The organism is Lysobacter sp. 5GHs7-4 (genome assembly GCF_021284765.1).
GTDB lineage: Bacteria > Pseudomonadota > Gammaproteobacteria > Xanthomonadales > Xanthomonadaceae > Lysobacter.
In genome coordinates this window covers 2,389,588-2,443,388 of sequence record NZ_CP089924.1, presented here as the reverse complement: position 1 = coordinate 2,443,388, position 53,801 = coordinate 2,389,588, and the positions used below count along the sequence as shown (strand labels likewise).

Below are 53,801 nucleotides of genomic sequence, written 5' to 3'. Positions count from 1 at the left end.
GGGCGGTGCGCCGCCCGGTCGCAACACCGCTACCGATCCAGCCGCGCGACCCGCACCTCACGGTCGCGCGCAACGCCAAGCCCGCCAGTCCGTCGCTCCGTATGCTCCCCTCCCCTTACGGTTTCGGACTGGCGGGCTTTCTTTGTCCGCCGCCGGCGGGCGTCCGCGTTTCTGAGGAAACCGGCGCCGATCCCCGCCCGCGGCCGGCCCAGACGCGCATAGCGTGAGCCAGGGCCGCGGCAGACCGTGCCTAGTGGCGTATATTTTGCGCCCAACGTCCGGCCTGAGGCCTGCATGTCCAATGCTGTTTCGCTGCTGACCGCGCTCCTGATCGCCGTGCTGGCCGGCGGCGCGATCACCGCCTATCTGTGGCTGTACCGCCGTCGCCGTTCCGAAACCCAGGCCGGCATCGAGGCGCTGGCGAACATGCGCTGGCGCGAGTTCTCGCGTTTGGTCGTGGAGGCCTTGCAGCCGCGCGGTTTCGAGCCCGAATCGGTGGAACAGACGCTGGAACGCGGCAGTCAGCCGGAGGAACTGCGCCTGCAGCGCGACGGCCGCCCCTGGCTGCTGTCGTGCAAGCAGGGCCACGCCAACTACCAGGTCAGCGCGGCGGTGGTGGCCGAGTTCGCCAACGCGGTGCGCTTCGCCGGCGCCAGTGGCGGCGTGCTGGCGACGCCGGGCCGGATCGCGCCGGCGGAAGTGCGCGGCATCGAGCTGGAACGCTACGACGGCCCCGCGCTGTGGGCGCTGGTCAGTCCGCTGCTGCCCGAATCGCTGCGCAACGACCTGACCGCCAGCACGCGCAAGCGGGTGATGCGCGAGACGCTGTTCGGCTGGGCCGCGGCGATCGTGCTGGGCGCCGTGGCCAGCCTGCTGCTGCCCGATCCGCCGCGCAGCGTCGAAGCGCAACCGGCCGCGCCCGTCGCGGCGGCTACTGCGGCGGCAGCGCCACCGGCCGCCGTCGCCGAGCCCGCGCTGACCGCGCCGGCCGATCCCAATCGCGAGCAGTACGAGCGCGCCGAGGTGATGCGCATGGTGTCCTCGCTGCCCAGCGTGGAACGCGCGCTGTGGTCGACCTCCTCGACCCTGCTGGTGTATCAGCTGCGCGAGGACGACGAGGCCGACGTCAAGGAAATCTGCACGATCCTGGAGCGCTACGCCTTCCTGCGCTCCTCGCGCCTGCAACTGCAACCGCCGCCGGGCAGCGACAAGCGGGTGCGGTTCCTGCAGTGCAAAACGTATTGAGGCGAGCCTCGTCCGCCGTTGAGCATGCGGCGCGACGCATCGATGCGGTTCGCTGCGCCGACCGCATCCCACGCAGCTCATGATTCCCCCCTTTGAAAAAGGGGGGCTAGGGGGATTTGCTTTTAGCTCGTAAAGCTCAGAGCAGCGGCAACGGCAAATTCCCCCTACCCCCCCTTTTTCAAAGGGGGGAACCGCAGCGCAAGGCTCGGGAAGTCGCGCAGTTCCGGAAGTCGCGTTGCCGACTGCGCAGGATACGGTCAGCGCAGCGAACCGCATCGCGCCTGCCCGCGCGTGCCCCAAATACAGAATCGGCCGCACAAGGCGGCCGATTCCTGCGCGCACCGCGTCCGCGCGACTACCAGTGCACGCCGCGCATCAACGCCGCGAACGCGATCTGCTCGTTGCTCGCGTGCTCGTCCTTCAAGCCCTTGCGGTCGCCCTTGGCGGCGGCCGAATCCGGGAACAACTCGAAGGCCGTGCTCATCACCACCTCGTACGCCTTCGGCGCCAACGCGTTGACCACCGAGGCGAAGATGCCCAGGCGGGTCGCGATGCGGCTGGGCTTCTCGATGATGCCCTTGACCACCAGGTCGCCGGCCTCGTCCGGGGTCAGGGTCGGCACGCTGTCGTACATCTTGGTCGGCGCGATCATCGGCGTCTTCACCAGCGGCATGTTGATGGTGGTGAAGCTGATGCCCTTGCCCGACAGCTCGCCCTGCGCGCAGCGGCTGAACGCATCCAGCGCCGCCTTGCTGGCCACGTAGGCCGAGAAGCGCGGCGAGTTGGCCAGCACGCCGATCGAGGAGATGTTGATGATGTGGCCCTTGCGGCGCTCGGTCATCTTCGGCATGAAGCCCATGATCAGGCGCAGGCTGCCGAAGTAATTGAGCTGCATGGTGCGTTCGAAATCGTGGAAGCGGTCGTAGCTGAGCTCGATCGAGCGCCGGATCGAACGGCCGGCGTTGTTGACCAGGATGTCGACGTGGCCGTGCTCGGCCAGGATCTGCTTGACCAGGCGGTCGCAGTCGGCCATGTCGGCCAGGTCGGCGGTGTAGGCGAAGACCTTGCCGCCGGCCGCCTTCATCGCGTCGCGGGCCTTGAACAGTTCTTCCTCGCCGCGCGCCACGATCACCGTGATCGCGCCGGCCGCGGCCACCTTCTCCGCCGTCGCCAGGCCGATGCCCGAGGAGCCGCCGGTGATCACCACGACCTTGTTGCGGACCTTGCCCTTGAGGGTGCGGTCGACGAACAGGTCCGGGTCCAGATGACGCTCCCAGTAGTCCCACAGGCGCCAGGCGTAGCCGTCCAGATGCGGCACCTTGATGCCGCTGCCGCGCAGCGCGCGCTCGGTCTCGCGGTTGTCGAAGCGGGTCGGATAAGTGATGAACTTCATCACCTCCTTGGGGATCTTGAAGTCGCGCAGCAGCATGCCGATGAAGCGCTTGACCGGCGGCAGGTTGCCGACCGCGCCGCGGATGCCCGACGGCACGAAGGCGAACATGCGCGCGTCGATGCGCATGGTCATCTCAGGCGCATGGCCGGCGCGGGCGAAGGTGTTGAGCACCTCGCCGACGCGCTGCGGCTCCGGATCGGTCAGGTGGAAGCAATGCCCGTCCAGCTTGGGCTTGTGCGCGATGTGGTCCATCGCGTCGACCACGTAGTCGACCGGAATGATGTTGATGCGCCCGCCCTCGATGCCCAACGTCGGCATCCACGGCGGCAGCATCTCGCGCAGCTTCTTGAGGAAGGTGAAGAAGTAGTACGGGCCGTCGATCTTGTCCATCTCGCCCGTCTGCGAATGGCCGACCACCATGCCCGGACGGTAGATGCGCCATTTGACGCGCTTCTCGGCCCGCACCAACCCCTCGGACTCGTGCTTGGTGCGCAGGTAGGGATCGTCCAGGCCCTCGGCCTCGGCGAACATGTCCTCGCGGAACACGCCCTGGTACATGCCGGCGGCGGCGATCGAGCTGGTGTGGTGGAAGCAGCCGGCGCCGATCGCGGCGGCCAGGTCCAGCGCGTGCTGGGTGCCGTCGATGTTGGCCGCGCGCTGCGACTCGGCGCTGGCGGTCAGGTCGTAGATCGCGGCCAGATGGAAGAAATGCTTGACCTTGCCGCTGAGCGTGCGCAGCTGCGCCGCGCTGACCCCGCACTTGGCCGCGGTCATGTCGCCGTAGACCGGCACCACCCGCTTGAGGTCCCAGCCCATCTTCTTGGCCGTGGCCTCGTACTTCTTCTGCGAATCCTTGCGCACCAGCACATAGATCGTGCCCTTGCGCTTGAGCAGGTTGCTGACCAGGAACCGGCCGATGAACCCGGTCGCGCCGGTAACGAAATAACTCATGCCCCTCTCCTTGACCCCAAGTCGGCCGCGCGGTGGCGGTACGCGCCTAACTTGCCAGAGCCCGGGCTCATGGACAATTCCCTTCCGTATTGACCACCCCGCCGGTGCATGCGGTAATGCCGCATCACCTTGGTCGCCGGGAGGGCCACACCATGTCCGATCTGAAGTCCAGTTTCGAGCAAGCCGCGAAGGATGTGCAGGCGCTGAGCGAGCGCCCCGACAACGACACCCTGCTGCGCCTGTACGCGCTGTACAAGCAGGGCGCCGAGGGCGACGTCAGCGGCGCCAAGCCGGGGTTCTTCGATTTCGTCGGCACCGCCAAGTACGAGGCCTGGGCCAAGCTCAAGGGCACCGGCCAGGACGAGGCGATGAAGAAGTACGTCGATCTCGTGAAGAAGCTGCGCGGCTGATGCCGCGCGGGGCGCGCCGACCGACGGCGCCACGATCCAGGGCGGGTTGACCCGTGGCCAAACAGACCCGCCAGCGCATCCTCGACGCCGCGTTGACCATGTTCAACGCCCAGGGCGAGCCCAACGTCACCACCAACCATATCGCCGACGAGCTGGAGATCAGCCCGGGCAATCTGTATTACCACTTCCGTAACAAGGACGACATCATCGAGCAGCTGTTCGCGCGCTACGAGGAGCGCATGGACGAAGCGCTCGCCGCGCCGCAGGGGCGCCTGCCCGGGCTGGAGGACATCTGGCTGCAGCTGCACCTGGTGTTCGAGTGCATCTGGGACTACCGCTTCCTGTACCGCGACCTGGTCGAGATCCTCAGCCGCAACCGCCGCCTGCGCCTGCGCTTCGCACGCATCCTCAAGCGCGCCGACGAGCAGGCCCACACCGTCATGCGCGGTCTGTCGCAGGCCGGGGTGATGCGCGCCTCCAGCGACGAGCTGGCCGCCACCGCGACCAACGTGCTGGTGATCGCCACCTTCTGGCTCAACTACGCCTCCGCGCGCGGCGACAAGGACGAACACGCCGCGATCCGCGACGGCATCGTCCAGGTGATGATGCTGATGGCGCCGTTCCTGCGCGACGCCGAGCGTCTGCATCTCAACACGCTGACGCGGGCTTACCTGGACTGAGCGCCGCGGCGAATCCGCCGTGCAGCGTCGAAGCTCCCCCCCGTAGAAGCGGCGTCCCGTAAGGATTTCCTTCGGTCCTAAGCCGCGACCGCGCAACGATGGCTGCGACGCGAGCTTGGCGACGCGATTGATGGTCCGATCCTGGGCTGGCCGGTTGGCGCGGACGTCTGCGGTGGCGCGGTCGCGGCTAACGCCGCCCCTACCGCAAAGCCCTGGGGCCGCGACTTGCGGTGGCGCAGCAACGCAAACCGCGCAATCGCGCGCGAATTCACATCGGCGCCGGGGCTAGCGTGCGGGCGCGGGTCGATCCCGCACCACCCCAAGGAGAGGAGTGCCCATGAACGCTTTCCGCCGCAAACCCGTCCTGCTCGTCGCCGTCGCGCTGATGCTGGCCTCCAGCGCCGCCTGGGCGGTCTGCCGCCCGAACAACTGCGCCTCGAGATACCATCAGTGCCTGAACAACGGCGGCGACGAAACCGCCTGCGAAATCGCCTACTACAACTGCCTGCGCAGCTACGGCTGCCCGATCCCCTGATCCAACGCTGGCGCGGCAATCACCGCCCTACGCAAGAACGCATGCGGGCCACCAGCGCCCCCTTTGAAAAAGTGGGCGGGCGCCTTGCGTTAGCCGAGGGCGAGGCCACGCCGGCGGCGCCGGGGGATTTGCTGTTGCTTCTGAGGGCAGGAGCAAATCCCCCTAGCCCCCCTTTTTCAAGGGGGGAACAGACGCGCATAAAGAGTGGGGGTTCGCGCCCCTGCCCCATCGCTCAAACGACGAGGGCGCCATCGGCGCCCTCGTTCGCTCGCTACGCGTCCAGGCTCAGGCCTTGCGCGCGGCCCGCTTGGCCGGCTTGCGCACCGCGCGGCGCACCGGCGCCGGCTTCTTCTTGGCCTTGGCAGGCTTGCGCGTCTTGCGCTGGGTCTTGGGCTTCAAGCCCAGCTTGTCCAGCACGGGCGCCAGTCGCGATTCGACCTCGGCGCTGAACTGGATCACCCGCGGTTCGACCTGGCCACGCACGCCGTCCAGCTGCGCGCGCATGTTCTCGCGCGTCTGCCGCACCAACTTCTGCGCGCGGCGCTGCAGGGCGTCGGCGCGCTCGACCGCGCGGCCGGCGGCATCGAAGCCGCCGCGGCGGGCGATCGCGACCAGGCCCAGACCGGCCAGCCACAGGTGGCGCAGCGTGGTTTGCTTGGCCGCGCGGGGTTTGCGTTTGACGGTTGCCATCTCGGGTACTCCGCTGACCGGCCGGAGGGGGGCCGGTTTCTCGACCGTCACTGTGGCCAAGCGCCATGGAGCAATCACACTAGCCATGCAGGGCCTTGCCAGAACACCGTCCGCGGACGGATGCTGCGCTCCCGACCTGTCGACAAGGACCGCAGATGGCCGCGAAATCCGCCTGGGCCGCTTTTCCGCACGATGCCAAGGGCTACGCCTACGCCGGCGACGCCCTCAAGAAAGCCTGGCCCAAGCTGCACGCCGGCGACACCGAACCCTACCCGGACGCCAAGCGCGCCGCCGCGCTGATCGCGGCCGCCGGCAAGGCCGCGCCCAAGGGCTTGGACGCCGACGCGCTCGCCAGCGCGCTGCAGGACGCGTGGCGCGCTTTCCATCGCGGCGACTTCAAGGCCGCCTTCGACGCCGGCGAAGCGCTGGGCCCGGTCGGCGCATCGGTCGCGGTCAAGGCGCTGGGCATCCACGCCACCTACCTGGTCGACGACGACGCCGAAAAGCTCAAGCGCTACGAGCACGCCGCCAAGCTCGCCGAGGCCGCGGTCAAGGCGCTGCCGGACGAGGCCAACAGCCACTACCGCCACGCGTTCGCGCTGGGCCGCTACAGCCAGGGCCTGAGCATCGCCAAGGCGCTCAAGGCCGGCATCGCCGGCAAGGTCCGCGCCGCGCTCGACGCCACCCTCGAACTCGCCCCCAAGCACGCCGAAGCGCAGACCGCGATGGCGTTGTACCACGCCGAGATCATCGGCAAGGTCGGCTCGATGATCGGCGGCCTCACCTACGGCGCCAAGGCCGGCGAGGCCGACAAGCACATCAAGGCCGCGCTCAAGCTGACGCCGGATTCGCCGATCGCGCACATCGAGCACGGCAACGTGCTGATGCTGCTGCACGGCGACAAGCAGGAGGACGCGGCGGCTGCGGCCTACGAAAAAGCCGCCAAGCTCAAGCCCATCGACGCCATGGAGGCGCTGGACGGGGCCTACGCGCGCGCGCAGCTGGAATGAACCCCGGCCACGGGCCGGCATGAACAGGCTTGCCTAGTTCGCGCCGGCCCCCTACAATCTGCGGCCCAAGTATTTGGGCGGTTAGCTCAGCGGTAGAGCACTGCTTTCACACGGCAGGGGTCACAAGTTCGAAACTTGTACCGCCCACCAGATACGGACGAAGGCCGGCGCAAGCCGGCCTTCGTCTTTTCCGACGCCCGGTTCCGGGCTGCAGGGCCGCCGCCCCCGTGTTGCCGGCCCCGCGCCCGCAGGCCCCGATCGGCGCATTCGACCGCAGGAGCGCGCGATGAGCGACACCCACCCGACCCGCCTCTACCACAACCCCGGCTGCTCCAAGTCGCGCGGCGCGCTGGCGCTGCTGCGCGAGCGCGGTATCGAACCGGAGATCGTCGCCTACCTGGACAGCGCGCCCGGCGCCGACGAACTGCGTGCCTTACTGGATCTGCTGGCGCTGCCCGCGCGCGCGCTGCTGCGCAGCGGCGAGGACGCCTACGCCGCGCTGGGCCTGGACGATCCGGCCCTGGACGAGGACACGCTGATCGCCGCGATGGCCGCGCATCCGCAGTTGATCGAGCGGCCGGTGTTCGTGCACCGCGGCCGCGCGGTGATCGGCCGCCCGCCGGAGCGCGTGCTCGATCTCCTCTAAGCCGCCGCCGCTTTGGATTCCTGTGGGAGCGGCGTAAGCCGCGATTGAGCTCGCACGCCGCGACGCAAGTCCGATGGCAGGCGGGGTTCGATCGCGGCGTACGCCGCTCCCACAGAAGGCAGGGCCGCTCAGCGGCCGCTGGATCACAACGACTTGCTGGCCCGCAACGAAGCCACCTTGTCCGGCGCCGCGAACGAATCGCTGCGCGCGTTCGCCCAATAGCTCTGGAACACGGCATGGCCGGGAATGCGTCCCAGCAGGTCGCCCGGGGCGAGGAAGTTGTACAGCGCGCCCAAGGAGCGCACTTCCGTCGCCGACACCCGCCGCAGGATGTGCTCGGGGCCCAACTGGTCCGGATGCGACAGACCCGCCGCGCACAACAGATCGCGCAAGGCCTTGAGCGTGTTGTCGTGGAAATGGAACACGCGCGTGGCCTTGTCCGGCACGTCGAGCTGGCGCCAGCGGCTGGGGTCCTGGGTGGCCACGCCGGTGGGGCAACGGTCGGTGTGGCAGCTCTGCGCCTGGATGCAGCCCAGCGCGAACATGTAGCCGCGCCCGGCGTTGCACCAGTCCGCGCCCATGGCCAGGGTACGGGCGACGTCGAAGGCGCTGGTGATGCGCCCGGCCGCGCCGACGCGGATGCGGTCGCGCAGCTCCAGGCCGACCAGGGTGTTGTGGACCAGCATCAGCGCCTCGTGCATGGGCACGCCGACGTGGTCGATGAATTCGGCCGGCGCCGCGCCGGTGCCGCCCTCGGCGCCGTCGACGACGATGAAGTCCGGCAGCAGCCCGGTTTCGTGCATGGCCTTGGCGATGCCGAACCACTCCCAGGGATGGCCGATCGCGAGCTTGAACCCGGTCGGCTTGCCGCCCGAGGCCTCGCGCAGACGGGCCACGAACTCCAGCAGGCCGCGCGGCGTATCGAAGGCGCTGTGCTTGGCCGGCGACACGCAGTCCACGCCCATCGGCACGCCGCGCGTGGCCGAGATCTCGGCGCTGACCTTGGCCGCCGGCAGCACGCCGCCGTGGCCGGGCTTGGCGCCCTGCGACAGCTTGATTTCGATCATCTTCACCTGCGGATCGGCGGCCGCGGCGGTGAAGCGCTCCAGGTCGAAGCGGCCCTGATCGTCGCGACAACCGAAGTAGCCCGAACCGATCTCCCACACCAGATCGCCGCCGTGCTCGCGGTGGTAGGGCGAGATCGAACCCTCGCCGGTGTCGTGGTAAAAGCCGCCCAGCTTGGCGCCGCGGTTGAGCGCGCGGATCGCGTTGGCCGACAGCGAACCGAAGCTCATCGCCGAAATGTTAAACACGCTGGCCGAGTACGGCTGCGCGCTGTCGGCGCCGATCACGATGCGGAAGTCGTGCTCGACATGCGGCGACGGCGACATCGAATGGTTGATCCATTCGTAGTCGTGGCCGTACACGTCCTGCTGGGTGCCGAACGGGCGCACGTCGTTGACCGACTTGGCGCGCTGATAGACCAGGGCGCGCTGCTGTCGCGAGAACGGCACCTCGGCGGTGTCGGACTCGATGAAGTACTGGCGCATCTCCGGCCCGATCGACTCCAGGCCGTAGCGGAAATGCGCGAGAACCGGATAGTTGCGGCGCAGCGTGCTGCGCGTCTGCAGCAGATCCCAGGTGCCCAACGCGGCGATGGCGCCGAACGCCAGCACGCCCCACCATCCATCCGGCTGCCACAGGCTCGCGACCAGCAAGGACGCGATCAGCAGGATCAGGCTGGCGATGTAGACGGCATAGCGCATGGCGGGCGGTTCGTTCGCGGGCTCATGCGAGCATAGCGCGGCCGTGCGCTGCGCGGGTCGGAAGCGAACGCCCCGACGCTCCCTTTATCTCCCGCCGACCTCACCCATCGGAGCGCGGCGATACGATGCCGCAGCGCATCCGCTCACAAACGCGCGTCGGCCTGCCCGTGCGGATACAGGCTTTTGATGTCGTACAGCAAGGCGCCCTCGCGGCCGTAGGCACGCGCGCCGGCCGCGCCCAGGGCGCGGAACTGATCGTGCGCCACCGCCAGCACGATCGCGTCGTAGACGCCGTGTTCGGGTTGCGCGACCACCTCCACGCCGTATTCGCGCCGCGCATGCGCGGCGTCAACCCAGGGATCGTGGATGTCGACCTGGGCGCGGTACTCGCCGAACTGGCGCGCCAGCTCGATCACGCGGGTGTTGCGCAGATCGGCGCAATTTTCCTTGAAGGCCAGGCCCAGGATCAGGATGCGCGCGCCGGCGACGTTGACGCCGCGCTGGATCATGCGCTTGATCACGTCGGCGGCGACGTGCTCGCCCATCGCGTCGTTGATGCGGCGGCAGGCGTGCAAGATGTCGGGATGGTAGCCGGCGGCCTGCGCCTTCTGGATCAGGTAGTACGGGTCCACGCCGATGCAGTGCCCGCCGACCAGGCCGGGACGGAACGGCAGGAAATTCCACTTGGTGCCGGCCGCCTCCAGCACTTCGGTGGTGTCGATGCCCAGGCGCTGGAAGATCAGCGCGAATTCGTTGACCAGGGCGATGTTGGCGTCGCGCTGGGTGTTCTCGATCACCTTCGCCGCCTCGGCCACGCGCAGGCTGGACGCCTTGTGGGTGCCGGCCAGGATGATGCTGCGGTACAGCGCGTCGACGCGCTCGGCCGCCTCCGGGGTCGAGCCGGAGGTCACTTTCGGAATGTCGACCAGGCGCCGCGTGCGGTCGCCGGGATTGATGCGTTCCGGGCTGTAGCCGACATGGAAGTCGCGGTTGTAGCGCAGGCCCGAGGCGCGCTCCAGCTCGGGCACGCAGATCTCCTCGGTAGCGCCCGGATAGACGGTGGATTCGTAGATCACCAGCGCCCCCGGGCGCATCAGCGCGCCGATGCGGCGGCTGGCGTCGATCAGCGGCTGGAAATCGGGACGCTTGTGCTCGTCCACGGGCGTGGGCACGGTGACCACGAACACGTCGCGGTCGCGCAGCTCGTCGGGATTGGCGCTCAGGCGCAGGCGCGCGGCGGCGGCGAACTCGTCGGCGCCGGCCTCGCCGTTGCCGTCCTCGCCCGCGGCCAGCGCGGCCACGCGCGCCGCGTCGATGTCGTAACCCAGGGTGTCGTAGCGCCTGCCCAGTTCGAGCGCGAGCGGCAGCCCGACATAGCCCAGGCCGATCACCGCGATGCGTGCGCTTGCCAGATCCTGCATGCCCTGCCCTGACGTAATGAGGAAGCGCCGCCGTTCCAGGAAGCCCGGTCCCGACGCCGCCCGATTATAGGGGCCGCCTCGCGCGGCGCGCGCAGGCGCGGCTGTCATCCTGGACTGCCAGCATGCGTTACCAGGGCAGCGAACGGCCGAACCGCGGACCGGGGCTGGACGCAGCGCCACGATTCGGATTTTTCCTACACGCGGTTAGGGCCTGGACCGACTGTCAGGGCCCGTGCACGCAGGCAGACTCAAGGGGTCGGGCGCCGCGGGCTCGAACGGCAGCGATCCAGCGCCACGACAGCAGGACGATCCGAAGCAAACAGCACCAAGTACGACGGTACCAAGCAGCACGACCCAAAACGGAACGCACCAGCCCCTCTCGAATCAGCACCCGAACCTCGTCCGGCCAAGGATGCCCACCCGCCCCACCGGCCCGCCCAGGCCGGCCCCGCTCACGCCCACGGGACCCGCGCCATGCCGTACCGAGTCGAACTCCGCGAACAGCACAACCATGGCAGCCTGATCTGCAGTCCGGCCACCATCGAGGCCCACCGCGATCTGCAGGCCGCCGGCGCGGCCGCGCGCCACGACGCCATCGAGCACGCCAAGGCCTACCGCGTGGACGTGCGCGTGCAGATCTACGCGCCGTCGGGCCAGCTCGCCGTCGGCACCCAGGTCCGTCATCTCGAAGTGGCGGCACCGCCGCGCAAGCGCCCGCAGCTGTCGCTGGTCGTCAATACGCCCTGAGCGCGGCCGCTCGCACGCCGGCCAACGCCAAGCGCGACGTCGCCATCGCAGGCACGGCCGAAGCCCGGCCTTGGCGCGCCCCAACCCGGGCACGTCGTCTTCGCTTTACTCGCGCGCCATCGCCTGCGCGCCGGCCAGGATCATGCGCACCATCTGGCTGAGCTGCCGGATCAGCTCGGCGTCCTTCTCCGGCGGCGAGTCCATCGCCGTGGCGCCCATCGCGAACACCAGGCGCGTGATCGCCTTGGCCACCAGGGCCGGATCGCGCAGCGTCGCGCCCTCGGCCGCCGACAGCCGCACCAGGTCGATGCGCAGTTCTTCCTCGAAGAAGGTCAGCTCGCGGTCCACCGCCTGCTGGAACGCATGCGAGCCCACCGTGCCCTCGCGCAGCAGCACGTGCAGCAGCTTGTCGTCGGCGCGCACCTGTTCCATGAAGGCGGTGACCGAGTCGCGCACGATGCTGTGGCTGGTCGCCGCGCGCCGGCGCGCGGCGCCGACGATCTTGCGCAGCGACTGCCCGGCCAGGTCGATCAGCGCCACCGCCAGCTCGTCGATGTCGCGGAACTGGCGGTAGAAGCTGTTCGGCGCGATCCCGGCCTCGCGCGCGACCTCGCGCAGGCTGAGGCTGGACACGCTGCGGTGCGGTCCGATCAGGCGCAGCGCCGCGGCCAGCAGGTCGTCGCGCGAGATCGCGGCCTTGCGCGCGGAGGTCGAATCGTCGTCGGCGGCGATGGAGGGCTGGGTCACAGAAACGAGCATGAACGGGATCGGGCCTGCATCATAGCGAGGGGCGCGAATATACATCTGTCTATACACTTGTGCTCTCACGTGTATAGTAGCGTCCATGAGCGCCCGCCCCCGCCCCGCCTCCACCCGCCTCCCGGCCCGGTCCGACAGCCCGTTCAGGCGCCTGGCGCGCCCCTGGCTGTCGCCGCGCGTGTTCGATTTCTGGGCCTCGCGCCTGCACCCGACCTGGTCCTGGGAGCGCCCGCTGGCACGCATCGTCGAGCGCCGCGCCGAGTCCGCCGACGCGGTGACCCTGGTCCTGCGCCCCAATCGTCATTGGCACGGTTGCCGCCCCGGCCAGCACCTCAACGTCAGCGCCGAGATCGACGGCTGCCGCGTGACCCGCAGCTACAGCCCCACCGGCCTGCCCGGCCGCGACCGCCGCGTCGCCATCACGGTCAAGGCCGTCGACGGCGGCAAGCTCAGCCGCCATCTGTGCGAACGCGCCAAGGTCGGCGACGTGCTCGACCTGGGCCCGGCGTTCGGCGACATGCAACTGGACGAGAACGCCGCCGCGCCGCGCCTGTTCCTGGCTGCCGGCAGCGGCATCACCCCGCTGATCGCGCTGACCCGCGCGCTGGCCGCACGCGGCATGCCCGCGCCGCTGAGCCTGCTGTACTGGGCGCGCAAGCGCGAGCAGCTGTGCTTCGTCGACGAGCTGCGTAGCTACGCGGCCGCGCATCCGCGTTTCCAGCTGCGTTTCCTGCTCACCGGCGAGGCCGCGGATGCGGCCGACGAAGGCCAAGGCCGCATCGATGCCGCGCAACTGGCGACCATCGCCGACCTCGCCGATCGCGAGGTCTACGCCTGCGGTCCCGGCGGTTTCGTCGACGAGGCGCGCGCCCTGCTCGCCGCGCGCACGGTTTCGTTCCAGGCCGAAGCCTTCAGCCCGCCGCCGCGCACGCAAGAAGACCTCGATGGCACGGTGGAAATCACCCTGGCCGCCAGCGCGCGCACCGTGACCGTGGCGCGCGGGCAATCGCTGCTCGGCGCGCTGGAAGCGCAGGGCCTCAAGCTCGCCTCCGGCTGCCGCATGGGGATCTGCAACACCTGCGCCTGTGGCAAGCGCTCGGGCAGCACCCGACACCTGCACACCGGCGATGCCCAGCACGAACCGGTCTCCGCGCTGCGCCTGTGCGTGAACAGCGCCACCAGCGACCTCGTCCTCGATCTGTGACCCCCCACTTGAACCCCATGACCACGACCACCCGCAACCGCAAGCTGAGCCCGGACGAACTCGACAGCTTCGGCCGCGAACTCGACGAAGTGCGCGCGCGCGCCGTCGCCCAACTCGGCCAGCGCGATGCCGACTACATCCGCCGCATCGTCGCCGCGGTGCGCTGGACCGGCCTGGGCGGACGCCTGGCGCTGATGATCGGCGCGATCGGCGGCGCCTTCGTGTCCGGCCTGCTGATCCCGGCCTGGATCGTCGGCGTGCTGCTGCTGGCCTTGTCCAAGATCCTGGAGAACATGGAGCTGGGCCACAACGTCATGCACGGCCAGTACGACTGGATGCGCGACCCGCACCTGGACGGCAAGACCTACGAATGGGACATCGTCGCCACCGGCGACAACTGGCGCAAAACCCACAACTACCAGCACCACACCTGGACCAACGTGCGCGGCATGGACGACGACATCGGCTACGGCCTGCTGCGTCTGTTCCCGGAGCAGCGCTGGCGGCCGTTCTACCTGTTCCAGCCGATCGTGGCGGTGATCTTCGCCGTGCTGTTCGAGTGGGGCGTGGCGATCCAGGACCTGCGCCTGGGCCGCTGGTGGTACGGCAAGATCAGCAACGCGCAGATGCGTAAGAACTTCCGTCCGGTCGGCCGCAAGATGGCGCGCCAGCTGATCAAGGACTACCTGTTCTTCCCGCTGCTGGCCGGCCCGTTCTTCCTGCCGGTGCTGCTGGGCAACATCGTGGCCAACGTGCTGCGCAACCTGTGGACCTACACCGTGATCTTCTGCGGCCACTTCACCGCCGACGCCGAAACCTTCGCCAAGGAATCGGTGAAGAACGAATCGCGCGGCCATTGGTACCTGCGCCAGCTGCGCGGCTCCTCCAACCTCACCGGCGGCCGCCTGATGGACCTGATGACGGGCAACCTCAGCCATCAGATCGAACACCACTTCTTCCCCGACATTCCCGCCCACCGCTACGCGGCGATGGCGGTGGACGTGCGCGCGATCTGCGCGCGCTACGGCCAGCACTACAACACCGGCTCGCTGCCGCGCCAGTTCGGCCAGGTGGTCTGGCGCATCCTGCGCCACGCCCTGCCCAGCCGCCCGCCGGTGAAGCGCGCGCGCCTGGCGCGCTCGTCGGCGTGATGCGCGGCGCGGCTCAATAACCCAGCCGCACCGCCTTGATCTCGGTGAACGCCGACAGGCCGACGTGGCCGTTCTCGCGGCCGTAGCCGGACTGCTTGACCCCGCCGAACGGCAGCGTGGCCTCGCCGCCGCCGCCGTTGACGATCACCTGCCCGCTCTCGATGCGCCCGATCAGCTCGTGCACGTTGCGCAGGTCGCGCGACCACAGCTTGGCCGACAGGCCATAGTGCGAATCGTTCGCCAGCGCGGCGATCTGCGCCGCGGACGCGTCGTCGGCGAAAGGCATCACCGTCAGCACCGGCGCGAAGATCTCCTCGCGCACCGCGCGCATGTGCGACTCGACGCCGGTCAGCAGGGTCGGCGGGTAGAAGTAGCCCGCCCCCGGTCGGGCGCGCCCGCCGGTCAAGGCCCGCGCACCCTCGGCCAGGCTGTGGTCGACGATCTCCTGCGCACGCTCGCGTTGGGCCTGCGAAATCATCGGCCCCATCTCGCAGCCGGCGGCGTATCCCGCATCGATGCGCACGCCGTCCATGCCCGCGCGCAGGCGCTCCAGCAAGGCCTCGTGCAGCGACGCCTGTACGTAAACGCGGGAGCCGGCGGCGCAGTACTGGCCGCTCTTGAACACGATCTCCGCGACGATCGCGCGCGCCGCCCGGTCCAGGTCGGCGTCGCCCAGCACCAGCACCGGCGACTTGCCGCCCAGTTCCAGCACGACCCGTTTCAGGTTGCTGCGCGCGGCCGCGGCCATGATCGATCGGCCGACCTGGGTGGACCCGGTAAAACTGATCAGGTTGACGTCGGGGTGCTCGGCCAGCGCCTGCCCGGCCGCCAGCCCGGTGCCGGTCACGACGTTGACCACGCCGTCGGGCAGGCCGACGCGCGCGCATAGCTCGCCGATACGCAGCGCCGACAGCGGCGCCAGTTCGGCCGGTTTGATCACCACCGTGCAACCGGCCGCGAGCGCGGCGCCCAGCTTCTGCAGCACCATCAGGAACGGCGCGTTCCAGGGGGTGACGATCGCGACCACGCCGATGGGCTCGCGCAGGAAATAGTCCATCCCCGCCTGCTCGCTGGAACGCATCGGCACTTCGCCGGCGATCTTGGTCGCCCACCCCGCGTAGTCGCGCAAGGAGCGCAGCCCCAGCGGCAGGTCGCCCGCGCGGATCGAGGCCAGGCTATGGCCGGCGTCCAGGGATTCGAGCAAGGCGAAGCGCCCCTGCTCGCGCTCGATCGCGTCGGCCAGCGCGAACAGCAGGGCCGCCCGCTTCGAGGCTGGCAAACGCGGCCACGGCCCGTCGCGGAACGCGCGCCGCGCCGCGGCCACCGCATGCTCCACGTCCTGCGCATCGCCCGCGGCGATACGCGCGATTACCGCGCCGGTGGCCGGGTCGTCCACGTCCAGCGTCGCGCCGGACGCAGCGGGCCGCCAATGTCCGTCGATCAGCAGGTTCGGCGCCTGCGCCGAAAGATCGGCGCGCAGGCGCGCCAGTTCGGCGGCATCGTCGCGGACGGCCACGGCGCCGGTGAGAAGTTCGTTGGAGCTCATGACGATGGGAGTCCCTAGTCGGAAAGAGGCGCACGCGCTGTCGCGGGCGCCGTGTTGACAATATCAACTATGAGCTATGAAGTTGATAAAATCAACCAATCAGGACGGATCCGGCGGCGCCTGCGCCATGCGCGCGAGCAGCTTGTGCAACTGCGCGCGCTCGGCCGCGCTCAGATCGGCCAGCAGGTCGCGCGCGACCGCGGCGCGCAGGCCTTCGGCGGTTTCGTGCGTGCTCTCGCCGCTGGCGGTCACGGCCAGGCGCTGTCGCTTCTGACCGGCTTCGTCCGGCAGTCGCCGCACGTTGTCGCGCTCGATCAGCGTCTTGACGATACGCGCGACCTGCGCCTTGTCGCGCCCGCTCTCGCGCACGATGTCGTTCTGCGTGCAGGCCGGATGCCGGGCGATGAAGCGCAGCGTACGCGCTTCCATTGCCGCCAACCCGACCTCGGCCTCGCGCAACGAACGCTGCATGCGCGCCGTCGCCTGATGCACTATCGCGTTGACCAGGTTGAGTATCTCGATGTCACGGCTGGCCGGCATGACGATTCCGCTGGAGTGGGCCGGCGGATTGTTGGACCGCCGCGACGCAAACGTCAATCGCCACGCCCTAGCACGGCGCGCGATCGAGCACGACGACGTCGTTTTCACAAACCCATACCGCTTCAACGCGCGTTCGCCGCGAGACCCGATACGTTCATGCAGGCGCAGGCAAGGTGCCGCCGTCGCCACCAATGCGCGAGGGAAGCATGGACCTGGCCTACCTGGAAATCGTCACGGACACGGGCTTGCAGATCGAGGTGCGTTACAAGGGCGAGCACGTGGGCTGGATACGCCGCAGCGCCGATCACACGCGCTACGAGTACTACCACGGCGTGCTCAACGACTTCGCCTACGCCTACAGCAATGCCAGCCTGGACGAACTCAAGCGTCTGCTGGGCGTGCGCGCGGGTCTGTCGCCGCTGCTCGCCACGGGCCTGATGATCTAGGCCCGCGACGGCATGCGCTCAATCTCGCGCCGATGCGGCACCGTCGTGTCGGCGCGAGGCCGCATCGCGCGGGAAGGGACGCAGTTGCAACCGCTGCCGACGGCAGACGTCCACGTCGCGATAGAGCTGCTGGCGGCCGTCGCGGAACGCGACCCGGAAATCGCGCAGGCAGCCTTCCCCTTGCAATTCGATCGTCGCCGTCGCGCCGCCGCCGCGCAGCGGCTCGCCGAGCGCGGCGTCGCGGTAATCGTCTTGCCCCGCTACGGCGGTCGACAGGCCGACCACGCTGTCGTGGGCGCGATTGATCACGACCACGTAGCGCTCGCCAGCCAGGGCGTACGCGGCCGGCATCGCGACCAGGCATAGCGCCAACGCCGCGCCGGCGCGGCGGATGAGACGGGAAGGAATTCGACCGAAAGGCTGGGTGCGCATGACGGGCTCCTGCGTAGGGATGGGACCTGGCCCGGCGCGAATCCGCGCGGCCGGCGTGGCCATCAAGGCAGTCGCGCGCCGCCGCGCCTAGCGATTCGGGACGAATCGTCGTAGCGCGGTGGCGAATCGTAGCGGCGGCCGACGGCGCTTCCAGGCGGCCGGCGCTGCGCCTAGGATGCGGACATCCCCGCCCTTCCGGTCCGCGATGAACGTCCGCCTCGGCAGCACCGAAATCGGCCTGTCCCGCTACCTCGCCCTGTGGTCGGCGGTGGTGCTGGCGTTCGCGCTGCAGGGCTTGTTCGACGACATCGTCAACGGCGATCCCTGGGCGCCCTCGGATTACCTGCGCTGGTCGGCTATCCAATGGGGCGTGTGGGCCGCGCTCGCGCCGGTGGTGTTCCGCCTCGGCGAGCGCCACCCCTTGCGCGCGCCGCTGCGTCTGGGCGCGCTGGCGCTGCACCTGGGCGCCAGCCTGGGCGTCACGCTGATCGCGGTGGTGGCGGGCGCGACGATTTCCAGCTTCACCGAACCCAGCAGCTTCGGCGAGCAGTTCTGGCAGTTCGCGAGCAAGTACATCGCGATCGGGCTGCTAACCTACTGGGCGCTGCTGGCGATCCAACAGGCCCTGCATTTCCGCGCCGAGCAGGCGCGGCGCGAACTGGAGGCCAGCCGGCTGGCCACGGAACTGGCGCAGTCGCGCCTGCTGGCGCTCAAGAGCCAGCTGCAACCGCACTTCCTGTTCAATACCCTGCACGCGATCGTGACCTTGCTGGACGAGGACACGCTGTCGGCGGAAGACATGCTGCTGCGCCTGAGCGAACTGCTGCGCGCGTTCCTGGAGGACTACGACGGCCAGGAGATCAGCCTGCGCCGCGAGCTGGCCTTGTTGGATCTGTACCTGGGCATACAGCGCACGCGCTTCAAGGACCGCCTGGACACGCGCATCTACATCGCCCCGGACACCCTCGATTGCGCCGTGCCCAGCCTGCTGCTGCAGCCCATCGTCGAAAACGCGATCCGCCACGGCATCGGCCGACGCGTGGGCGAGGACTGCATCGAGATCGAAAGCCGGCGCGAGGACGGCCAGCTGCGCATCGAGGTGCGCAACCGCAACAGCACGCTGGAGCAAGGCGGCGAGCCGGCCGGCCACGGCATCGGCCTGTCCAACACCCGTCTGCGCCTGCGCGAACTCTACGGCGATGCCGCCGACATCCGCCTGGACATGGTCTGGCCGCAGGGCGTGGCCTGCCGCATCCGCCTGCCGCTGCGCGAACTCGATGAAACCGACGACGCGCCGGAGCATGTCGTCGCATGAGCCTGACCGCGCTGGTCGTCGACGACGAGCCGATCGCGCGCCGCGCGGTGCTGCGCCTGCTGCGCGACGACCCGCAGATCCGGGTGCTGGGCGAATGCGGCGACGGCGCCTCGGCGGTGGTGGCGATCCGCAGCCAGCGGCCCGACCTGGTGTTTCTGGACATCCAGATGCCGGCCATGACCGGCATGGAAGTGGTCGCCGAGATCGGCGCCGACCGCATGCCGGCGACGATCTTCGTCACCGCCTACGAGCAGTACGCGGTGCGCGCCTTCGAGGCCAACGCGCTGGACTATCTGGTCAAGCCGTTCAGCCGCGAGCGCTTCGCCGCCACCCTGCTGCGCGCCAAGGCGCGTGTCTCGGCCAGCGCCAACGAGGCGTCCTCGGCGCAGATCCTGCAGGCGCTGGAGGCCCTGCGCCGCCGCGACGATTACCTGGAGCGCATCCCCGTGCGCGTGGACGAGCATCTGGTGTTCGTCGCCGTCGACGACGTGGTCTGGATCAAGGCCAACGGCAACCTGGTGCAGATCCATCTGGCCGACCGCGTGCACGAACTGCGCGAGACCATGACCGCGCTGGCCGCGCGCCTGGACCCGCGCCGCTTCGCGCGCGTGCACCGCTCGGCGATCGTCAATCTGCGCCGGGTGAAGACCGTCCATCCCTGGTTCAACGGCCATCACGTGGTCACCATGGACAGCGGCCAGCAGCTGCGCATGAGCCGCTATCAGCACGAGGCCTTTCTGCGCCTGGCGACGACGCGGCAGGAAGACTGAGCGAGGCGCCGCCGGCGCCCGCCGCGCGACCCGCCCATCACCGGCAACACGATGCCGTTAGGGCCGCGTGCGCCATATGCAAGTAACCGGCGATATTGGTCTGCAGCGCCTCCTGCATAGGATCGGCCGCTAGGCCATGTTTGCAGCGGCACGCCCATGCGTCGACCGTCTTCAGCCCACGAACATTAACCGTTAAGAAATTCGCGGCGCGAAGCGCGCTCAGCTAACGCCGCGTGCACGCGGCGGCAAGCACCATCGGGTTTCGGAATCGCGCATCGCAAGGAGTCCGCCATGCAAGTCACGTTCCGCGAACAGGGAACGACACCCGACGAATCCACCCAGGTATTTTGCGACGGCGTCACCGTCGGCTCGATCCGTCGCAGCCAGGACGGCCACCACTACGAGTACTACCACGGCCCGCAGAACGTCACCGCCTACGCCTACCAGAGCAGCAGCCTGGAGCAGATCAAGCGGATCCTGTCCGACCGCATGGGTCGCTCGTTCCTGCTCTCCGTGGCGCAGCCGGCGCACGGTTGAGACCGTGCTCCGCGGCCCGCGCCCTGACAGGCGGGCGCCGACATGAGCCTGAGCGAGTACCAGCGCAAGCGGCGCTTCGATAAGACCCGCGAGCCCGGTCTCGACGCCACCGCGCGGCGCGCCGCGCGTCCGATATTCGTGGTGCAGCTGCATCATGCCAGCCACCGCCATTACGACTTCCGCCTGCAGGTCGGCGATGCCCTGAAGAGCTGGGCGGTGCCCAAGGGGCCGTCCTACGATCCCCAGGTCAAACGCATGGCGGTGGAGGTCGAGGATCATCCCTTGAGCTATGCGGGCTTCGAGGGCGACATTCCCAGCGGCGAATACGGCGCGGGCCATGTCGCCCGGTTCGACCACGGCGTATGGACCACCGACGGCGACGCCGAAACCCAGTTGGCCAAGGGCCATCTGCGTTTCGCCTTGCACGGCAGCAAGCTCAAGGGCGCTTGGCACCTGGTCCGCTCCGGCAAGGCCGCGCGGCAACCGCAATGGCTGTTGTTCAAGGACGCCGACGAATACGCGGGCACGCTGGAAGCCGACGACCTGCTCGGCGACGTGACCGCCGCCCCGGCCGCCGACCGCAAGCGCGCCGGCACCGGCAAGGCCGGCAAGAAGCGACTCAAGACGGTCGCGGCGCCGAAGCGGCGACGGCGCATCGACTGGGCGGCCAAGGCGCTGGCGCTGACGGGCGCCAAGCGCGCGCGCATCCGCGATGCCGCGTTCGCGCCGCAGTTGGCGCGCCTGCACGAGAGCCCGCCCACGGGCGAGGCTTGGGTGCACGAAATCAAATGGGACGGCTATCGCTTGCTGGTGACGGTGGTGGACGGCGCGGTGCGGCTGTGGTCACGCAACGCGCTGGAATGGACCCAGCGCCTGCCCGAGATCGTGAGCGCGATCGAGACCCTGGGCCTGCGTGAGGCCCAGCTCGACGGCGAGCTGATCGCCGGCGCCGGCACCAAGGCCGACTTCAACCTGCTGCAGTCGGTGCTGTCGGGCGACAAATCCGGCCCGCTGATCCTGATGCTGTTCGACCTGCCGCACCTGCAAGGGGTGGACCTGCGCCAGGCCGGACTGATCGAACGCAAGGCATTGCTGGCGAAACTGCTGACGCCGCCACCGGCGCGGCTGGGCCTGAGCTCGCATATCGTCGGCGATGGCGCGCGCGCGTATGCGGTGGCCAGCGAGCGCCATTACGAGGGCATCGTGTCCAAGCGCGCCGACAGCGCCTACCACGCCGGCCGCGGCGACGACTGGCGCAAGAGCAAGCGCCTGAGCAGCGACGAATTCGCCGTGGTCGGCTACACCGCGCCGAAGGGGCAGCGGCAGGGATTCGGCTCGCTGTTGCTGGCGCGCCCGGACCCCGAGCACGGCTGGGTCTACGCCGGCAAGGTCGGCAGCGGCTTCTCGCAGACGCTGATCGACGCGCTGACGCCGATGCTGGAACGCCGCACCCAGGCGCAGCCCAGCGTGCACGTGCCGCCGCACGACACCGACCTGCGCAGCGCGCGCTGGTTCGCGCCGCGCGCGGTGGTCGAGGTCCACTATCGCGGCACGGGCGGTCACGGCCTGCTGCGTCAGCCATCGCTGAAGGCGGTGCGCAGCGACAAGGCGCCGGCCGACTTGGCCGACGCCGATCGCGCGCCCGCCGCGCGCGCCAAGCCGACCAGGAAGCGCTCGCACAGCGGCGCCAAGGCCGCCCCGGCGGAGAACGAGATGCAACTGACCAGCCCCACCCGCGTCGTCTTCCCCGATCGCGGCACCACCAAGCAGGACGTCGCCGACTATTACCGGCGCGCGATGGACTGGCTGCTGCCGGAAATCGTCGATCGTCCGCTGTCGGTGATCCGCTGCCCGCAGGGCGCGACGCGCCCCTGCTTCTTCCAGAAACACCTCATGGCCGGCCTGGAGCGCGTAGACGCCGTCCCCCTCAAGGAAGAATCCGGCGCACGCGCGGAGTATCTGGTGGTGCGCGACGCGGCCGGGCTGATGGAACTGGTGCAGTTCAACACGCTGGAGTTCCACCCCTGGGGCGCGCTCGCCGCCGCGCCGGACCTCGCCGACCGCATGGTCTTCGATCTGGATCCCGGACCCGGCGTGGCCTGGGCCGAGGTGGTGGCCGCGGCGCGCAAGATCCGCACGCTGCTGGACGCGATGAAGCTGCGCAGCTACGTCAGGACCTCGGGCGGCAAGGGCCTGCACGTGGTGGTGCCGCTGAGGCCGGCGTGCGACTGGTCGCAGGTGAAGCCCTTCGCGCACAGCTTCGCCGAATCGATGGCGGCCGCCGAGCCGCTCAAGTACGTGGCCAGCGCCAGCAAGAAGTTCCGCCGCAACAAGATCTTCATCGACTACCTACGCAACGGCCGCGGCGCCACCAGCGTCGCCTCGTTCTCGCTGCGCGCGCGCGAAGGCGCGCCGGTGGCCATGCCATTGCGCTGGGAGGAACTGGGCCGGATCAAATCCGGCGACGCCTTCGACATCGATTCGGCGCTGCGTCGCATCGCGCGCCTCAAAGCGCATCCCTGGGCCGGGATCGAACGCGTGTCGCAGGACCTGAACAGGGTCGCCGCCCTGCTCGTGCGGCGGTCGCGCACATGACGCACGCGTCCGTTGGGCCGGGCTTCAGCCGCATCAAACGCCTTTAACGCGCGCGGTCGTATCGTCGGACCCTCACCGCAAGCAAGCCGCTCCCTCCCCCGAGGATCACGCCATGGCGCGCCCCATCTGGACCGGTACCCTCTCGTTCGGCCTGCTCAACGTGCCGGTGTCGCTGATGGCCGGCGAACGCCGCACCGACCTGAGCTTCCGCATGCTCGATTCGCGCGACAAGAAGCCGATCCGGTTCGAACGCGTCAACGCCGACACCGGCGAGGAAGTGCCCTGGAAGGACATCGTCAAGGCCTTCGAATACGACAAGGGCAGCTACGTGGTGATCGAGAAGGAGGACATCGCCGCCGCTGCGCCGGAAACCCACGAGTCCATCGACGTGGAGGCGTTCGTGGACCGCGACGAGATCGGCACGCGCTACTACGAGAAGCCCTACGTGCTGGTCCCCGGCAAGAAGGCCGAGAAAGGCTATGTGCTGCTGCGCGAAACCCTGAAGGACACCGACAAGGTCGGCGTGGCGCGGGTGGTGATCCGTACGCGCGAATACCTGTGCGCGCTGATCCCCGAAGGCGACGCCCTGATCCTGATGCTGCTGCGCTATCCGCAGGAACTGGTCGATCCGGAAGACTACAAGCTGCCGCACGCGGCCAGCGGCCGCTACCGCATCGCGCCCAAGGAGCTGACCATGGCCAAGCAGCTGATCGAGTCCATGGCCGCGCAGTGGAAGCCCGACGCCTATCACGACGAGTTCCGCAAGCGCCTGTCGGCGATCATCCAAAAGCGCATCAAGTCCAAGGGCAAGACCACCAAGATCGCCGACGAGCCGGTGGCGCACGTGGACGAGACGACCAACGTGGTCGACTTCATGGCGCTGCTGGAACAAAGCCTGAAATCCAAGAAGCGCACGCCGGCGGCGAAGAAAACCGCGGCTGCGGCCAAGAAAGCCACCAAGGCAGCCAAGGCGACCAAGACCGCCAAGGCCGCCAAGAGCCGGGCCAAGAAGCGCGCTTGAACGGCAGCCACGCACGCCGGCGCCGCGCGGCTTCACGCCGTGCTGAACCGGCCTGCGCACAGTAGCCGCACCCGCCTGTTCCGGAGCGCCCATGCCCACCCGTTGGTCCCGTCGCCGCGTCGTCTGGGCGGTGCTGATCGCGATCGTGCTCACCGCCCTGACCAGCTTGATCGCGCTCAACCTCGCCGGACCGGAAAAGCAGCTCGTGCGGCCGCTGCCGCACCTGTATCCGATCGAGTCGGCGCAGTTCCGGCGCGAGATGGGCACCCTGCTCGGCCCGTCGGTGATCGGCGGCAATCGCGTGACCGCGTTGCAGAACGGCGACCAGATCTTCCCCGCCATGCTGCAGGCGATCCGTTCGGCGCGGCGCAGCATCACGCTGGAAACCTACATCTACTGGTCCGGCGACATCGGCCGCCGCTTCAGCCAGGCGCTGTCCGAGCGCGCACGCGCCGGCGTGCCGGTTTATCTGACGGTGGACTGGCTGGGCAGCGCCAAGATGGACGAGTCCCAGATCGAGGAGATGAAGCGCGCCGGCGTGCATATCCGCCAGTACCGGCCGCTGGCCTGGTACAACCTGGACCGGATCAACAACCGCACCCATCGCAAGCTGCTGATCGTCGACGGCGTCATCGGTTTCACTGGCGGGGTCGGCATCGCCGACCAGTGGCAGGGGCATGCGCAGGATCCGGAGCACTGGCGCGAATCGCACTTCCGCATCGAGGGTCCGGTGGTCGCGCAGATGCAGGCCGGCTTCAACGACAACTGGGTCAAATCCACCGGCGTGGTCCTGCACGGCCCGACGTTCTATCCGGCGGTGCCCGCCGCCGGCGACATGCCGGCGCAGTTGTTCATCAGCTCGCCCGCGGGCGGCAGCGACAGCATGCACCTGATGGTGCTGATGGCGATCGCGGCCTCGCGGCGCAGCATCGATCTGGCCGCCGCCTACTTCGTGCCCGACGACCTGGTGCGGCGCGCCCTGCTCGATGCGCGCCGTCGCGGCGTGCGCGTGCGCGTCCTGGTGCCGGGCGAGCACACCGACTCGGACACCGTGCGTCTGGCGTCCAAGGCGCAGTGGGAAGGCCTGATCGGCGCGGGCATCGAATTCTACGAATACCGGCCGACGATGATGCACATCAAGATGCTGATCGTGGACGGCGAGCTGGTGTCGGTGGGCTCGACCAACTTCGACATCCGCTCGTTCCGGCTCAACGACGAGGCCAGCCTCAACGTCTACGACCGCGACTTCGCCGCGGCCATGACCGCCGTGTTCGAGGCCGACCTGCGCCAGTCGCGCCGCTACACCTTGCAGGACTGGCGCCGGCGCCCGTGGAAGGAGCGCTTGCTGGAGAAGTTCGTGCTGCCGTTGAAGTCGCAGCTGTGAACGCGCGCTGCCGGCCCCGAACGCGCACGGGCACGACAGTGCGTTCACCGTGCCGCGGGCAGCATCGACGAAGCGGCCCGGCGTCTGTCGCCGGCCTTTCCCGTTGGAGCGACGGTATGGCCAGCAAGAAAGCGACCGCATCGCGATCGACTTCGTGCGCGACACCTACGGCCATCCGTAGGCGATCGCGGTCGACGCGGGCGGCCGTCGCGCACTCGCCGCGGCGGGTGTCGAACCCGACCAAGGCATGATCGACGCGGCCGATGCGCGCGCCTTCGCCGCTGCCAAGAACCCGCAATGGACGCGCGAAACGAACGTGCCGACCTTGGCCCAGGCATGCGCGAATTCGAACGTGGATGAAACCCGCAATCGCAGGCTCGGACACTAGGAGCGCCGATGGATTGGATGGAGCAGTTCTGGGTGATCGTCGACACCGGCTACGCGATGGTGCTGGGGGGCGCGATCGGCCTGGAGCGCGAGATGAAGAACCGGCCCGCCGGGTTCCGCACCCACATGCTGGTCGCCGGCGCATCGTCGCTGCTGATCGGCATCGGCCAGCTCAGCCTGGCCGATGCGCGCCTGGCGCCGCCAGGTCAGATCAGCACCGACCCCTTGCGCCTGGTCGAGGCGGTGATCGCGGGCGTGGCCTTTATCGGCGCCGGCACCATCTTCTCGCACCGGCGCGGCCAGGCCATCGCCGGCATCACCACCGCGGCGTCGTTGTTGATGGTGGCGGTGATCGGCGTGGCGGCCGGCTTCGGCTACCACGCGCTGGCCCTGGCCGCGGCGCTGCTGACCCTGCTGGTGCTGGCGTTGCTCAACGTGATGGAGCGTCGCGTGAGCGCGCGGCCGCCGCCGCCCGATCGCTAGACCGCGTCAGCGTCGTCGGATTACGAGGACTCACGCCCGCTAGCGGCCGAGAGAAGGTCGCGTAGACGCGGTGGATTGCGGAGCGGACCGGACAGTTGCGGAGCGGCCCCGCCGCGCCGTTCAAGCCTGAAACCCTTGCGGGTACTGGTGCCCGGGGCCGGACTCGAACCGGCATGGCCTTGCGGCCGGCGGATTTTAAGTCCGATGCGTCTACCGATTTCGCCACCCGGGCCTGGGCTGCGACTGCGGCGATAGCTTACGACACCGCGGCGGCGCTCAGGAAAGTCCGGCACGCGCGGCGGCAGGCCGCGAACGCTCCGCCGCTGCGCACCCGACGAACCGGTCGCGCGCGCGTCGCGCTGCAGATCGCGGTCGCGGGCATCGCGCAAAAAAGAAAGCCCCGCTTGCGCGGGGCTTCGGAGTTCCGATAAAGCCGGACCCTGCATGCAGGGTCCGATAATTGGAGGCCTCGAGCGGAATCGAACCGCTGTAAACGGATTTGCAATCCGGTGCATCACCACTCTGCCACGAGGCCGGTGACTGGTCGCAAGCATACCGCTTGCGGCGGCGATTGCACACGTCGCGCGTGGGCGGTCGCCGAAAAAACAAAACCCCGCATGCGGGGTTTTATTCTGAGGATCACTCCTCGAATTTGGAGCGGGAAACGAGACTCGAACTCGCGACATCTACCTTGGCAAGGTAGTGCTCTACCAACTGAGCTATTCCCGCAGAGGAACCCACATTTTAGGCATGGAAAGAAAACTGTCAACACTTAATTTCGTTTTCTTCACATTCCCGAACCCGGGCTTCCGCCCCGGTGCACCCGCCCCCGATGCCCCTGGGACGGACGCCGCGATCAGCCCGAGGACCGTTTCGCGTCTTCGCGCATTATAGGCCATGCCGCGCGCAAATACGCTAGCCCCGACCACAAAGTCAGCAGCGCGGCGGCGGCGAGCAGCCATTCGCCGATGCGGAAGATCGGCAGACCGAACACAGGTTCTTGATACAAAAGGCAAACCAACGCGACCATCTGCACGATGGTCTTGATCTTGCCGATCGAGGCGACTTTCACCGCCGCGCGCTGGCCCAGTTCGGCCATCCATTCGCGCAGCGCCGACACCGCGATCTCGCGGCCCACGATCACCGCCGCCCACAGCGTCATCCACACCGTCGGATGCTTCTGCACGATCAGCAGCAGCGCCACCGCCACCATGAGTTTGTCGGCGACCGGATCGAGGAAGGCGCCGAACGCCGAGTACTGGTTGTAGCGGCGCGCGATCCAGCCATCGAGCCAATCGGTGACCGAGGCGAAGGCGAAGATGAAGGCCGCGGCGAAATTGGTCCACTGGAACGGCAGGTAGAAGACCACCACCAGCACCGGGATCAGCACGATCCGCGCCAGGGTGAGCATGGTGGGTATCGTCAACTTCATCCTTCGCTCCGCGTGCCGCCGTTGGCCGCTTTCGGGTTGGCCTTGGCCGGGGCGCCGGGGTCCGGCGTCTCCAGCCCGTGCAGGGTCGCATAGATGCGCTCGGCGAGGGCGGCATTCACGCCCTCGACCCGCGAAATTTCCTCGACGCCGGCCGCTTTCAGGCCGCCCAGGCCGCCGAAATGGCGCAGCAGGCTGGCGCGGCGGCGCGGGCCGATGCCCGGGATGTCCTCCAGGCGGCTGCTGTTGCGCGCCTTCTGGCGCCGTCCGCGGTGGCCGGTGATGGCGAAGCGGTGGGCTTCGTCGCGCACCTGCTGGACCAGCTGCAGGGCCGGCGATTCGGCGCCGGGATGCAGCACGCGGCCGTCGGGCAGCAGCAGTTCCTCGTCGCCGGGCCGGCGCGCCGGGCCCTTGGCCACGCCGACCAGGATCACGCCCTCGACCCCGAGTTCGGTCAGGGCCGCGCGCGCCTGCGCCACCTGCCCCGCGCCGCCGTCGATCAGCAGCACGTCGGGCACCACGCCGTTCTCTTCGACGGCGCGGCGGAAGCGCCGCTCGATGGCCTGGTTCATGGCCGCGTAGTCGTCGCCTTCGACGATGCCGGCGATGTTATAGCGCCGGTACTGGCCGCGCACCGGGCCCTCGGCGTCGAACACCACGCACGAGGCCACCGTGGCCTCGCCCATGGTGTGGCTGATGTCGAAGCATTCGATGCGCGCGGGAATCGCGGCCATGCCCAGCATCTCGCGCAGGGCCTCGGCGCGCGCATGCTGGGCGGCATGGCTGGTGCGCTCGGCGGCCAGCGACAGCTCGGCGTTGCGGCGCGCCAGATCCAGGTAACCGGCGCGCTCGCCGCGCACGTTGCTGCGGATCTGCACCTTGCGCTCGCCGGCGGCCGAGAAGGCCTGTTCCAGCAGTTCGCGGTCGGGGATGTCGCGGTCCAGCACGATCTCGCGCGGCGGGGTCTGCTCGGCGTAGTACTGCGACACGAACGCGGCCAGCACTTCCTCGGGATTGTCGCTGCCGTTGGTCTTGGGATAGAAGGCGCGCGTGCCCAGGTTGCGGCCGTCGCGGAAGGCCAGCAACAGCACGCAGGCGGCCACGCCCTGCATCGCCACGGCCAGCACGTCCAGGTCGGCGGCGCGGCCGTCGACGTACTGGCGCGCCTGCAGGGTGCGGATCGAGGTCACCAGGTCGCGCATGCGCGCGGCTTCCTCGAAGTCCAGGCGCGCGCTGGCGGCCTCCATGGCGCGGCCGAGTTCGTCGGTGAGCTCGTCGCTGCGGCCGTCCAGCAGCAAACCGGCGCGGCGCACGCTCTCGGCGTAGTCGCGGGCGGCGACCAGGCCCACGCAGGGCGCGCTGCAACGGCCGATCTGGTGCTGCAGGCAGGGCCGCGAGCGGTTGCGGAACACGCTGTCCTCGCAGCTGCGCAGACGGAACAGCTTGTGCATCAGGTTGAGGCTGTCGCGCACCGCGCCGACGCTGGCGTAGGGGCCGAAGTAGCGTCCGGGGATCGCGCGCGGACCGCGGTGCATGGCGATGCGCGGCCAGGCTTCCTGGGTCATCAGCACGTAGGGGTAGCTCTTGTCGTCGCGCAGCAGCACGTTGTAGCGCGGCTTGAGCGACTTGATCAGCTGGTTTTCCAGGATCAGCGCTTCGGCCTCGGTGCGGGTGACCGTGACCTCCATGCGCGCGGTCTGGGCGAGCATGGATAGGATGCGCGCCGACTTGGGCGTGGCGTTGAAATAGCTGGAGACGCGGTTCTTGAGCGCGCCGGCCTTGCCGACGTAGAGCACGCCGTCGTCGGCGCCGATCATGCGGTACACGCCGGGCGCGGTGCTCAGGGCCTTGACGAAGGATTTGCCGTCGAACGGCGGCGGCGCGGCGGTCATGCGCCCCGCTCCATCGCGGTTCCTGCGCGCGCGCGGGCGACGCCGCGCGCGTTCGAGCGGCGCGGCGCGGGCGGTACGACGGGCGGGCGGCGGGGGATCACGTTCGCTGACATCGGCTACTGGCGGGGGCCAGCTATTGGATTGGGCCGATTATGCGCGAAGGCAAGCGGCCGGACCGGTACCGGATGCGCGCGCTGGCGGGCCTCAGCGGCCGCGCTCGTTCAGTTCGTGGCGCAGGCGCGCGATCGCGCCGTCGGCGGCGCGGTCGAGCAGATGGAACACGTGCTCGAACTGGGCCGGCCCGCCGGTGTAGGGATCGGGCACCTCGCCCTGCGGCTCCACCCCGCTCCACTCCAGCAGCAGCGCGGCCTGCGCGCGCGCATCGTGCGGCGCGCGCGCCCGTACGTCGCGCAGGTTGGCGCGGTCGGCGCACAGCAGCCAGTCGAAATCGCGGTAATCCGACGCCTGCAGTTGCCGGGCGCGCAAGCCGCCGATGTCGATGCCGTGCCCGGCGGCGTTGGCGATCGCGCGGCGGTCCGGCGGCTGGCCGACGTGCCAGTCGCCGGTGCCGGCCGAATCCACTTCGATGCGGCCGGCCAGGGTGGACGAGGCCAGGCGCGCGCGCAGCACGCCCTCGGCCACCGGCGAGCGGCAGATATTGCCCAGGCAGACCATCAGCACGCGCATGCTCAGGCGCCCTGCGCCAGGCGCGCCTGCGCGCGTTCCAGATCCTGTGGCGTATCGACGCCGGGCGGGAACGGCTCGGGCGTGAGCGCGACCGCGATGCGATGACCGGCTTCCAGCACACGCAGTTGCTCCAGGGATTCGATCTGTTCTAGCCGCCCGGGCGGCATCGCGGCGAAACGCTGCAGGAAGCCGGCCCGGTAACCGTAGATGCCGATATGGCGCAGCCATTGCCCTTGTTCCGGCATGCGGCCGCGGTCCTGCGCGAAGGCGTCGCGCGGCCAGGGGATCGGCGCGCGGCTGAAGTAGAGCGCGTCGCCGTTGGCGGCACGCACCAGCTTGACCGCATTGGGGTCCAGCAGGGTCTCGACCTCGGTCACCGGCGCGGCCAGGGTCGACATGTCGGCGCCGCTGTCGCGCAGGGCCTGCGCGCAGGCGCGCACGCCGGCGGCCGGCGCGAACGGCTCGTCGCCCTGCAGGTTCACCACCACGGTGTCGTCGGACCAGCCGGCGATGCGCGCGCATTCGGCCAGGCGGTCGGTGCCGGAGGCATGTTCGGTGGAGGTCATCGCCACCTGCACGCCGCTGTCGCGCAGGGCGTCGGCGATGCGCGCGTCGTCGGCCGCCACCCAGACCTCGCGCGCGCCGGCGGCCAGTGCGCGGCGCGCGACGTGCAGCACCAGCGGTTCGCCGGCGAGCAGGCGCAGCGGCTTGCCGGGCAGGCGCGTGGCGGCGTAACGGGCGGGGATGGCGACGACGAAATCCTGGGACATGCCTGGCTCCAGCGGTGCGCGGCGCGGCCGCGACGGTATCGGTGTTTCCGCGTGACGCGGAGCGTCGGGGCGGCGACGCCGAACCATGGTACGACGTCGGCTGCGGACGGCGCGCGAGGGCGGTGGTCGTCGACCCGGGTCGGACCGTGCGCGATCGCGGCTCACGCCGCCCCGCAGGAAGCAGCGGCGCGAGCATCGCAGGTTCGTGTGCGCGACATCCGCCCCGACCGAGCGGCACGCTAAAGGGCGAGCATGCGATCGCCGCGCGGCTTAGCTGCGGCGCAGGGGCGCCAGCTTGGCCAGCAGCGAGACCCAAAACGCTTCCGGCAGTTCGGTGCGTACCGGCACGCTGAAGTATTGCTCGGTGACGAAGGAGCCCTCGCCGACGCCGGCCAGCTTGACCGCGTCCTTCTCGGTCATCAGCACCGGCAACTGGCTGCCGAACTCGAAATCGGCCGCGCGGTAGCGGTGGTGGTCCGCAAACGCATGCGGGACCACGGCGATACCGAAGCCGCGCAGCATGGTGAAGAAGCGTTCGGGATCGCCGATACCGGCCACCGCGTGCACGCGTTGGCCGGAATAGGCGCTGAGCTTGCGCCCACGTCCGCCCAGCACCGGCTGCACCTGGTCGGCGACCAGGCGCATCGGCCATTCGCCGAAGCCGGTTTCGCCGCCGTTGACGACGCGGAAGTCGCAGCGCGCGGCGCGCTCGGGCAGCTCGCGCAAAGGCCCGGCCGGCAGCAACTGGCCGTTGCCGTAACGGCGGCGGCCGTCGACCACTTCGATTTCGATGTCGCGCGCGAGCCGGTAGTGCTGCAGGCCGTCGTCGCAGATCACCACGTCGCAACCGGCCTCGGCCAGCGCGCGCGCGGCGGCGTGGCGGTCGCGGTCCACGCGCAGCTTGACGCCGGTGCGCGCGGCGATCAGCACCGGCTCGTCGCCGCCGACGGCCGGATCGGTGCTGCCTTCGACCCACATCGGCGGCGCGCCCTTCTCGCGTCCGTAGCCGCGGCTGGCCACGCCCGGCGTCCAGCCCTCGGAGCGCAGGCGCTCGACCAGGGCGATGGTCATCGGGGTCTTGCCGGCGCCGCCGGCAGTGATGTTGCCGACCACGATCACCGGCACGCCCGGATGGCGTCGGCGCAGCCAGCCCTTCAGGTACAGGCCGCGACGCAGGCCGGTGACGCTGCCGTAAAGGGCCGACAGCAGGCGCGCGCCGATCGGCACCGCGACGTCGCCGTACCAATACGCCGGCAGGCGCACGCGGCGTTCGTGGGAACCGCCGGCCATGCCCTACTCCGCCTCGCGGAACTGCATGCGGTGCAGGTGCGCGTACAGCCCGCCCTGCGCCAGCAACTGCGCGTGATTGCCGCGCTCGACGATGCGGCCCTGGTCCATCACCAGCACCTGGTCGGCGTGTTCGATGGTCGACAGGCGGTGCGCGATCACCAGTGTGGTGCGGTCGGGCATCAGGCGTTCCAGCGCGTCCTGCACCAGGCGTTCGGATTCGGTGTCCAACGCGGCGGTGGCCTCGTCCAGGATCAGGATGGGCGCATCCTTGAGCATGGCGCGCGCGATCGCCAGGCGCTGGCGTTGGCCGCCGGACAAACGTCCGCCGTTGGCGCCGATGTGGGTCTGCACGCCCTCGGGCAGGCGCTCGACGAACTCCATCGCGTTGGCGCCGCGCACCGCCTGCTCCAGGCCTTCCGGCGGCGCCTGCTGCAGCTCGCCGTAGGCGACGTTGGCCGCGACGGTGCCGTCGAACAGCATCACCTGCTGGCCGACCAGGGCGATCTGCCGGCGCAGGTCGCGCAGGCGGTAGTCCTGCAGCGGGTGGCCGTCGAGCAGGATCTGGCCGGATTCGGGCTCGTAGAAGCGCGGAATCAGCTTGATCAGGGTCGACTTGCCGCTGCCGGAACGGCCGATGATGGCGGTGACCGTGCCGGGCGTGGCGGTGAAACTGATGTCGGCCAGCGCCGGCTCCTGCTGGCCCGGGTAGCGCGCGACCACGTCGCGGAATTCGATCTCGCCGCGCGCGCGCGGCAGCGCGCGGGTACCGGTGTCGGGTTCGTCGTCGGCGTCGAGCACGGTGAACAAGCGCTCGGCCGAGGCCACGCCCCGCTGCAGCATGTTCTGCACGTTGGTGAGCTGGCGCAGGGCCGGGATGATCGCGATCATCGAGGTCATCAGGGTCACGAACTTGCCCGCGTCCAGGCGCCCGGCCAGGGCCTCGCGGCCGGCCACGAACACCAGCAGCGCCAGACCGGCGGCGCCCATCAGCTGCACCATGCCCGAGGCGATGCTGCGCGTGGACTCCACCTTCATGCTCAGCTTGAGGTGGTTGTCGGCGATGGAACGGTAGCGGTCGAGTTCGACCTCCTGCGCGCCGTAGACCTTGACCTCCTGATGGTTGCCCAGGGCCTGGTCGGCCGATTGCAGTAACGCGCCCGCGCTTTCCTGGATGCGATGGCTAATGCGGCGGTAGCGGCGGCCGATCTTGTCCATCACGAACGCCAGCGGCGGCGCCATCAGCAGCACCGCCAGGGTCACCTGCCAACTCGCGTACAGCATCGCGCCCAGCAGCGCGATGGCCTGGAAGCTCTGCTGCAGCATGACCTTCATCGCGTCGACCGCGGCCTGCGCGACCTGGTCGCTGTCCGAGCCCAGGCGCACCAGCATCGACGGCACCGGCTCGGTGTCGAAACGCAGGCCCGGCAGGCGCAGGTACTTGCCCAGCACGTTCACGCGCATGTCGCGGGCGATGCTGCGGCCGGCCTTGGCCATGTTGTAGTCGGTGAGGTAGCCGGCGATGCCGCGCAGCAGGAACAGACCGACGATGGCCGCCGGCAGCAGGTTGCTGAGCGACTTTTCCTTCTCGATGAAGGTGATGTTGATGATCGGCGTCATCAGCGTGGTGAACACGCCGGCGGCGGCCGCTTCGATCAACATGCCGAACAGCGCCAGCCACAGCAACGCGCCGTAGGGACGGGCGAAGCCGAGCAGGCGGCGGTAGGTCTGCCAGGGCGAGACCTGGGCGGTCACCGCTTGCCCTCGGCGGGAGCGGCGCCGGCCGGCGGCGCGGTCGCGCTCATGATGCGGCGGAAGCCGAGCTGGCCCAGCGCGTCGTACACCGTCACCACCGCCTGATAAGGCGTGCGCGCGTCGGCGCGCAGCATCACCTGGCGGTCGCGGTCGCTGCCGGCGACCTCGGCAATGGTGGTCTTCAGCGATTCCAGGTCGTCGCGCAGCACTTCGCGATCGTCGACGAAGTAACGGCCGTCGGCGTTGACCAGCACGATCAGCGCCTTGGACGCGTCGCTGACCGGCTCGCCGCTGGCGCGCGGCAGTTCCAGCTTGAGCACCGAGCGCGCATCGAAGGTGGCAGTGACCACGAAGAAGATGATCAGCACCAGGATCACGTCGATCAGCGGAACCAGGTTGATCTCCGGTTCGTCGTCGGCGCGGTGGTCGCGTATGCGCATGCCGTCCTGCCTCAGCCCGCGGCCTGCGGCTGCACCGGCGCCGGCTGCGCGGCGGCGGCCGGGCGCACGGCGGTGCGCGTGTCCAGGGTGTCGAGCAGCTGGATCGCCTCATGCTCCATCGCCACGATGTACTCGGCGATGCGCCCGCGGAACCAGCGGTGCGCGATCAGCGCCGGAATCGCCACGATCATGCCGGCCGCGGTGCAGACCAGGGCCTTGCCGATGCCGCCGGCAAGCTGGTTCACGTCGCCGATGCCGTGATCGAGGATGCCCAGGAACATCTGGATCATGCCGACCACGGTGCCGAACAGGCCCAGCAGCGGACCAGCGGCCGAGATCGTGCCGAGGGTGTTGAGGTAGCGCTCCATGCGGTGGACCAGGTGGCGGCCCACGTCCTCGATGCGCTCGCGGATCTCGTCGCGCGGGCGCCCACGCACGTCCAGGGCCGCGGCCAGCAGGGCCCCCAGCGGCGAGGTCGCGCGCAGGGACTCGATGTGGGCCGGGTCGAGCTTGCCGCGACCGGCCCAGGCGCGGACTTCCTTGCCCAGCTCCGGCGGCAGCACCGCCTTGCGCCGCAGCGTCCACAACCGCTCGATGATGATCGCCAGCGCGACGGCCGACAGCAGCAACAGCGGGATCATCGGCCAACCGCCGGCCTTGATCAGTTCCAGCACTCGCGAACCTCCGGCCCATGCGGCCGCTTCAATCTGGCCGATAGGATAGCCCAGCCGGCGCGGCCTCCACCCGTCGGGCCGCGTCCCACAGGCGCGGATGTGCCTGACGTCGCGTTTCCAGCCTTAAGCCTGCAGCGCCCAGGCGCAGTCGCAGGGCGCCGCCGCGGGCGGTGTCCCAGACCGTCGCGCCGGCCGCGCGCCAACGCGCCACGACCTGCGGCTTGGGATGGCCGTAGCGATTGCCGTAACCGCTGGAAATCAACGCGTGGCGGGCGCCCGTGGCGGCGACGAAGGCCGGATCCGAAGAGCCGCGGCTGCCGTGGTGCGCCACCAGCACCACGTCGGCGTGCAGGTCGCGACGGCCGCGCTCGCGATCGCGCCGGACCAGATCGCGCTCGACCACCTCGCCGATGTCGCCGGTCAGCAGCACCGCGCCGTGCCGGGTTTCGATGCGCAACACGCAACTGGACTCGTTGCGCAGGTAGGGGAAATGCGGCGACGGATGCAGGAAGCGGAAGCGCACGCCGTCCCAGGTCCAGGCCTGCCCCGCCACGCAGGCCCGCGCCAGCGCGATGCCCGCGCCGTCCGGCGCGCGCCGATCGCCGCTGGGGAACACCCGTGCCACCGCCTCCAGCCCGCCGGCATGGTCGTTGTCGGCATGGCTGACCACCAGCCGGTCCAGCGAACGCACGCCCAGCGCATGCAGCGTGGGCACGACCGCGCGCTCGCCGGCGTCGTAGCCGTCCGCGGTAGCCGGGCCGAAGTCGTACAGCAGATCATGGCGCGCGGTGCGCACGTGCACCGACAAGCCCTGACCGACGTCGATCACGGTCAACTCGGCCTCGCCAGGCCCGGGCAGGTGCCGGTCCGGCCACAGCAACGGCAGCCACAGCAGCAATGCCAGCGGCTTGCCGGGCACGCCGTGCGGCAGCAGCAGCCAGAACGCGCCCAGCAGGGCCAAGGGCAAGGCATACCAGGCCGCTTCCGGCAGCCACCACAAGGCCAGGCCGCTGCCGGCGAGGCGCTCGAACAAGGGCCAGCTCAGATCGAAGCAGGACGCCGCCAGGCGCCAGGCGCCCTCGCCCGCCCCCGTCCAGACCAGGTCCAGGCCGGTGCCGATCAGCGCCAGCGGCACCACCACCAGGCTCCACCACGGCACCGCGACCAAGTTGGCGAAGGGGCCGGCCAGCGAGGCCTGGCCGAACAGCACCGCGCAGGCCGGCAGCAGGCCCAGCGTAGCCACGCCCTGAGCCGACAGGAACTCGCGCAGCAGCGAAGGCCGCGGCCCGGCGCGCGGCAGGCACCACAGCAACCAGGCGACGCCCAGGAAGCTCAACCAGAAGCCGGCGCCCAGCAAGGCCAGCGGATCGACCAGCAGGACCGCGATCGCCGCCAGCGCCAGCGCGCCGGCGCCCGCGAACGGACGCCGCGTGGTGCGCACGCCGGCAACGACCACGATCATCAGCAAGGTACGCACGGTCGGCAGCGCGAAACCTGCGAGCGCCGCGTACGCGAGCGCACCGAGCGTGGCCGCCAGGGCCGCCGCGACCGGACGCGGCCAACGCCGCGCCAGCGCCGGCCACAGGCGCCAGACGCCGCGCGCGACCAGCGCGAAGAAACCCGCAACCAGACCGACATGGAAACCCGAGATGGCGATCAGATGGGTCAGCCCGTTCGCACGCAGCACCTCCCAGTCGCGCTCATCCAGGGCGCGCGTATCGCCCAGCGCGAGCGCGCGCACGTAACGCGACGAGGAAGCGGCGACGGCGGCCTGGATACGATCGGACAGACGCTCGCGCAAGGCTTCCAGCCCGCTCGGCGGCGCCAACAGTCGCGCCTGATCCACGGCGACCAGGTAACCGTTGGCGCTCAGCCCTTGCATCAAGGCGTACTTTTCCGCGTCGGGCGCGCCGGGATTGCGCAGGCCGCGCGGCGCGCGCATGCGCAGCCGCCATTGCCAACGCTGCCCGGCACGCAGCACCGATCGTTGCTGGCGGTCCTCGCCGTACCAGGACAGGCGCAACAGCCGGCCGCGCAGGGGCTCCGGCTGCCCGACATCGCCATCGACGCGGAACGCGAAGCGCGTGCGGCGCACCTCGTGCACCGGCAGCTCGACGATGCGGCCCGAGACCGTCGCCTGTTTGCGCTCCCACTGCGGCGGCAGTTGCAGGGACAAGGCGTAGGTCGCGTGCAACCCCGCCCAGGCCGCGCCGAAAGCGACGGCGCCCAGCCAGCGGCCCAGGCCGCGGCTGCGCAGCCAACCGAGCAAGCCGAACGCGAGCCCGGCCAGCAGCGCCCACAGCGGCGGCAGGGACGGCGCCGCGAGGCCGCAGGACACGCCGGCCAGCAGGCCCACCGCGACCGCCGGACCCAGCGCGGCCACCGTCGCCTCATCGCTCGCACCCGCCTTCCTCATCCCTGCCCCGCGCACGATCCAGTGCGTCCAGCTTAGGAAGGCGATCGGTGCCGCTGTATCGGCGGCCACCCCGGCGCGGGCTAGGAAAACTCCGAGTTTCAGGTAATCGGATGCCGCGCTTTATGATCGATGCGCACCGATGCCAACGAGCGAGCCAGGAGCGCGCGCCCATGCCCCAGACCTACCGTGGTTCCTGCCATTGCGGCCGCGTCAGCTTCGAGCTGGAAGGCGAGCTCAAGTACGCGATCGAATGCAACTGCTCGATCTGCCGCCGCAAGGGCGCGCTCTGGCACGGTACCGCCGACGCCAACCTGCGCATCCTCAGCGACGAATCGGATCTGCAGCTGTACCAGTTCAACACCATGACCGCGAAGCACTACTCGTGCCGGCACTGCGGCATCTCGCCGTTCTCGCGGCCGCGTCTGGACCCCAGCGTGTGGGTGGTCAACATCCGTTGCCTGGACGGCGTGGACCTGGCTTCGCTGCCGGTGCATACCTTCGATGGGGAGCATTGGGAGGAGGCGGCGCGCGCTTTGCGCGGCGGATAGGCGACGAGACGTCGCCAGATTCAGCCTTGTGGTCACTGCCCCGAATCGGAGGCGCTAATGTTCGATTCCGCCTTCTTCAGTCCTGTCGAGCCCAATCTGGCCGCCGCGCTGCGCCTGCTTTTCATCGAGTTCGCCGTGGGCCTCGTCTCGGCATTCGCGCTCGGACAACTTGGATTTCCCGTCGAGCCCGTGCTGATCGCGATGTCGCTGCTCAACCTTTGGGTCGCCTGGCACCTGGCTAAATCCGCCAAGGCGATGGGCAAGAACGCGATCCTGTACGGCGCGGTTTCGGCGTTGTTGCCGGGCTTCGCACTGTTCGCGTACTTTCAGCTGCGTCAGCATGAGCTGCTGACGGCGCTGGATCGCGAGTGATGCGCGACGAATTCGGTGCGTGCCGATCATGACGAGCATGCACAGAGCCTAACCCTACGCCTTACGAAATTTGTGGAGAGTCGCCGGCGCTCATCCCGTGAGTGCCGATTCGGACGGAAACACCTTGTCTCGCTCGGAGCCGAACCCGCCCACGGTTCCATACGCGTTCCATCGAACCAAGTCGGAGATACACGATGCGTTTTGGCTGTCTGTTGGTCTGCTCGACCCTAGCCTGCGTTTTCCAAGGCTACGCGTACGCCGGCTCGGCCCCGGCCAGCCTCAAATGCACGCCCCTGACCAAGGGATCGAGCATGCAGCTCGACGGCACGATACCCGCGACCGAGGAAACCCTGTCCCTGGTCGTTTCCAGCCGCGAGCACCGCTACACGCTCAGCGATGCGAGCTCCGAAACCACGCTGGTCGAATCCCTGACCGAGGGCGTGTTCGCCCTAAGCATCAAGTCGCGTGGATTCGAGACCACGCTCTACGCCCTACCGGCCACGGTAAAGGCCACGAACCTGCCGTACGGCATCGACGCCCGCTTCGTCGCGAAACTGACCGCGCTGCGGCCGTCGCGCCACACGGCCTCGGGCGACAGCTACCTCTACGACGACTATGTGCGCGACATCAAGATGTCCTGCGCCTACCGCTACGAGATATGAGCGCAAGATGGGCCGGGCCTTGAAGGCCGCGGCCAACGCCCTACCATCCACCCACCCAACAGGAAGGACCGCCCCATGTGGACTGACGTTGCTGGCTACCTGATCGACCCGCGCCAGATCGCCGCGCTGGGGCCCGTACACCCGACCGGCGTCGCCGGCGCCGTCGCCTCGACGTTTGAGATCGTCACGCTGGGCGGGCACGTCCTGCTGCCCAAGTTCTCCGACGCCAACCAGGCCAATGCGGCGCGGAACGCGCTCAAGGGCAAGCTCCCCGGCTGACCCCGGAAACGCGAACGGCCCGCGCGTGAGGGCGGGCCGCGAGGACTATTACCGACGATGCGCGCTTCTTTCTACCTCGGCGTCGCCCTGCTGTTCGTTCCGGCTCTTGTCCTGGACGCGCAGGCGACACCTCGTGCGGCGACCAACGCGCAGCAACGCGCGGACGCCTCGGTGCTCAAACAATCGTCCATGATCCTGGGCATCCCCGTGGCGCGACTGCGGGTGGACCGGTCCTATGCCGAGCAGGCGAGCCCGGGCGACGCTTTGGATATCGTCGAAATCATCATAGCGGTCGAGGAAGACCTGGAGATCGCCATAGACGACGATGCGATCTATCGGGCCGCGGATGCGAAAGGCACGAGCGATCTCGCCCGCCAGCTGAGCATCGCCGAGTTCCAGGGCGTGGTGCGCGAAGCTCTGTCGGCGGCGGGCGGCTGAAGCTCCGCAACGCGCTTCGAGAGCGGCAGGATCCCGCCGAAATCGTCGAAGATACCGATGCGCGCGCGCATCGCCTGGGGAGGCCGCTTGGATATCAATACAGACGCAATCATCTCAGCGCTGGCGCTGTTGGGCGGCGCGATCGCTTGGCTGCATCAACTGCGCACCAAGTCGCGTCGCGACAAGATCAAGCTCGATCTGGAGATACTCGAAAAGTCGAAGCAGCTGTTCGGCGAAGGGGATGAGCGCACGCTGCGGGTCAGCGCCGCGATCGGGCGGCGCATGGATCGCGTCTACGGGGACGCGTCCAACCAGGGCAGCAAACCCCTGCCCTGGTCCGATCTGATGTTGCTGCTGTTCTGCACCGGGGGCGCGATCTTTTTCGTCAGGAACGGAATCGACGGCAGCGACGCCTGGGAACTGGTGGCGGCGGGGCTGCTGGCCTTCATAGGCGCCGGCGCGGCGATGAACGCTCTGGAATACCGGCGGGACACTGCTGGCTAAGACGACGACGCCGGATCCCTGTCGGCCCTGCGATGCCGCGCGCGGCGACGCTAGGCCGTGGGTCCGTGGCGGTCGTGAACGCCCGCCGCGATCAAACCTCGCTGGCCGCCAGCTGCCTTAGTTTGCCTTCGTGCAGTTCCAGCACGCGATCCAGCTTGCGTGCGAGACGGCGGTCGTGGGTGACCAGCACCAGGCTGGTGCCCTGTTCGCGGTTCAAGGCCAGCATCAGTTCGAACACGGTCGCCGCGGTCTTCTCGTCGAGGTTGCCGGTGGGCTCGTCGCCGAGCACGCAGGCCGGCTTGTTGACCAGGGCGCGCGCCACCGCGGCGCGCTGGCGTTCGCCGCCGGACAGCTCGCCCGGCTTGTGTTCGAGGCGGTGGCCCAAGCCCACCGACTCCAGCAACGCCTTCGCGCGCTGGCTGGCGTCGGGCACGCCGGCGCCGGCCAGCAGCACCGGCAGCATCACGTTCTCCAGCGCGGTGAACTCGGGCAGCAGGTGGTGAAACTGGTAGACGAAGCCCAGCGCGCGGTTGCGCAGCGCGCCACGGGCGGCATCGGACAAGGCGTTCATGCGCTGGCCGGCGACGAAAACCTCGCCCGCGGTCGGGGTGTCCAGGCCGCCCAGCAGGTGCAGCAAGGTGCTCTTGCCGGCGCCGGACGCGCCCAGGATGGCGACGGTCTCGCCGCGCTGCACCGCCAGGTCCAGGCCGTCGAACACGGGCGTGCGCATCTTGCCCTCGGCATAGGTCATGGCCAGGTCGGAGCAGCGGATCACCGCGTTGTCGTCGGACGGCATGTGCGGATCACTCATAGCGCAGCGCCTCCGCCGGCGCCGTGCGCGCGGCGCGCCAGGCGGGATAGATGGTGGCGACGAAGGCCATAGCCAGCGCCACCGCGGCGATCGCGACCACGTCGCCCGATTGCAGGTCGGTGGGCAGGCCGGTGATGTAGTAGACGTCCTCGGGCAGCAACTGCACGCCCAGCACCTTCTCGATCGCCTTGAGGATGTGCTCGAGGTTGAGAGTGAGGACGATGCCGCCGATCACGCCCAGCACGGTGCCGATCACGCCGATCAGGGTGCCCTGGACCACGAACACCTGCATCACGCCGCGCGGGGTCAGGCCCAGGGTGCGCAGGATCGCGATATCGGCCTGCTTGTCGGTGACCAGCATCACCTGCGAGGACACCAGGTTGAACGCGCCCATGGCGATGATCAGCGACAGCAGGATCGCCATGATGGTCTTTTCCATCTTCAACGCCCGGAACATGTTGGCGTTGTCGCTGGTCCAGTCGCTGACGTTGTAGGGGCCGCCCAAACCGATCGCCAGATCGCGCGCGACGTCCCAGGCCAGGTCCATGTCGTGCAGTCTCAGGCGCACGCCGGTGACGCCGTCGCCCATGCGCAGCACGCGCTGGATGTCGCGCAGGTTGACCACCGCCAGGCCCTTGTCGAACTCGTTGTAGCCGGCTTCGAAGATGCCGCTGACCGTGAAACGCTTGAGTTGCGGCAGCGCACCCATCGGCGTGCTGCGGAAGTCGGAGGTCATCATGACCACGCTGTCGCCCACGCCCACGCCCAGCCACAGCGCAAGCTCCTTGCCGAGCACGATGTTGTAGCTGCCCGGGGTCAGCGAATCGAGCTTGCCCTGGACCATCTTGTCGGCCAGCACCGAGACCTTGCCCTCCTCGGCCGGCAACACGCCGCGCACCATCGCCGGCTGGTTGCGCGAGCCCGACAGCAGGGTTTCCTTCTCGATGTAGGGCGCCGCGCCGGCCACGCGCTTGTCGGCCACGGCGGCGTCGACCGCGCGCTGCCAGTCGACCAGCGGCTCGCCGTAGGCGCTGACGGTGGCGTGGGCGGCCATCTGCAGCATGCGGTCGCGGATTTCGCGCTGGAAGCCGCTCATCACCGCCAAGGTGGTGATCAGCGCGGTCACGCCCAGGGCGATGCCCGCGATCGAGGCCAGCGAAATGAAGGAGATGAAGCCGTTGCGGCGCTTGGCGCGCAGGTAGCGCAGGCCGATGGCGACAGGAATGGGTTTGAACATATCCGGCTATGGTGCCATTGAACGCGGGTCGGGCGTAGGCGTTTGGACCGCCCAAGCCAGCCTCAGTTCACGCCGGCCGGCGGCGTCCAGGCTGCCCGGCCACCAGACCCGGTGGCGCAGGCGGCCGGCGCCGTCGCGATAGCGCAGTACCGCCAGCGGGCCGCGCCATTGCAGCGAGGGCGCGTCCAGGGACGTTCCGTCCAGGCTGACCGCCCCGGTTTCCACCACCCACCGCTGCGGCGCGGTACGCAGCTCACGGCGTGCCAGCCAGGCGCCGTAGAGCACGGCGCCGACAGCCAGTAGCCACGACATCGGCGACGGCAGCTCGCTGGCCAGCACGGCCCCGGCGGCGAGCAGGCCGATCAGGGCCAGCGCGCCGGCGAGCGCGCGCGAGGGCCGCCAGTCAAGCCGGCATGGCGCGGATGCGTTGGATGAGCGCGTCGAGGTCGGCATCGGGACAAGCTTCGTAGCCCATGAACCAGCGCCAGAGCTTATCGTCCTCGCAATCCAGCAGATGTAGGAAAACCCCGCGCTGGGCTTCGGAATCCTGCGCCCAGGCGCGGTCGAGGTAGCGGCCGAACAGCTGATCCAGCTCGCGCATGCCGCGCCGGCTGCGCCAGCGCAGGCGCCGCAGTTCGGCGGCGTCAGCGTCGTTCATCGCTGGCTCCCTCGGAAGCGGCGTCGGTCTGGTATCCGCACATGCCCTCGTCGGGCTTGCGCTTGCAGTAGTCGGCCAGCTGCGCGGCGATCTGCGGATCGCGCGACACCAGCTCGCGCGTGCTGTCGTTCAAGGCACGGGCCACGGTCTCGCCCCGCAGCACCTTGCCCATCAGCGCCAGCCCGGACGGGCTCTGGCTGTGCTCCATGATCCGCGTCAGCTGCGCTTCGTCGGCGCTGTCCTTCAGGCAACTCGGGTAGCCGTCTCCGCCGTCGGACATGCGCGCCACGCAGGCGAACTCGATCCGGCCGGCATCGCTCCTGGCGTAGGCCAGACCGTCGCGCAGCGCCTGGATCGGGGTATCGGCCAGCGAGCGCGCCAACGAGTCGGCCATGACCTCACGCGATATGTCGCGCACGACGCGGCGCTTCATCGCCAGATCGTCAGGCTCGACGGCGATATTGGCGCCGGCGGCGAAGCGATTGACGATGGCGTCCAGCAGTTCGACGTAGCGCGCCGCGTCGACGTAGTCGCGCGCGACTTTCAACGACTCGGGGCTGGGCGCGGCGGCGAGGGCCGACAGCGACCACGGCAGCAGCAGCGCGATCGCGGCCAGCCGCACGGCCGACCTACGGCGGTGCGCGCGCACGTCGGCAGGCTCAGTCATGGGCTTTGCTCTTGGGTTCTGGCGCCGCGCGCTCGGGCGCGCGCAGTAAGGGGCAAGGATTGGTCGTGGGCTTGCGGCCGCAGTAGTCGGCGAAGAAACGCGCGCTGTCGGCATCGCGCGCGACCAGCGCGCGCAGCGCGTCGGCCATGGCGGTCTCCATGCCCTTCATGGCCAAACGGCTCACCTCGCCCGGCTGTCCCAACTGCGCCCGCGCGATCTGCTCGAGCAAGGCCTGATCGGTCACGCTGCCGTCCATGCACTCGTAACCCGGCTGACCGACCAGCGGCAGGCGCGCAGCGCAGTCGGCGCCTTTGCGTCCGGCCTCGGATTGGGCGTAGGTCACGGCCTCGCGCAAGGCCTCGGCGCTGGCGCTGACCGCCAGTTGCTTCGCCAGCGACTCGCCCATGACGTCGCGCGGCAGTTCGCGCACGACTCGGGCGATGCGCTGCTCGTCGGCGTCGGCGCCCGCCTCCGGCAGCGGCAGATGATCGAGGAAGGCTTGCGGCCGGGCGTGAGCGACATATTCGCGTGCCAGCGTCAGACGCGCGTCGGCGCTGTCGTCGGCAGCCGAGGCGGCGGCATTGCCGCCCGCAATGGCGGGGATGACGACCAGTAGCCCGGCGATGCGACGCGACCGGCCGACCAGGACAGGGATCGAAATTCGCAGCCTCGTCGTCTCGCTCATGCGCTCAGCAATCCCCAGGTCAGATAACCCCACAACGCCCACAACACGGTCGCACCGGCGGCATAGGCCGCGAACCGGTGCATGACGCGGTTGTAGCCGCAATGAATCGCGCTGTGCAAGACGCGCAAGGCCACGAAGGCCCAGGCCAGCGCCAGCACCACGCCATCGCCAAGGCCGGTCGCGGCCGCCACGGTCAGCGCCAGGTAGAACAGCACCGGCAGCTCGAACAGGTTGCGGAAGTTGTCGGCCGCGGCGCTCTGGGTGAGCCTGGCCGTGGCCTGCGCCGAGGTCGCCACCGACTGCGGGTGGATGCGGTCGCGGCGCATCTGGCCGATGCGCACCCAGTACAGGCGCAGCCAGACCAGCAGGCTCAGCGCCGCCATCGCGGCAGCGGGAAGGAACAGGGTCTTGGAATCCATCGCTCGCCTGCGTGGAGGGGGCCGATGCGGATGGTAGCGGTGCGGACGGGCCAGCGGGGCCGTCGCAGCACCGGGCGGGCGCACGCCTGCCCGATGCGGTGCCGGGGCGAGGTCGCGCCCCGGCGATGGCGGCCGCGATCAGACGCGGCGCGCCAGCATCAGCTTCTTGATTTCGCCGATCGCCTGCGCCGGGTTCAAGCCCTTCGGGCAGGTGCGTGCGCAGTTCATGATGGTGTGGCAGCGATAGAGCTTGAACGGGTCTTCCAGGTCGTCCAGACGCGCGCCGGTGTCCTCGTCGCGTGAATCGATGATCCAGCGGTAGGCCTGCAGCAGGATCGCCGGGCCCAGGTAACGGTCGCCGTTCCACCAGTAGCTCGGGCAGCTGGTCGAGCAGCAGGCGCACAGGATGCATTCGTAGAGGCCGTCGAGCTTCTTGCGGTCTTCCGGCGACTGCAGGCGCTCGCGGTCGGACGGGGTCGCGCTCTGCGTGCGCAGCCAGGGCTTGATCGAGGCGTACTGGGCGTAGAAGTGGGTCAGGTCGGGGACCAGATCCTTGACCACGTCCATGTGCGGCAGCGGATAGATCGGCACCTCGGTCTTGCCCTTGCAGTCGGCGATCGCCTTGGTGCAGGCCAGCGTGTTGGTGCCGTCGATGTTCATCGCGCACGAACCGCAGATGCCTTCGCGGCAGGAGCGGCGGAAGGTGAGCGTGGGGTCGATCTCGTTCTTGATCTTGATCAGCGCGTCCAGAACCATCGGACCGCAGGTCGCCATGTCCACCTCGTAGGTGTCCACGCGCGGGTTCATGCCGTCGTCGGGGTTCCAGCGGTAGACCTTGAAGGTGCGCGGCTGCTTGGCGCCCGGCGTGGCCCAGTGGCGGCCCTTCTGGATCTGCGAGTTCTTGGGTAGGACGAATTGGGCCATGCTGGCGATCTCTGGGCTAGCGTAGGTACTGGGACGGTTGCGTTAGCGGCGCGCGCCGATGCGCGCGCCGAGGAGGCCGGTCAGTACTTACGCTCCTTGGGCGGGACGTAGGCGACGTCGTCGGTGAGCGTGTAGTTGTGCACCGGGCGGTAGTCGATGCGGGTGGCGCCGCTCTCGTCGACATAGCACAGCGTGTGCTTCTGCCACTGCGCGTCGTCGCGCGTCGGGAAGTCCTCGCGCGCATGCGCGCCGCGCGACTCGGTGCGGTTCTCGGCCGAAACGATGGTCGCCAGGGCCTGGCCGAGCAGATTGGACAGCTCGTAGGTTTCGACCAGGTCCGAGTTCCAGATCAACGAACGGTCGCTGACCTTGACGTCGGCGAACGACGCGTGGATCTCGCGGATCTTGCGCACGCCGTCGCTGAGCGTCTCGCCGGTGCGGAACACCGCGGCGTCGGCCTGCATGGTGCGCTGCATCTTGTCGCGGATCACCGCGGTCGGCGTGCCGCCGTTGGCGTTGCGCAGCTTGTCCAGGCGCGCCAGCGCCTCGTCGCAGGCGTCGCCGGCCAGGCGCGGCTGGGCCGCGCCGGGGGTGACGGTCTCGGCGCAGCGGTTGGCGACGGCGCGGCCGAACACCACCAGGTCCAGCAGCGAGTTCGAGCCCAGGCGGTTGGCGCCGTGCACCGACACGCAGGCCGCCTCGCCGATCGCGTACAGGCCCGGCACCACCGCGTCGGGGTTGCCGTCGCGCAACTGCACGACTTCGCCGTGGTAGTTGGTGGGGATGCCGCCCATGTTGTAGTGCACGGTCGGGATGACCGGAATCGGTTCCTTCTCGACGTCGACGTTGGCGAAGATGCGCGCCGACTCGGCGATGCCCGGCAGCTTTTCGTGGATCACTTCCGGGCCGAGGTGGGTCAGGTCGAGCAGGATGTGGTCCTTGTGCTCGCCGACGCCGCGGCCTTCGCGGATCTCGATGGTCATCGAACGGCTGACCATGTCGCGCGGCGCCAGGTCCTTCACGCTGGGCGCATAGCGCTCCATGAAGCGCTCGCCGTTGCTGTTGCGCAGGATGCCGCCCTCGCCTCGCACGCCCTCGGTGATCAGGCAGCCGGCGCCGTAGATGCCGGTCGGGTGGAACTGCACGAACTCCATGTCCTGCAGGCCCAGGCCGGCGCGCAGCGCCATGCCGCCGCCGTCGCCGGTGCAGGTGTGGGCGGACGTCGCCGAGAAGTAGGCGCGGCCGTAGCCGCCGGTGGCCAGCACCGTGCCCTGGGCGCGGAACAGGTGCAGCGTGCCTTCGGCCATGTCCAGCGCGAGCACGCCGCGGCAGGCGCCGTCGGCGTCCATGATCAGGTCGAGCGCGAAGTACTCGATGAAGAACTGCGCGTCGTGCGCCAGCGACTGCTGGTACAGCGTGTGCAGGATGGCGTGGCCGGTGCGGTCGGCGGCGGCGCAGGTGCGCTGCGCCGGCGGGCCTTCGCCGTACTTGGTGGTCATGCCGCCGAACGGGCGCTGGTAGATCTTGCCCTCTTCGGTGCGCGAGAACGGCACGCCCTGGTGCTCGAGCTCGATGATGGCCGGGATGGCCTCCTTGCACATGTACTCGATCGCGTCCTGGTCGCCCAGCCAGTCCGAACCCTTGACGGTGTCGAAGAAGTGGTAGCGCCAATCGTCCTCGCCCATGTTGGCCAGCGCGGCGGAGATGCCGCCCTGTGCGGCGACGGTGTGCGAACGGGTCGGGAAGACCTTGGTGATGCAGGCCGTCTTCAGGCCCTTCTGGGCCAGGCCGAAGGTGGCGCGCAGACCGGCGCCGCCGGCGCCGACCACGATCATGTCGAACTTGTGTTCCTGGATCTTGTAAGCGGCGGCCACGGTCAGGCTCCCAGCGCGATGCGGATGACGGCGAGCACGCTAGCGAGCGCAGCGAGGACGCAAATGAAAACGACGGCGAGTTGCGAGGCGATCGCCAGACCCGGGGCGTGCACGTAGTCCTCGATGACCACCTGCAGGCCGAGCTTGGCGTGCCAGAACATCGCGATCAGGAACGCCACCAGCAGCACGGCGTTGCAGGGATGGGCGACCGAGGCGCGCACCGTGGCGTAATCGCCGCCGATCCACGAGATCACCAGGCCCAGCACGTACAGGCTGAGGAAGATCAGCGCGATCGCGGTGACGCGCTGGACCACGAAGTGGTGGGTGCCGTCCTTCGCCGAGCCCAGGCCGCGCGCGGACTTGAGCGGATTGCGCAGCTGCTTCTGGCTGAAGATGCTCATGCGCCACCCCGCGACATCATCGCTACGATCCAGATCAGCGCGGTCAGCACCAGGCTGCCGATGACGCTGACCCAGCTGTTGCGCACGAAGGACTGGATCTTGTAGGCGAAGCCCGCGTCCTGGACCAGGTGGCGGATGCCGTTGATCAGGTGGAAGGCGAACGCCCAGGTCCAGCCGAACAGGATCAGGAAGCCCAGCGGCGAGCGCGCGCAGGCGGTGAACTGGGCCCAGGCCTCGGGACCGGCCGCCAGCGCGACCAGGCCCCAGGCGATCAGCAGGGCGCCGACGGAAAGGATGCAACCGGTGGTCCGGTGCACGATCGAGGTCACCATCTGAATCTGCCAGGCGTAGACCTGCAGATGCGGTGACAAGGGACGTTCGCGGTTCGCCATGAGCGATGGCTGTCTCGGCTGGGCGGCGGCGCCGCGTGGCAGGAAGGATGGGTGAAGTACGGTGAAGGCGGGGCGTAGCTAGAAGTCGATGCAGCGGCCGTTTTTTTCCCAATCGCCGTAGCGGGTGGGCTCCAGACCCTCGCGGCCGCCGATCTCCTTGCCCGGTGGCGCATCGCTGCCGGTGGCCGGAACGGAAGTCCTGGGGGCCGGGACCTGGGGGGCCGCCGCTGCTTCCGGGGTGGTTTCGCCTATCATCACAGCGTTAAATCTTAAGTCCCGCCCCCATGCATGACAACCCGCAGCCTGTGTCCGGACAGGCGTTCGCCCTGCCCGGCCACCGCGTGATCGAGCTTTCCGGCCGCGATGCGGCCGCTTTCGCGCAGGCGCAGTTCATGAACGACGTCAACGCCTTGGCCCCCGGCCAGTGGCAATGGAGCGGCTGGCTGACCCCGAAAGGCCGCGTGTTCGCGCTGTTGGCTTTGCTGCGTCTGGCCGATGAGCGGCTGTGGCTGCTGTTGCCCGATGCCGACGCCGACGCGTTCGCCGCGGCCCTGCGCCGATTCCTGTTCCGCAGCAAGACGACCATCGTCGTACGCGACGATGTGCGTGCGCTGGGGCGCTACGCAGCGCCGGACGCGGCGCGCGGCGCGGTTTTGGCCGGGGACGAGATCGTGGGCGTGGAACTGGACTACCGCGGCGACGGCGCCGCGCGCAGCCTGCGCCTCGTCGTGGCGGCGGATCGGGCGGCCGACGAGGCGGCCGCGGCCCGCTGGGCTCAGGACGATCTGCGCCATGGCCTGCCCCGCCTAGGGCCGTCGCAGGTCGAACAGTGGACGCCGCAGCAGTTGTCGCTGGAGCGTCTACGCGCTTTCAGCGTCAAGAAGGGCTGCTACCCGGGACAGGAGATCGTGGCGCGCACGCACTTCCTGGGGAAGGCCAAGCGCGGGTTGGCGTTGGTCGAGCCGACGTTCGCGGTAAACGCGGGTGCGGAGTTGCGCGCGCCCGAGGCGGTGCTGGGCACGGTCGTATGCGCGGCCGACGACGGCCCGCGTCATCTCGCGCTGGCGGTGGTGCCGCTGGAGCGCGGCGAGACCGAGCTCAGCATTGATGGGCATGCGGTGAGCGAGCATGCGTTGTTGGATGGTTTGGCGCGCTGAGGGACGTATCGCCCGCCTTCTGCGGGAGCGACGCGAGTCGCGATTTCCAGCCCGCAGCTTGCCTCCGCCCTGAGCGAGAAGCCTCGCGACTGACGTCGCTCCCACAGAACGCTGAGCGCGATGGGGATTCGTCGCCGGTGTCTTCGTCGCCGCCGAGGGTCGCCGCGAAGCTCAGGTAGCGCCGCCTTGTGGAGTGCGCGGTCGCGGCTTACGCCGCTCCTACTCCAAAGCCGCGACTGCGCTCGATCGGCGTCGCGTGGTGGCATACGCGGTCGCGGCTTGCGCCGCGTCTGCTCCCAGCCGTGGTGGCGCCGGACGGCGGCCACCACGAGAGGGCGATCAGGCCAGGGCGTCGGCGGCGGCGACGATGTCGTCTTCGCCCGGAATCACCAGGAACGCGGCGCCGGCCAGCGGGGTGTAGGTGTCGACGCCGACCACGCGCTGGAACGGGCGGCCGCCGAAGCCGCCTTCGGCGATCGCGGTGATCACGCCCTCGCCCACGCCGGCGCTGCGACGGCCTTCGTCGACCACGATGATGCGCTTGGCGCTGCGCGCCTGTTCGACGATGTAGGCGTCGTTGAGCGGCACCAGCCAGCGCAGATCGACCACGCGCGCCTTCCAGCCGTGCTTGGCCTCGATCGCGCGCGCGGCGCGCAGGCTCATCGGCACGCCGTTGCCATAGCTGAAGATCACCAGGTCGTCGCCGCTGCTGCCGTCCTGCGGCAGGTACACCCTGCCCTCGCCCAAGGCCATGGCCTGGTCCGGCGACGGATACGCGGTCAGCCAGGCGCCATCGCCGGCCTCGTACAGGTCCTTGGTCATGTACAGCGCGATCGGCTCCAGGAACACCGCCACGCGCCCGTCGACCTTGGCCAGCGCGGTCAGCGTGCGCAGCATGGTCGCCGCGTCGTCGCCGCGCGAGGGACAGCCGACCACCAGGCCGGGGATGTCGCGCAGCGCGGTGATCGAGTTGTCGTTGTGGAAGTGGCCGCCGAAACCGCGCTGGTAGCCCAACCCGGCGATGCGTACCACCATCGGATTGCGGTACTGGTTGTTGCTGAAGAACTGCAGCGAGGCCGCCTCGCCGCGGATCTGGTCGCAGGCGTTGTGGAAATACGCCAGGTATTGGATCTCGGGAATCGGCAGCAGGCCGACGTTGGCGAAGCCCTGGGCCATGCCCAGGATCATGGTTTCGTCCAGCAGGGTGTTGAACACGCGGCGCGCGCCGAACGCCTTCTGCAGGCCCTTGGTGACGGTGTAGACGCCGCCCTTTTGCGCCACGTCCTCGCCGAACAGCAGGGTCTCGGGGTACTTGGCGAAGATGTCGTGCAGCGCGTTGTTGATCTGGATCGCCAGATGCCGCGGCGGCTGGTTCTCGGGCAGTTTCGCCTCGCCGCCGAACACCTGCAGGCGGCGCTCGGCGTAGTCGGCGCGCGCGGCCTCGTCGGCGACCGCGGCGGGCGTGTACGGCGCCAGCGGCGCGATCACCTCGTCGAGGCGGTCGAGCTTGGGCCGGCGGTCGGCCTCCTCGGCGGCGGCGAAGCAGCGCTGGCGCGTGGCTTCGTACAGCGCCAGCACGTCCTCGCGCGACATCAGGCCCGACTCCAACGCGATCGCGGCCGAACGCAGCAGCGGATCGCTGGCCTCCACCGCGCACAGCTCTTCCACCGAACGCCACTCGATCTCGAAGTCGGTGCCGGCGTGACCCATGATGCGGGTGGTGCGCAGGTGCAGGAAGGTCGGACGGCGGCTGCGGCGGCAATGCTCGACCGCGCGCTGCACGTCGGCGTAGCCGCTGGCCAGATCGAGGCCGTCGGCGGCGAAATAGTCCAGGCCGTCCATGTTGCGGAAGCGGTTGCCGATCCAGCCGCCCGGCGTTTTCACCGAGATGCCGATGCCGTTGTCCTCGCACACGAACAGCACCGGCGCCGGCAGCTTCTGGTAGGCGGTCCAGGCGGCGGCGTTGAACGCGGTCTGGGCGGTGGCGTGATTGGCCGAGGCGTCGCCGAAGGAGCAGATCGCGATGCTGTCGTCGGGAATCGGCAGCGCGTGGCCGAGACGGCGCCCGGTTTCGATCGCGACCGCGGTGCCCAATGCCTTGGGCAGGTGCGAGGCGATGGTCGAGGTCTGCGGCAGCACCCACAAGGGCTTGCTGCCCCACACCTTGTGGCGGCCGCCGGAAGCCGGATCGTCCTTGCTGGCGGCGAACGACAGCGCCGAATCCATCACCGGATCCATGCCTGGCAGCTTGCGGAAGCGCTCGGCCATGAAGCCGCCGCTGCGGTAATGCAGGAACGCCGGATCGGTGTGGCGGGTGAGCCGGGCGACCATCGCGTTGCCCTCGTGGCCGCTGGAACCGATGGTGTAGAAGACCTTGTTCTGCACGCGCAGCACGCGCGCCATCAGGTCCAGATGACGGCTGATCAGCTGCGATTCGAACAGCTCGCGAAAGCCCTGCGCGTCCAGCGCGCTGCCGTCCAGCACCGCCTCGTGCGCGGCTGGGCGCGCGTCGGCGCGGCCGTTCCAGGCCCGCACGAATTCGACGAAGTTGAGGTCGCAGATCTCGGCGCGGTTGAGGCCCTTCATGCGCGCCGGGATCGGGCTGGGCACGGCGTTGAAGTTGGGAACGCTGCTGAAGATCGAAGACTGCGCTTGCGCTGACATCGGAGACTCCGCCGCCCCTGCGGGCCGGCTTGTAGAAAGGGGAAGACGAAACGGGTGGGCGGCCGCTCAGCTCACGCGGTCTGCGCGATGCGCGCGGCCGCGGCGGCGTCGGGTTCCGGCAGCGCCACGAAGCCGGGGGTGGCGCGCACGCGCGCCAGCCAGGCTTGCAGGGCCGGATAAGGCGATAGCTCGACGCCGCCGTGGCCGGCGACGTCGGTGTAGGCGAACAGGGCGATGTCGGCGATGCCGTAGCGGCCGGCGCTGAACCAGTCGTGCGCGGAGAGGTGGGTTTCCATCACCTGCAGCGCGGCGTGCGAGCGCTCACGCAAGCGCGGCAGATCGGCGCGGCGCGGCGAATCCAGCGGCGTCCAGCCGGCGATGAAGCGCGCCACCGCCACGTAGGGTTCGTGGCTGTACTGCTCGAAGTTCATCCAGCTCAGGGTTTGCGCGCGTTCCCAGCGATCGTCGGACAGGAACGGCGTGCCATCGGCCAGGTAGTACAGGATCGCGCTGGACTCGCTGAGCGTGCGGCCGTCCTCCAGCTGCATCACCGGCACCTTGCCGTTCGGGTTCAGCGCCAGGAACTGCGGCGTGCGCGTCTGGCCCACGCTGCTGTCGACCTCGACCCAACGGTAGGGTTGGCCCAGTTGCTCCAGCAGCAGCTTGAGCTTGTGGCAGTTGCCCGAGGGCGAGAAGCCGTGGATCGCGATCATGCCGACGCTCCCGCGCGGCGCGCGCGCCATTGCTCGCGGCTCTGGCCCCAGACTTCCAGTTCCTTCTCGTGGAACGGTTCCGGCAGGCGGCCGTTGCGCAGCAGGCGCGAGCCCAGCTTGGCTGCGACACCCTTGGATGCCTGGTTCTCGAAATCGATGGTGTGGATCACTTCGCTCCAGCCCAGGGTGTCGAAGGCCCAGTCGATCGCCGCCGTCGCGCCTTCGGTGGCGTAGCCCTTGCCGCCTTCGCTGGCGAGGATGCCCCAGCCCACTTCGGTGCCCGGCCAGCCTTCCGGCTGCCAGGGACCGAGTCGGCCGATCCAGCGGCCGCTGCTCTTTTCGAACACCGAGAAGAAGCCGTAGCCCAGCGTGGCCCAGGAGCCGATCACGGTCATCATATTGCGCCAGGTCATCGCGCGCGACTGCGCACCGCCGAGAAAGCGCACGTGGTCGCCGTCGGACATGAAGGCCGCGAAGGCGTCGAGGTCTTCGAGGCGCGGCGGCCGCAGCAGCAGTCGCGGCGTTTCCAGTTCGATGTCGGGTACGTGCATCACGAATCGGCTCTCCTGCGGCGTGTTGCGATCTCACTTAGCTTTGGCTCAACCCCTCTCCCGCGGGCGGCGCCCGCAGAATGTGCAAGGCTGAGAGGGGTTGGGGTGAGGGCCGCAGCCGCGGCTTGCGCCGTGACCGATTGCCGCGCGCCCTCACCCGGTCCTTCGGACCACCTTCTTCTCCCGCACGCGGGAGAAGGTAAATCGTGCTGCCGATGGCAGCAGCACTTAAAAAGCGTTGATGCCGGTCAGCTCGCGGCCCACCACCAGCTGGTGCACGGTCTCGGTGCCCTCGTAGGTGATGACCGATTCCAGGTTCAGCGCATGGCGGATCGCGGCGTGCTCGGTGGTGATGCCGGCGCCGCCGAGCAGGTCGCGGCATTCGCGCGCGATGTCGATGGCCATGCGGCAGTTGTTCCACTTGGCCAGCG

General features: G+C 69.3%; 58 protein-coding genes and 4 tRNA genes (1 of these 62 running past the window's edge). 26 read left to right on the top strand and 36 right to left on the bottom strand.

The window, feature by feature from the left end; genetic code table 11:
- The first annotated feature begins 294 nt into the window (after positions 1-294).
- Positions 295-1,245 carry a restriction endonuclease gene (locus LVB77_RS11145; RefSeq protein ID WP_232906192.1) on the top strand — a complete coding sequence of 317 codons (951 nt, stop codon included), beginning with the start codon at positions 295-297 and terminating at the stop codon, positions 1,243-1,245.
- 355 nt (positions 1,246-1,600) lie between these two features.
- On the opposite strand, the gene LVB77_RS11140 is transcribed toward LVB77_RS11145, so the two are convergent.
- Positions 1,601-3,589, bottom strand: coding sequence for an SDR family oxidoreductase (locus LVB77_RS11140; protein ID WP_232906191.1), 1,989 nt, complete (start codon positions 3,587-3,589; stop codon positions 1,601-1,603).
- A 152-nt stretch (positions 3,590-3,741) separates the two neighbouring features.
- Here LVB77_RS11140 and LVB77_RS11135 point away from each other — a divergent pair, with 152 nt between their 5' ends.
- The 3 genes from LVB77_RS11135 to LVB77_RS11125 all read left to right on the top strand — a co-directional run bounded on the left by LVB77_RS11135 (position 3,742) and on the right by LVB77_RS11125 (position 5,214).
- Positions 3,742-3,999 carry an acyl-CoA-binding protein gene (locus LVB77_RS11135; protein WP_232906190.1) on the top strand — a complete coding sequence of 86 codons (258 nt, stop codon included), beginning with the start codon at positions 3,742-3,744 and terminating at the stop codon, positions 3,997-3,999.
- 53 nt (positions 4,000-4,052) lie between these two features.
- Positions 4,053-4,679 (top strand): TetR/AcrR family transcriptional regulator, encoded by a 627-nt coding sequence (locus LVB77_RS11130; RefSeq protein ID WP_232906189.1) that lies wholly within the window; start codon positions 4,053-4,055, stop codon positions 4,677-4,679.
- 337 nt (positions 4,680-5,016) lie between these two features.
- Entirely contained in the window at positions 5,017-5,214 is a 198-nt protein-coding gene (locus LVB77_RS11125; RefSeq protein WP_232906188.1) for a hypothetical protein, read from the top strand.
- 285 nt (positions 5,215-5,499) lie between these two features.
- Here LVB77_RS11125 and LVB77_RS11120 read toward each other — a convergent pair whose 3' ends face one another.
- Complete coding sequence (locus LVB77_RS11120; protein WP_232906187.1) at positions 5,500-5,904, bottom strand: phasin family protein; 405 nt, start codon at positions 5,902-5,904, stop codon at positions 5,500-5,502.
- A gap of 155 nt (positions 5,905-6,059) precedes the next feature.
- On the opposite strand from LVB77_RS11120, the gene LVB77_RS11115 reads away from it, so the two are divergent.
- From LVB77_RS11115 to arsC, 3 genes are all read left to right on the top strand, one after another.
- The gene (locus LVB77_RS11115; protein WP_232906186.1) at positions 6,060-6,914 is read left to right on the top strand and encodes a hypothetical protein; all 855 of its coding nucleotides are present in this window, start codon (positions 6,060-6,062) and stop codon (positions 6,912-6,914) included.
- A gap of 75 nt (positions 6,915-6,989) precedes the next feature.
- Positions 6,990-7,064 (top strand) — tRNA-Val (locus LVB77_RS11110).
- A 136-nt stretch (positions 7,065-7,200) separates the two neighbouring features.
- A complete protein-coding gene (gene arsC / locus LVB77_RS11105) occupies positions 7,201-7,560 on the top strand; it encodes an arsenate reductase (glutaredoxin) (RefSeq protein ID WP_232906185.1) in 360 nt (119 codons plus the stop codon).
- A gap of 143 nt (positions 7,561-7,703) precedes the next feature.
- Here the strand turns inward: arsC and LVB77_RS11100 are convergent, their stop codons facing one another.
- Positions 7,704-9,326 carry an FMN-binding glutamate synthase family protein gene (locus LVB77_RS11100; RefSeq protein ID WP_232906184.1) on the bottom strand — a complete coding sequence of 541 codons (1,623 nt, stop codon included), beginning with the start codon at positions 9,324-9,326 and terminating at the stop codon, positions 7,704-7,706.
- Between the two features lie 143 nt (positions 9,327-9,469).
- Positions 9,470-10,747 (bottom strand): nucleotide sugar dehydrogenase, encoded by a 1,278-nt coding sequence (locus LVB77_RS11095; protein WP_232906183.1) that lies wholly within the window; start codon positions 10,745-10,747, stop codon positions 9,470-9,472.
- Positions 10,748-11,221: 474 nt separating this feature from the next.
- Between LVB77_RS11095 and LVB77_RS11090 the strand changes: the two genes are divergently transcribed.
- Complete coding sequence (locus LVB77_RS11090) at positions 11,222-11,494, top strand: hypothetical protein (RefSeq protein ID WP_232906182.1); 273 nt, start codon at positions 11,222-11,224, stop codon at positions 11,492-11,494.
- Positions 11,495-11,599: 105 nt separating this feature from the next.
- On the opposite strand, the gene fabR is transcribed toward LVB77_RS11090, so the two are convergent.
- On the bottom strand, positions 11,600-12,253 hold the full coding sequence (fabR, locus tag LVB77_RS11085) for an HTH-type transcriptional repressor FabR (RefSeq protein ID WP_232906181.1): 654 nt from the start codon (positions 12,251-12,253) through the stop codon (positions 11,600-11,602).
- A gap of 85 nt (positions 12,254-12,338) precedes the next feature.
- On the opposite strand from fabR, the gene LVB77_RS11080 reads away from it, so the two are divergent.
- Both LVB77_RS11080 and LVB77_RS11075 read left to right on the top strand, forming a co-directional pair.
- Entirely contained in the window at positions 12,339-13,457 is a 1,119-nt protein-coding gene (locus LVB77_RS11080; RefSeq protein ID WP_232906180.1) for a ferredoxin reductase, read from the top strand.
- A gap of 17 nt (positions 13,458-13,474) precedes the next feature.
- Positions 13,475-14,608, top strand: a complete 1,134-nt coding sequence (locus LVB77_RS11075; protein WP_232906179.1) for an acyl-CoA desaturase — start codon at positions 13,475-13,477, stop codon at positions 14,606-14,608.
- Between the two features lie 13 nt (positions 14,609-14,621).
- On the opposite strand, the gene LVB77_RS11070 is transcribed toward LVB77_RS11075, so the two are convergent.
- Together LVB77_RS11070 and LVB77_RS11065 are read right to left on the bottom strand one after the other, a co-directional pair.
- Positions 14,622-16,154, bottom strand: a complete 1,533-nt coding sequence (locus LVB77_RS11070) for an aldehyde dehydrogenase family protein (protein ID WP_232906178.1) — start codon at positions 16,152-16,154, stop codon at positions 14,622-14,624.
- Between the two features lie 99 nt (positions 16,155-16,253).
- Positions 16,254-16,694: a MarR family winged helix-turn-helix transcriptional regulator gene (locus LVB77_RS11065; protein ID WP_232906177.1), complete on the bottom strand. Its 441-nt coding sequence runs from the start codon at positions 16,692-16,694 to the stop codon at positions 16,254-16,256.
- Positions 16,695-16,900: 206 nt separating this feature from the next.
- Here LVB77_RS11065 and LVB77_RS11060 point away from each other — a divergent pair, with 206 nt between their 5' ends.
- Positions 16,901-17,140 carry a hypothetical protein gene (locus tag LVB77_RS11060; protein WP_232906176.1) on the top strand — a complete coding sequence of 80 codons (240 nt, stop codon included), beginning with the start codon at positions 16,901-16,903 and terminating at the stop codon, positions 17,138-17,140.
- An 18-nt stretch (positions 17,141-17,158) separates the two neighbouring features.
- Here the strand turns inward: LVB77_RS11060 and LVB77_RS11055 are convergent, their stop codons facing one another.
- The gene (locus LVB77_RS11055) at positions 17,159-17,635 is read right to left on the bottom strand and encodes a hypothetical protein (RefSeq protein WP_232906175.1); all 477 of its coding nucleotides are present in this window, start codon (positions 17,633-17,635) and stop codon (positions 17,159-17,161) included.
- A 142-nt stretch (positions 17,636-17,777) separates the two neighbouring features.
- Here LVB77_RS11055 and LVB77_RS11050 point away from each other — a divergent pair, with 142 nt between their 5' ends.
- The 8 genes from LVB77_RS11050 (at position 17,778) to LVB77_RS11015 (ending at position 26,064) form a co-directional block, all read left to right on the top strand.
- Entirely contained in the window at positions 17,778-18,887 is a 1,110-nt protein-coding gene (locus LVB77_RS11050; RefSeq protein WP_232906174.1) for a histidine kinase, read from the top strand.
- Positions 18,884-19,657 carry a LytTR family DNA-binding domain-containing protein gene (locus LVB77_RS11045; protein WP_232906173.1) on the top strand — a complete coding sequence of 258 codons (774 nt, stop codon included), beginning with the start codon at positions 18,884-18,886 and terminating at the stop codon, positions 19,655-19,657. Before LVB77_RS11050 ends, LVB77_RS11045 begins: the two co-directional genes overlap by 4 nt.
- A gap of 291 nt (positions 19,658-19,948) precedes the next feature.
- Positions 19,949-20,194, top strand: a complete 246-nt coding sequence (locus LVB77_RS11040; protein ID WP_232906172.1) for a hypothetical protein — start codon at positions 19,949-19,951, stop codon at positions 20,192-20,194.
- Between the two features lie 42 nt (positions 20,195-20,236).
- Positions 20,237-22,789, top strand: a complete 2,553-nt coding sequence (ligD, locus tag LVB77_RS11035) for a DNA ligase D (protein WP_232906171.1) — start codon at positions 20,237-20,239, stop codon at positions 22,787-22,789.
- A 112-nt stretch (positions 22,790-22,901) separates the two neighbouring features.
- Entirely contained in the window at positions 22,902-23,810 is a 909-nt protein-coding gene (locus LVB77_RS11030; protein WP_232906170.1) for a Ku protein, read from the top strand.
- Between the two features lie 91 nt (positions 23,811-23,901).
- Positions 23,902-25,194 (top strand): phospholipase D-like domain-containing protein, encoded by a 1,293-nt coding sequence (locus LVB77_RS11025; RefSeq protein WP_232906169.1) that lies wholly within the window; start codon positions 23,902-23,904, stop codon positions 25,192-25,194.
- Between the two features lie 247 nt (positions 25,195-25,441).
- Complete coding sequence (locus LVB77_RS11020; protein WP_232906168.1) at positions 25,442-25,582, top strand: hypothetical protein; 141 nt, start codon at positions 25,442-25,444, stop codon at positions 25,580-25,582.
- 8 nt (positions 25,583-25,590) lie between these two features.
- Positions 25,591-26,064 carry an MgtC/SapB family protein gene (locus tag LVB77_RS11015; protein WP_232906167.1) on the top strand — a complete coding sequence of 158 codons (474 nt, stop codon included), beginning with the start codon at positions 25,591-25,593 and terminating at the stop codon, positions 26,062-26,064.
- A 145-nt stretch (positions 26,065-26,209) separates the two neighbouring features.
- On the opposite strand, the gene LVB77_RS11010 is transcribed toward LVB77_RS11015, so the two are convergent.
- The 12 genes from LVB77_RS11010 to LVB77_RS10955 form a co-directional block, all read right to left on the bottom strand.
- Positions 26,210-26,296: transfer RNA gene (locus LVB77_RS11010), tRNA-Leu, on the bottom strand.
- Between the two features lie 229 nt (positions 26,297-26,525).
- Positions 26,526-26,599: transfer RNA gene (locus LVB77_RS11005), tRNA-Cys, on the bottom strand.
- Between the two features lie 118 nt (positions 26,600-26,717).
- Positions 26,718-26,793, bottom strand: a tRNA-Gly gene (locus LVB77_RS11000).
- A gap of 127 nt (positions 26,794-26,920) precedes the next feature.
- Complete coding sequence (gene pgsA, locus LVB77_RS10995) at positions 26,921-27,496, bottom strand: CDP-diacylglycerol--glycerol-3-phosphate 3-phosphatidyltransferase (RefSeq protein ID WP_232906166.1); 576 nt, start codon at positions 27,494-27,496, stop codon at positions 26,921-26,923.
- Positions 27,493-29,385: an excinuclease ABC subunit UvrC gene (gene uvrC / locus LVB77_RS10990; RefSeq protein ID WP_232906165.1), complete on the bottom strand. Its 1,893-nt coding sequence runs from the start codon at positions 29,383-29,385 to the stop codon at positions 27,493-27,495. The genes pgsA and uvrC overlap by 4 nt, the downstream gene beginning before the upstream one ends.
- A gap of 204 nt (positions 29,386-29,589) precedes the next feature.
- Positions 29,590-30,072, bottom strand: coding sequence for a low molecular weight protein-tyrosine-phosphatase (locus LVB77_RS10985; protein ID WP_232906164.1), 483 nt, complete (start codon positions 30,070-30,072; stop codon positions 29,590-29,592).
- A 2-nt stretch (positions 30,073-30,074) separates the two neighbouring features.
- A complete protein-coding gene (gene kdsB, locus LVB77_RS10980; RefSeq protein WP_232906163.1) occupies positions 30,075-30,842 on the bottom strand; it encodes a 3-deoxy-manno-octulosonate cytidylyltransferase in 768 nt (255 codons plus the stop codon).
- 270 nt (positions 30,843-31,112) lie between these two features.
- Complete coding sequence (gene lpxK, locus LVB77_RS10975) at positions 31,113-32,132, bottom strand: tetraacyldisaccharide 4'-kinase (RefSeq protein WP_232906162.1); 1,020 nt, start codon at positions 32,130-32,132, stop codon at positions 31,113-31,115.
- Between the two features lie 3 nt (positions 32,133-32,135).
- Positions 32,136-33,884 (bottom strand): lipid A export permease/ATP-binding protein MsbA, encoded by a 1,749-nt coding sequence (msbA, locus tag LVB77_RS10970; RefSeq protein WP_232906161.1) that lies wholly within the window; start codon positions 33,882-33,884, stop codon positions 32,136-32,138.
- Positions 33,881-34,324, bottom strand: coding sequence for a biopolymer transporter ExbD (locus LVB77_RS10965; protein WP_232906160.1), 444 nt, complete (start codon positions 34,322-34,324; stop codon positions 33,881-33,883). The genes msbA and LVB77_RS10965 overlap by 4 nt, the downstream gene beginning before the upstream one ends.
- 11 nt (positions 34,325-34,335) lie before the next feature.
- Positions 34,336-34,998 (bottom strand): MotA/TolQ/ExbB proton channel family protein, encoded by a 663-nt coding sequence (locus tag LVB77_RS10960; protein WP_232906159.1) that lies wholly within the window; start codon positions 34,996-34,998, stop codon positions 34,336-34,338.
- A gap of 28 nt (positions 34,999-35,026) precedes the next feature.
- Positions 35,027-37,381 (bottom strand): ComEC/Rec2 family competence protein, encoded by a 2,355-nt coding sequence (locus tag LVB77_RS10955; RefSeq protein WP_232906158.1) that lies wholly within the window; start codon positions 37,379-37,381, stop codon positions 35,027-35,029.
- A gap of 203 nt (positions 37,382-37,584) precedes the next feature.
- Between LVB77_RS10955 and LVB77_RS10950 the strand changes: the two genes are divergently transcribed.
- The 6 genes from LVB77_RS10950 (at position 37,585) to LVB77_RS10925 (ending at position 40,217) form a co-directional block, all read left to right on the top strand.
- Positions 37,585-37,962, top strand: coding sequence for a GFA family protein (locus LVB77_RS10950; RefSeq protein ID WP_232906157.1), 378 nt, complete (start codon positions 37,585-37,587; stop codon positions 37,960-37,962).
- Positions 37,963-38,019: 57 nt separating this feature from the next.
- On the top strand, positions 38,020-38,334 hold the full coding sequence (locus LVB77_RS10945) for a hypothetical protein (RefSeq protein WP_232906156.1): 315 nt from the start codon (positions 38,020-38,022) through the stop codon (positions 38,332-38,334).
- 311 nt (positions 38,335-38,645) lie between these two features.
- Positions 38,646-38,996, top strand: a complete 351-nt coding sequence (locus LVB77_RS10940; RefSeq protein WP_232906155.1) for a hypothetical protein — start codon at positions 38,646-38,648, stop codon at positions 38,994-38,996.
- A gap of 75 nt (positions 38,997-39,071) precedes the next feature.
- Entirely contained in the window at positions 39,072-39,275 is a 204-nt protein-coding gene (locus LVB77_RS10935) for a hypothetical protein (RefSeq protein ID WP_232906154.1), read from the top strand.
- A gap of 57 nt (positions 39,276-39,332) precedes the next feature.
- Positions 39,333-39,713, top strand: coding sequence for a hypothetical protein (locus LVB77_RS10930; RefSeq protein WP_232906153.1), 381 nt, complete (start codon positions 39,333-39,335; stop codon positions 39,711-39,713).
- Positions 39,714-39,770: 57 nt separating this feature from the next.
- The gene (locus LVB77_RS10925; protein WP_232906152.1) at positions 39,771-40,217 is read left to right on the top strand and encodes a hypothetical protein; all 447 of its coding nucleotides are present in this window, start codon (positions 39,771-39,773) and stop codon (positions 40,215-40,217) included.
- A 91-nt stretch (positions 40,218-40,308) separates the two neighbouring features.
- On the opposite strand, the gene lolD is transcribed toward LVB77_RS10925, so the two are convergent.
- From lolD to LVB77_RS10865, 12 genes are all read right to left on the bottom strand, one after another.
- Positions 40,309-41,028 carry a lipoprotein-releasing ABC transporter ATP-binding protein LolD gene (gene lolD, locus LVB77_RS10920; RefSeq protein WP_232906151.1) on the bottom strand — a complete coding sequence of 240 codons (720 nt, stop codon included), beginning with the start codon at positions 41,026-41,028 and terminating at the stop codon, positions 40,309-40,311.
- A complete protein-coding gene (locus LVB77_RS10915; protein ID WP_232906150.1) occupies positions 41,021-42,265 on the bottom strand; it encodes a lipoprotein-releasing ABC transporter permease subunit in 1,245 nt (414 codons plus the stop codon). Before LVB77_RS10915 ends, lolD begins: the two co-directional genes overlap by 8 nt.
- 6 nt (positions 42,266-42,271) lie before the next feature.
- A complete protein-coding gene (locus LVB77_RS10910; protein ID WP_232906149.1) occupies positions 42,272-42,718 on the bottom strand; it encodes a hypothetical protein in 447 nt (148 codons plus the stop codon).
- Positions 42,669-42,923: a succinate dehydrogenase assembly factor 2 gene (locus LVB77_RS10905; RefSeq protein WP_232906148.1), complete on the bottom strand. Its 255-nt coding sequence runs from the start codon at positions 42,921-42,923 to the stop codon at positions 42,669-42,671. Before LVB77_RS10905 ends, LVB77_RS10910 begins: the two co-directional genes overlap by 50 nt.
- Entirely contained in the window at positions 42,910-43,590 is a 681-nt protein-coding gene (locus LVB77_RS10900; protein WP_232906147.1) for a hypothetical protein, read from the bottom strand. Before LVB77_RS10900 ends, LVB77_RS10905 begins: the two co-directional genes overlap by 14 nt.
- The gene (locus LVB77_RS10895; protein WP_232906146.1) at positions 43,583-44,275 is read right to left on the bottom strand and encodes a hypothetical protein; all 693 of its coding nucleotides are present in this window, start codon (positions 44,273-44,275) and stop codon (positions 43,583-43,585) included. The genes LVB77_RS10900 and LVB77_RS10895 overlap by 8 nt, the downstream gene beginning before the upstream one ends.
- Complete coding sequence (locus LVB77_RS10890) at positions 44,272-44,694, bottom strand: MAPEG family protein (RefSeq protein WP_232906145.1); 423 nt, start codon at positions 44,692-44,694, stop codon at positions 44,272-44,274. The genes LVB77_RS10895 and LVB77_RS10890 overlap by 4 nt, the downstream gene beginning before the upstream one ends.
- Positions 44,695-44,832: 138 nt before the next feature.
- The gene (locus tag LVB77_RS10885; RefSeq protein WP_232906144.1) at positions 44,833-45,618 is read right to left on the bottom strand and encodes a succinate dehydrogenase iron-sulfur subunit; all 786 of its coding nucleotides are present in this window, start codon (positions 45,616-45,618) and stop codon (positions 44,833-44,835) included.
- Positions 45,619-45,698: 80 nt separating this feature from the next.
- Positions 45,699-47,453 carry a succinate dehydrogenase flavoprotein subunit gene (gene sdhA / locus LVB77_RS10880; RefSeq protein ID WP_232910250.1) on the bottom strand — a complete coding sequence of 585 codons (1,755 nt, stop codon included), beginning with the start codon at positions 47,451-47,453 and terminating at the stop codon, positions 45,699-45,701.
- Between the two features lie 41 nt (positions 47,454-47,494).
- The gene (gene sdhD / locus LVB77_RS10875) at positions 47,495-47,893 is read right to left on the bottom strand and encodes a succinate dehydrogenase, hydrophobic membrane anchor protein (protein ID WP_232906143.1); all 399 of its coding nucleotides are present in this window, start codon (positions 47,891-47,893) and stop codon (positions 47,495-47,497) included.
- Entirely contained in the window at positions 47,890-48,285 is a 396-nt protein-coding gene (gene sdhC / locus LVB77_RS10870; RefSeq protein WP_232906142.1) for a succinate dehydrogenase, cytochrome b556 subunit, read from the bottom strand. The genes sdhD and sdhC overlap by 4 nt, the downstream gene beginning before the upstream one ends.
- 78 nt (positions 48,286-48,363) lie before the next feature.
- Positions 48,364-48,540 (bottom strand): DUF1674 domain-containing protein, encoded by a 177-nt coding sequence (locus tag LVB77_RS10865; protein ID WP_232906141.1) that lies wholly within the window; start codon positions 48,538-48,540, stop codon positions 48,364-48,366.
- A gap of 29 nt (positions 48,541-48,569) precedes the next feature.
- On the opposite strand from LVB77_RS10865, the gene LVB77_RS10860 reads away from it, so the two are divergent.
- Positions 48,570-49,442 carry a folate-binding protein gene (locus LVB77_RS10860; protein WP_232906140.1) on the top strand — a complete coding sequence of 291 codons (873 nt, stop codon included), beginning with the start codon at positions 48,570-48,572 and terminating at the stop codon, positions 49,440-49,442.
- 339 nt (positions 49,443-49,781) lie between these two features.
- Here LVB77_RS10860 and LVB77_RS10855 read toward each other — a convergent pair whose 3' ends face one another.
- From LVB77_RS10855 to LVB77_RS10840, 4 genes are all read right to left on the bottom strand, one after another.
- Positions 49,782-52,106 carry a thiamine pyrophosphate-dependent enzyme gene (locus LVB77_RS10855; RefSeq protein WP_232906139.1) on the bottom strand — a complete coding sequence of 775 codons (2,325 nt, stop codon included), beginning with the start codon at positions 52,104-52,106 and terminating at the stop codon, positions 49,782-49,784.
- Positions 52,107-52,177: 71 nt separating this feature from the next.
- Complete coding sequence (locus LVB77_RS10850; RefSeq protein ID WP_232906138.1) at positions 52,178-52,819, bottom strand: glutathione S-transferase family protein; 642 nt, start codon at positions 52,817-52,819, stop codon at positions 52,178-52,180.
- Positions 52,816-53,370: a GNAT family N-acetyltransferase gene (locus LVB77_RS10845; protein ID WP_232906137.1), complete on the bottom strand. Its 555-nt coding sequence runs from the start codon at positions 53,368-53,370 to the stop codon at positions 52,816-52,818. Before LVB77_RS10845 ends, LVB77_RS10850 begins: the two co-directional genes overlap by 4 nt.
- A gap of 228 nt (positions 53,371-53,598) precedes the next feature.
- A protein-coding gene (locus LVB77_RS10840) for an acyl-CoA dehydrogenase family protein (RefSeq protein ID WP_232906136.1) crosses the window boundary here: on the bottom strand, positions 53,599-53,801 show its 3' end. 961 nt of this gene lie beyond the right edge of the window; only the last 203 of its 1,164 coding nucleotides appear in the window; its start codon lies off the right edge, out of view; the stop codon is at positions 53,599-53,601.

Bases quoted from the DNA above. Each gene is read 5' to 3' on its own strand.
- LVB77_RS11145 (WP_232906192.1), top strand. From the start codon at position 295: ATGTCCAATGCTGTTTCGCTGCTGACCGCGCTCCTGATCGCCGTGCTG.
- LVB77_RS11140 (WP_232906191.1), bottom strand. From the start codon at position 3,589: ATGAGTTATTTCGTTACCGGCGCGACCGGGTTCATCGGCCGGTTCCTG.
- LVB77_RS11135 (WP_232906190.1), top strand. From the start codon at position 3,742: ATGTCCGATCTGAAGTCCAGTTTCGAGCAAGCCGCGAAGGATGTGCAG.
- LVB77_RS11125 (WP_232906188.1), top strand. From the start codon at position 5,017: ATGAACGCTTTCCGCCGCAAACCCGTCCTGCTCGTCGCCGTCGCGCTG.
- LVB77_RS11120 (WP_232906187.1), bottom strand. From the start codon at position 5,904: ATGGCAACCGTCAAACGCAAACCCCGCGCGGCCAAGCAAACCACGCTG.
- LVB77_RS11115 (WP_232906186.1), top strand. From the start codon at position 6,060: ATGGCCGCGAAATCCGCCTGGGCCGCTTTTCCGCACGATGCCAAGGGC.
- arsC (WP_232906185.1), top strand. From the start codon at position 7,201: ATGAGCGACACCCACCCGACCCGCCTCTACCACAACCCCGGCTGCTCC.
- LVB77_RS11100 (WP_232906184.1), bottom strand. From the start codon at position 9,326: ATGCGCTATGCCGTCTACATCGCCAGCCTGATCCTGCTGATCGCGTCC.
- LVB77_RS11095 (WP_232906183.1), bottom strand. From the start codon at position 10,747: ATGCAGGATCTGGCAAGCGCACGCATCGCGGTGATCGGCCTGGGCTAT.
- LVB77_RS11090 (WP_232906182.1), top strand. From the start codon at position 11,222: ATGCCGTACCGAGTCGAACTCCGCGAACAGCACAACCATGGCAGCCTG.
- fabR (WP_232906181.1), bottom strand. From the start codon at position 12,253: ATGCTCGTTTCTGTGACCCAGCCCTCCATCGCCGCCGACGACGATTCG.
- LVB77_RS11080 (WP_232906180.1), top strand. From the start codon at position 12,339: ATGAGCGCCCGCCCCCGCCCCGCCTCCACCCGCCTCCCGGCCCGGTCC.
- LVB77_RS11075 (WP_232906179.1), top strand. From the start codon at position 13,475: ATGACCACGACCACCCGCAACCGCAAGCTGAGCCCGGACGAACTCGAC.
- LVB77_RS11070 (WP_232906178.1), bottom strand. From the start codon at position 16,154: ATGAGCTCCAACGAACTTCTCACCGGCGCCGTGGCCGTCCGCGACGAT.
- LVB77_RS11065 (WP_232906177.1), bottom strand. From the start codon at position 16,694: ATGCCGGCCAGCCGTGACATCGAGATACTCAACCTGGTCAACGCGATA.
- LVB77_RS11060 (WP_232906176.1), top strand. From the start codon at position 16,901: ATGGACCTGGCCTACCTGGAAATCGTCACGGACACGGGCTTGCAGATC.
- LVB77_RS11055 (WP_232906175.1), bottom strand. From the start codon at position 17,635: ATGGCCACGCCGGCCGCGCGGATTCGCGCCGGGCCAGGTCCCATCCCT.
- LVB77_RS11050 (WP_232906174.1), top strand. From the start codon at position 17,778: ATGAACGTCCGCCTCGGCAGCACCGAAATCGGCCTGTCCCGCTACCTC.
- LVB77_RS11045 (WP_232906173.1), top strand. From the start codon at position 18,884: ATGAGCCTGACCGCGCTGGTCGTCGACGACGAGCCGATCGCGCGCCGC.
- LVB77_RS11040 (WP_232906172.1), top strand. From the start codon at position 19,949: ATGCAAGTCACGTTCCGCGAACAGGGAACGACACCCGACGAATCCACC.
- ligD (WP_232906171.1), top strand. From the start codon at position 20,237: ATGAGCCTGAGCGAGTACCAGCGCAAGCGGCGCTTCGATAAGACCCGC.
- LVB77_RS11030 (WP_232906170.1), top strand. From the start codon at position 22,902: ATGGCGCGCCCCATCTGGACCGGTACCCTCTCGTTCGGCCTGCTCAAC.
- LVB77_RS11025 (WP_232906169.1), top strand. From the start codon at position 23,902: ATGCCCACCCGTTGGTCCCGTCGCCGCGTCGTCTGGGCGGTGCTGATC.
- LVB77_RS11020 (WP_232906168.1), top strand. From the start codon at position 25,442: ATGATCGACGCGGCCGATGCGCGCGCCTTCGCCGCTGCCAAGAACCCG.
- LVB77_RS11015 (WP_232906167.1), top strand. From the start codon at position 25,591: ATGGATTGGATGGAGCAGTTCTGGGTGATCGTCGACACCGGCTACGCG.
- pgsA (WP_232906166.1), bottom strand. From the start codon at position 27,496: ATGAAGTTGACGATACCCACCATGCTCACCCTGGCGCGGATCGTGCTG.
- uvrC (WP_232906165.1), bottom strand. From the start codon at position 29,385: ATGACCGCCGCGCCGCCGCCGTTCGACGGCAAATCCTTCGTCAAGGCC.
- LVB77_RS10985 (WP_232906164.1), bottom strand. From the start codon at position 30,072: ATGCGCGTGCTGATGGTCTGCCTGGGCAATATCTGCCGCTCGCCGGTG.
- kdsB (WP_232906163.1), bottom strand. From the start codon at position 30,842: ATGTCCCAGGATTTCGTCGTCGCCATCCCCGCCCGTTACGCCGCCACG.
- lpxK (WP_232906162.1), bottom strand. From the start codon at position 32,132: ATGGCCGGCGGTTCCCACGAACGCCGCGTGCGCCTGCCGGCGTATTGG.
- LVB77_RS10965 (WP_232906160.1), bottom strand. From the start codon at position 34,324: ATGCGCATACGCGACCACCGCGCCGACGACGAACCGGAGATCAACCTG.
- LVB77_RS10950 (WP_232906157.1), top strand. From the start codon at position 37,585: ATGCCCCAGACCTACCGTGGTTCCTGCCATTGCGGCCGCGTCAGCTTC.
- LVB77_RS10945 (WP_232906156.1), top strand. From the start codon at position 38,020: ATGTTCGATTCCGCCTTCTTCAGTCCTGTCGAGCCCAATCTGGCCGCC.
- LVB77_RS10940 (WP_232906155.1), top strand. From the start codon at position 38,646: ATGCAGCTCGACGGCACGATACCCGCGACCGAGGAAACCCTGTCCCTG.
- LVB77_RS10935 (WP_232906154.1), top strand. From the start codon at position 39,072: ATGTGGACTGACGTTGCTGGCTACCTGATCGACCCGCGCCAGATCGCC.
- LVB77_RS10930 (WP_232906153.1), top strand. From the start codon at position 39,333: ATGCGCGCTTCTTTCTACCTCGGCGTCGCCCTGCTGTTCGTTCCGGCT.
- LVB77_RS10925 (WP_232906152.1), top strand. From the start codon at position 39,771: ATGCGCGCGCGCATCGCCTGGGGAGGCCGCTTGGATATCAATACAGAC.
- lolD (WP_232906151.1), bottom strand. From the start codon at position 41,028: ATGAGTGATCCGCACATGCCGTCCGACGACAACGCGGTGATCCGCTGC.
- LVB77_RS10915 (WP_232906150.1), bottom strand. From the start codon at position 42,265: ATGTTCAAACCCATTCCTGTCGCCATCGGCCTGCGCTACCTGCGCGCC.
- LVB77_RS10910 (WP_232906149.1), bottom strand. From the start codon at position 42,718: ATGCCGACCTCGACGCGCTCATCCAACGCATCCGCGCCATGCCGGCTT.
- LVB77_RS10905 (WP_232906148.1), bottom strand. From the start codon at position 42,923: ATGAACGACGCTGACGCCGCCGAACTGCGGCGCCTGCGCTGGCGCAGC.
- LVB77_RS10900 (WP_232906147.1), bottom strand. From the start codon at position 43,590: ATGACTGAGCCTGCCGACGTGCGCGCGCACCGCCGTAGGTCGGCCGTG.
- LVB77_RS10895 (WP_232906146.1), bottom strand. From the start codon at position 44,275: ATGAGCGAGACGACGAGGCTGCGAATTTCGATCCCTGTCCTGGTCGGC.
- LVB77_RS10890 (WP_232906145.1), bottom strand. From the start codon at position 44,694: ATGGATTCCAAGACCCTGTTCCTTCCCGCTGCCGCGATGGCGGCGCTG.
- LVB77_RS10885 (WP_232906144.1), bottom strand. From the start codon at position 45,618: ATGGCCCAATTCGTCCTACCCAAGAACTCGCAGATCCAGAAGGGCCGC.
- sdhA (WP_232910250.1), bottom strand. From the start codon at position 47,453: ATGATCGTGGTCGGCGCCGGCGGCGCCGGTCTGCGCGCCACCTTCGGC.
- sdhD (WP_232906143.1), bottom strand. From the start codon at position 47,893: ATGAGCATCTTCAGCCAGAAGCAGCTGCGCAATCCGCTCAAGTCCGCG.
- sdhC (WP_232906142.1), bottom strand. From the start codon at position 48,285: ATGGCGAACCGCGAACGTCCCTTGTCACCGCATCTGCAGGTCTACGCC.
- LVB77_RS10865 (WP_232906141.1), bottom strand. From the start codon at position 48,540: ATGATAGGCGAAACCACCCCGGAAGCAGCGGCGGCCCCCCAGGTCCCG.
- LVB77_RS10860 (WP_232906140.1), top strand. From the start codon at position 48,570: ATGCATGACAACCCGCAGCCTGTGTCCGGACAGGCGTTCGCCCTGCCC.
- LVB77_RS10855 (WP_232906139.1), bottom strand. From the start codon at position 52,106: ATGTCAGCGCAAGCGCAGTCTTCGATCTTCAGCAGCGTTCCCAACTTC.
- LVB77_RS10850 (WP_232906138.1), bottom strand. From the start codon at position 52,819: ATGATCGCGATCCACGGCTTCTCGCCCTCGGGCAACTGCCACAAGCTC.
- LVB77_RS10845 (WP_232906137.1), bottom strand. From the start codon at position 53,370: ATGCACGTACCCGACATCGAACTGGAAACGCCGCGACTGCTGCTGCGG.